Origin of the sequence: Campylobacter showae (genome assembly GCF_900699785.1) — a bacterium.
In the GTDB taxonomy this organism is placed as follows: domain Bacteria; phylum Campylobacterota; class Campylobacteria; order Campylobacterales; family Campylobacteraceae; genus Campylobacter_A; species Campylobacter_A showae_D.
Genome location: NZ_LR535679.1, coordinates 57,672 through 113,828, shown reverse-complemented (window position 1 = coordinate 113,828; position 56,157 = coordinate 57,672). Strand labels below are relative to the sequence as shown.

The 56,157-nt window shown below is 45.5% G+C and carries 62 protein-coding genes and 1 pseudogene (2 of these 63 running past the window's edge); 31 read left to right on the top strand and 32 right to left on the bottom strand.

Going from position 1 to position 56,157, the window contains the following annotated elements; all coding sequences use genetic code 11:
* The 3 genes from E4V70_RS00530 to E4V70_RS00520 form a co-directional block, all read right to left on the bottom strand.
* On the bottom strand, nt 1-960 hold the 5' portion of the coding sequence (locus E4V70_RS00530; RefSeq protein ID WP_122862969.1) for a Mur ligase family protein. It extends 477 nt beyond the left edge of the window; 960 of the gene's 1,437 nt are visible here — the first part of the coding sequence; its start codon is at nt 958-960; its stop codon lies off the left edge, out of view.
* A gap of 289 nt (nt 961-1,249) precedes the next feature.
* Complete coding sequence (locus E4V70_RS00525) at nt 1,250-2,419, bottom strand: alpha/beta fold hydrolase (protein WP_122862968.1); 1,170 nt, start codon at nt 2,417-2,419, stop codon at nt 1,250-1,252.
* Complete coding sequence (locus E4V70_RS00520; protein WP_002947827.1) at nt 2,419-2,649, bottom strand: type II toxin-antitoxin system Phd/YefM family antitoxin; 231 nt, start codon at nt 2,647-2,649, stop codon at nt 2,419-2,421. Before E4V70_RS00520 ends, E4V70_RS00525 begins: the two co-directional genes overlap by 1 nt.
* Before the next feature lie 84 nt (nt 2,650-2,733).
* Here E4V70_RS00520 and E4V70_RS10630 point away from each other — a divergent pair, with 84 nt between their 5' ends.
* Nucleotides 2,734-2,895: a hypothetical protein gene (locus E4V70_RS10630; protein ID WP_172603239.1), complete on the top strand. Its 162-nt coding sequence runs from the start codon at nt 2,734-2,736 to the stop codon at nt 2,893-2,895.
* 344 nt (nt 2,896-3,239) lie between these two features.
* Here E4V70_RS10630 and E4V70_RS00515 read toward each other — a convergent pair whose 3' ends face one another.
* The 7 genes from E4V70_RS00515 to E4V70_RS00485 are packed head-to-tail and all read right to left on the bottom strand — an operon-like array spanning nt 3,240 to nt 10,137.
* Nucleotides 3,240-4,274: a D-alanine--D-alanine ligase gene (locus tag E4V70_RS00515; RefSeq protein WP_122862967.1), complete on the bottom strand. Its 1,035-nt coding sequence runs from the start codon at nt 4,272-4,274 to the stop codon at nt 3,240-3,242.
* Between the two features lie 13 nt (nt 4,275-4,287).
* Nucleotides 4,288-4,842 carry a Holliday junction branch migration protein RuvA gene (gene ruvA / locus E4V70_RS00510; RefSeq protein ID WP_122862966.1) on the bottom strand — a complete coding sequence of 185 codons (555 nt, stop codon included), beginning with the start codon at nt 4,840-4,842 and terminating at the stop codon, nt 4,288-4,290.
* Between the two features lie 28 nt (nt 4,843-4,870).
* The gene (locus E4V70_RS00505) at nt 4,871-5,434 is read right to left on the bottom strand and encodes a hypothetical protein (RefSeq protein WP_122862965.1); all 564 of its coding nucleotides are present in this window, start codon (nt 5,432-5,434) and stop codon (nt 4,871-4,873) included.
* Nucleotides 5,431-6,363 carry an MlaD family protein gene (locus E4V70_RS00500; protein WP_122862964.1) on the bottom strand — a complete coding sequence of 311 codons (933 nt, stop codon included), beginning with the start codon at nt 6,361-6,363 and terminating at the stop codon, nt 5,431-5,433. Before E4V70_RS00500 ends, E4V70_RS00505 begins: the two co-directional genes overlap by 4 nt.
* Nucleotides 6,353-7,096: an ABC transporter ATP-binding protein gene (locus E4V70_RS00495; protein WP_122862963.1), complete on the bottom strand. Its 744-nt coding sequence runs from the start codon at nt 7,094-7,096 to the stop codon at nt 6,353-6,355. Before E4V70_RS00495 ends, E4V70_RS00500 begins: the two co-directional genes overlap by 11 nt.
* Nucleotides 7,097-8,233, bottom strand: a complete 1,137-nt coding sequence (locus tag E4V70_RS00490) for an MlaE family ABC transporter permease (protein ID WP_122862962.1) — start codon at nt 8,231-8,233, stop codon at nt 7,097-7,099. It lies immediately after the preceding gene.
* 2 nt (nt 8,234-8,235) lie between these two features.
* Complete coding sequence (locus E4V70_RS00485) at nt 8,236-10,137, bottom strand: flagellar assembly protein A (protein ID WP_122862961.1); 1,902 nt, start codon at nt 10,135-10,137, stop codon at nt 8,236-8,238.
* A gap of 145 nt (nt 10,138-10,282) precedes the next feature.
* On the opposite strand from E4V70_RS00485, the gene murJ reads away from it, so the two are divergent.
* Genes murJ through E4V70_RS00420 form a run of 13 tightly spaced genes read left to right on the top strand, consistent with a single transcriptional unit; the run spans nt 10,283 to nt 23,351 of the window.
* Nucleotides 10,283-11,683: a murein biosynthesis integral membrane protein MurJ gene (murJ, locus tag E4V70_RS00480; protein WP_122862960.1), complete on the top strand. Its 1,401-nt coding sequence runs from the start codon at nt 10,283-10,285 to the stop codon at nt 11,681-11,683.
* On the top strand, nt 11,670-13,058 hold the full coding sequence (gene cysS / locus E4V70_RS00475; protein ID WP_122862959.1) for a cysteine--tRNA ligase: 1,389 nt from the start codon (nt 11,670-11,672) through the stop codon (nt 13,056-13,058). Before murJ ends, cysS begins: the two co-directional genes overlap by 14 nt.
* Nucleotides 13,055-14,779: an ABC transporter ATP-binding protein gene (locus E4V70_RS00470; protein WP_122862958.1), complete on the top strand. Its 1,725-nt coding sequence runs from the start codon at nt 13,055-13,057 to the stop codon at nt 14,777-14,779. The genes cysS and E4V70_RS00470 overlap by 4 nt, the downstream gene beginning before the upstream one ends.
* Nucleotides 14,780-14,820: 41 nt before the next feature.
* Complete coding sequence (locus E4V70_RS00465) at nt 14,821-15,894, top strand: quinone-dependent dihydroorotate dehydrogenase (RefSeq protein ID WP_122862957.1); 1,074 nt, start codon at nt 14,821-14,823, stop codon at nt 15,892-15,894.
* An 8-nt stretch (nt 15,895-15,902) separates the two neighbouring features.
* On the top strand, nt 15,903-17,156 hold the full coding sequence (locus E4V70_RS00460; RefSeq protein WP_122862956.1) for a M16 family metallopeptidase: 1,254 nt from the start codon (nt 15,903-15,905) through the stop codon (nt 17,154-17,156).
* Between the two features lie 19 nt (nt 17,157-17,175).
* Nucleotides 17,176-18,045, top strand: a complete 870-nt coding sequence (gene dapA / locus E4V70_RS00455; protein ID WP_221892130.1) for a 4-hydroxy-tetrahydrodipicolinate synthase — start codon at nt 17,176-17,178, stop codon at nt 18,043-18,045.
* Entirely contained in the window at nt 18,045-18,830 is a 786-nt protein-coding gene (locus E4V70_RS00450; RefSeq protein ID WP_122862954.1) for an enoyl-ACP reductase, read from the top strand. Before dapA ends, E4V70_RS00450 begins: the two co-directional genes overlap by 1 nt.
* The gene (locus tag E4V70_RS00445) at nt 18,827-19,189 is read left to right on the top strand and encodes a hypothetical protein (protein WP_122862953.1); all 363 of its coding nucleotides are present in this window, start codon (nt 18,827-18,829) and stop codon (nt 19,187-19,189) included. The genes E4V70_RS00450 and E4V70_RS00445 overlap by 4 nt, the downstream gene beginning before the upstream one ends.
* Nucleotides 19,186-19,740, top strand: a complete 555-nt coding sequence (gene pgsA / locus E4V70_RS00440) for a CDP-diacylglycerol--glycerol-3-phosphate 3-phosphatidyltransferase (protein ID WP_122862952.1) — start codon at nt 19,186-19,188, stop codon at nt 19,738-19,740. The genes E4V70_RS00445 and pgsA overlap by 4 nt, the downstream gene beginning before the upstream one ends.
* Nucleotides 19,741-19,760: 20 nt before the next feature.
* Nucleotides 19,761-20,759, top strand: a complete 999-nt coding sequence (locus E4V70_RS00435; RefSeq protein WP_414973865.1) for an AI-2E family transporter — start codon at nt 19,761-19,763, stop codon at nt 20,757-20,759.
* 21 nt (nt 20,760-20,780) lie between these two features.
* On the top strand, nt 20,781-21,893 hold the full coding sequence (gene rseP / locus E4V70_RS00430; protein WP_122862950.1) for an RIP metalloprotease RseP: 1,113 nt from the start codon (nt 20,781-20,783) through the stop codon (nt 21,891-21,893).
* A complete protein-coding gene (locus E4V70_RS00425) occupies nt 21,890-22,525 on the top strand; it encodes a YggS family pyridoxal phosphate-dependent enzyme (RefSeq protein ID WP_122862949.1) in 636 nt (211 codons plus the stop codon). The genes rseP and E4V70_RS00425 overlap by 4 nt, the downstream gene beginning before the upstream one ends.
* Nucleotides 22,526-22,577: 52 nt before the next feature.
* Nucleotides 22,578-23,351, top strand: a complete 774-nt coding sequence (locus E4V70_RS00420) for a hypothetical protein (RefSeq protein ID WP_122862948.1) — start codon at nt 22,578-22,580, stop codon at nt 23,349-23,351.
* A 184-nt stretch (nt 23,352-23,535) separates the two neighbouring features.
* Here E4V70_RS00420 and E4V70_RS00415 read toward each other — a convergent pair whose 3' ends face one another.
* The 9 genes from E4V70_RS00415 to mltG all read right to left on the bottom strand — a co-directional run bounded on the left by E4V70_RS00415 (nt 23,536) and on the right by mltG (nt 32,188).
* Nucleotides 23,536-24,015, bottom strand: a complete 480-nt coding sequence (locus tag E4V70_RS00415; protein ID WP_122862947.1) for an NADPH-dependent FMN reductase family protein — start codon at nt 24,013-24,015, stop codon at nt 23,536-23,538.
* An 82-nt stretch (nt 24,016-24,097) separates the two neighbouring features.
* Nucleotides 24,098-24,658 (bottom strand): 2-oxoacid:acceptor oxidoreductase family protein, encoded by a 561-nt coding sequence (locus E4V70_RS00410; protein WP_122862946.1) that lies wholly within the window; start codon nt 24,656-24,658, stop codon nt 24,098-24,100.
* Nucleotides 24,655-25,500 carry a 2-oxoglutarate ferredoxin oxidoreductase subunit beta gene (locus E4V70_RS00405; protein WP_122862945.1) on the bottom strand — a complete coding sequence of 282 codons (846 nt, stop codon included), beginning with the start codon at nt 25,498-25,500 and terminating at the stop codon, nt 24,655-24,657. The genes E4V70_RS00410 and E4V70_RS00405 overlap by 4 nt, the downstream gene beginning before the upstream one ends.
* Nucleotides 25,490-26,650 carry a 2-oxoglutarate synthase subunit alpha gene (locus tag E4V70_RS00400; protein WP_122862944.1) on the bottom strand — a complete coding sequence of 387 codons (1,161 nt, stop codon included), beginning with the start codon at nt 26,648-26,650 and terminating at the stop codon, nt 25,490-25,492. Before E4V70_RS00400 ends, E4V70_RS00405 begins: the two co-directional genes overlap by 11 nt.
* Nucleotides 26,647-26,958: a 4Fe-4S dicluster domain-containing protein gene (locus tag E4V70_RS00395; RefSeq protein WP_122862943.1), complete on the bottom strand. Its 312-nt coding sequence runs from the start codon at nt 26,956-26,958 to the stop codon at nt 26,647-26,649. Before E4V70_RS00395 ends, E4V70_RS00400 begins: the two co-directional genes overlap by 4 nt.
* Nucleotides 26,959-27,267: 309 nt before the next feature.
* A complete protein-coding gene (locus E4V70_RS00390; protein WP_122862942.1) occupies nt 27,268-28,041 on the bottom strand; it encodes an NlpC/P60 family protein in 774 nt (257 codons plus the stop codon).
* Nucleotides 28,042-28,044: 3 nt separating this feature from the next.
* Nucleotides 28,045-28,932, bottom strand: coding sequence for a lactate/malate family dehydrogenase (locus E4V70_RS00385; RefSeq protein ID WP_122862941.1), 888 nt, complete (start codon nt 28,930-28,932; stop codon nt 28,045-28,047).
* A gap of 12 nt (nt 28,933-28,944) precedes the next feature.
* Nucleotides 28,945-31,161: an NADP-dependent isocitrate dehydrogenase gene (locus E4V70_RS00380; RefSeq protein WP_122862940.1), complete on the bottom strand. Its 2,217-nt coding sequence runs from the start codon at nt 31,159-31,161 to the stop codon at nt 28,945-28,947.
* Between the two features lie 64 nt (nt 31,162-31,225).
* Entirely contained in the window at nt 31,226-32,188 is a 963-nt protein-coding gene (gene mltG / locus E4V70_RS00375) for an endolytic transglycosylase MltG (protein ID WP_277418879.1), read from the bottom strand.
* Here mltG and E4V70_RS00370 point away from each other — a divergent pair.
* Nucleotides 32,118-34,667, top strand: coding sequence for a YhdP family protein (locus tag E4V70_RS00370; protein WP_122862938.1), 2,550 nt, complete (start codon nt 32,118-32,120; stop codon nt 34,665-34,667). The genes mltG and E4V70_RS00370 overlap by 71 nt on opposite strands.
* A 601-nt stretch (nt 34,668-35,268) precedes the next feature.
* Here E4V70_RS00370 and E4V70_RS10850 read toward each other — a convergent pair.
* Nucleotides 35,269-35,454, bottom strand: coding sequence for a hypothetical protein (locus E4V70_RS10850; protein ID WP_232037789.1), 186 nt, complete (start codon nt 35,452-35,454; stop codon nt 35,269-35,271).
* A 350-nt stretch (nt 35,455-35,804) separates the two neighbouring features.
* Between E4V70_RS10850 and E4V70_RS00360 the strand changes: the two genes are divergently transcribed.
* The 16 genes from E4V70_RS00360 to E4V70_RS00290 all read left to right on the top strand — a co-directional run bounded on the left by E4V70_RS00360 (nt 35,805) and on the right by E4V70_RS00290 (nt 45,558).
* On the top strand, nt 35,805-36,785 hold the full coding sequence (locus E4V70_RS00360; protein ID WP_122862936.1) for a transposase: 981 nt from the start codon (nt 35,805-35,807) through the stop codon (nt 36,783-36,785).
* A 391-nt stretch (nt 36,786-37,176) separates the two neighbouring features.
* On the top strand, nt 37,177-37,617 hold the full coding sequence (locus E4V70_RS00355) for a hypothetical protein (protein WP_122862934.1): 441 nt from the start codon (nt 37,177-37,179) through the stop codon (nt 37,615-37,617).
* 107 nt (nt 37,618-37,724) lie between these two features.
* Nucleotides 37,725-39,167, top strand: coding sequence for a hypothetical protein (locus E4V70_RS00350; protein WP_122862933.1), 1,443 nt, complete (start codon nt 37,725-37,727; stop codon nt 39,165-39,167).
* Nucleotides 39,168-39,172: 5 nt separating this feature from the next.
* Nucleotides 39,173-39,415 carry a hypothetical protein gene (locus E4V70_RS00345; RefSeq protein ID WP_122862932.1) on the top strand — a complete coding sequence of 81 codons (243 nt, stop codon included), beginning with the start codon at nt 39,173-39,175 and terminating at the stop codon, nt 39,413-39,415.
* On the top strand, nt 39,416-39,718 hold the full coding sequence (locus E4V70_RS00340) for a hypothetical protein (RefSeq protein WP_122862931.1): 303 nt from the start codon (nt 39,416-39,418) through the stop codon (nt 39,716-39,718).
* Between the two features lie 13 nt (nt 39,719-39,731).
* Complete coding sequence (locus tag E4V70_RS00335) at nt 39,732-40,076, top strand: hypothetical protein (protein ID WP_122862930.1); 345 nt, start codon at nt 39,732-39,734, stop codon at nt 40,074-40,076.
* A 9-nt stretch (nt 40,077-40,085) separates the two neighbouring features.
* A complete protein-coding gene (locus E4V70_RS00330; RefSeq protein WP_122862929.1) occupies nt 40,086-40,649 on the top strand; it encodes a hypothetical protein in 564 nt (187 codons plus the stop codon).
* Between the two features lie 11 nt (nt 40,650-40,660).
* Nucleotides 40,661-41,689, top strand: a complete 1,029-nt coding sequence (locus tag E4V70_RS00325) for a hypothetical protein (RefSeq protein ID WP_122862928.1) — start codon at nt 40,661-40,663, stop codon at nt 41,687-41,689.
* A 4-nt stretch (nt 41,690-41,693) separates the two neighbouring features.
* Entirely contained in the window at nt 41,694-41,855 is a 162-nt protein-coding gene (locus E4V70_RS10625) for a hypothetical protein (RefSeq protein ID WP_163026458.1), read from the top strand.
* Entirely contained in the window at nt 41,842-42,609 is a 768-nt protein-coding gene (locus E4V70_RS00320) for a hypothetical protein (protein ID WP_122862927.1), read from the top strand. Before E4V70_RS10625 ends, E4V70_RS00320 begins: the two co-directional genes overlap by 14 nt.
* The gene (locus E4V70_RS00315) at nt 42,609-42,839 is read left to right on the top strand and encodes a hypothetical protein (protein WP_122862926.1); all 231 of its coding nucleotides are present in this window, start codon (nt 42,609-42,611) and stop codon (nt 42,837-42,839) included. The genes E4V70_RS00320 and E4V70_RS00315 overlap by 1 nt, the downstream gene beginning before the upstream one ends.
* Nucleotides 42,839-43,486 carry a hypothetical protein gene (locus E4V70_RS00310; protein WP_122862925.1) on the top strand — a complete coding sequence of 216 codons (648 nt, stop codon included), beginning with the start codon at nt 42,839-42,841 and terminating at the stop codon, nt 43,484-43,486. The genes E4V70_RS00315 and E4V70_RS00310 overlap by 1 nt, the downstream gene beginning before the upstream one ends.
* Nucleotides 43,486-43,842 (top strand): hypothetical protein, encoded by a 357-nt coding sequence (locus E4V70_RS00305; protein WP_122862924.1) that lies wholly within the window; start codon nt 43,486-43,488, stop codon nt 43,840-43,842. The genes E4V70_RS00310 and E4V70_RS00305 overlap by 1 nt, the downstream gene beginning before the upstream one ends.
* Before the next feature lie 446 nt (nt 43,843-44,288).
* Nucleotides 44,289-44,639, top strand: a complete 351-nt coding sequence (locus E4V70_RS00300) for a hypothetical protein (protein ID WP_122862923.1) — start codon at nt 44,289-44,291, stop codon at nt 44,637-44,639.
* Between the two features lie 14 nt (nt 44,640-44,653).
* Nucleotides 44,654-44,998 (top strand): hypothetical protein, encoded by a 345-nt coding sequence (locus E4V70_RS00295; RefSeq protein WP_122862922.1) that lies wholly within the window; start codon nt 44,654-44,656, stop codon nt 44,996-44,998.
* Between the two features lie 221 nt (nt 44,999-45,219).
* Nucleotides 45,220-45,558, top strand: a complete 339-nt coding sequence (locus E4V70_RS00290; protein ID WP_122862920.1) for a M15 family metallopeptidase — start codon at nt 45,220-45,222, stop codon at nt 45,556-45,558.
* Nucleotides 45,559-45,643: 85 nt separating this feature from the next.
* On the opposite strand, the gene E4V70_RS00285 is transcribed toward E4V70_RS00290, so the two are convergent.
* The 12 genes and pseudogenes from E4V70_RS00285 to hypF all read right to left on the bottom strand — a co-directional run.
* Entirely contained in the window at nt 45,644-45,892 is a 249-nt protein-coding gene (locus E4V70_RS00285) for a hypothetical protein (protein WP_232037788.1), read from the bottom strand.
* Nucleotides 45,893-45,963: 71 nt separating this feature from the next.
* On the bottom strand, nt 45,964-46,254 hold the full coding sequence (locus E4V70_RS00280) for a hypothetical protein (protein ID WP_122862919.1): 291 nt from the start codon (nt 46,252-46,254) through the stop codon (nt 45,964-45,966).
* 144 nt (nt 46,255-46,398) lie between these two features.
* Nucleotides 46,399-46,740, bottom strand: a complete 342-nt coding sequence (hypA, locus tag E4V70_RS00275) for a hydrogenase maturation nickel metallochaperone HypA (protein WP_122862918.1) — start codon at nt 46,738-46,740, stop codon at nt 46,399-46,401.
* Between the two features lie 145 nt (nt 46,741-46,885).
* Nucleotides 46,886-47,935, bottom strand: a complete 1,050-nt coding sequence (hypE, locus tag E4V70_RS00270) for a hydrogenase expression/formation protein HypE (protein ID WP_122862917.1) — start codon at nt 47,933-47,935, stop codon at nt 46,886-46,888.
* 12 nt (nt 47,936-47,947) lie between these two features.
* Complete coding sequence (hypD, locus tag E4V70_RS00265; RefSeq protein WP_122862916.1) at nt 47,948-49,045, bottom strand: hydrogenase formation protein HypD; 1,098 nt, start codon at nt 49,043-49,045, stop codon at nt 47,948-47,950.
* Nucleotides 49,042-49,356, bottom strand: coding sequence for a HypC/HybG/HupF family hydrogenase formation chaperone (locus E4V70_RS00260; RefSeq protein ID WP_122862915.1), 315 nt, complete (start codon nt 49,354-49,356; stop codon nt 49,042-49,044). Before E4V70_RS00260 ends, hypD begins: the two co-directional genes overlap by 4 nt.
* Complete coding sequence (gene hypB, locus E4V70_RS00255) at nt 49,356-50,162, bottom strand: hydrogenase nickel incorporation protein HypB (RefSeq protein WP_122862914.1); 807 nt, start codon at nt 50,160-50,162, stop codon at nt 49,356-49,358. Before hypB ends, E4V70_RS00260 begins: the two co-directional genes overlap by 1 nt.
* A 237-nt stretch (nt 50,163-50,399) precedes the next feature.
* On the bottom strand, nt 50,400-50,927 hold the full coding sequence (locus E4V70_RS00250) for a GDYXXLXY domain-containing protein (RefSeq protein WP_122862913.1): 528 nt from the start codon (nt 50,925-50,927) through the stop codon (nt 50,400-50,402).
* Nucleotides 50,924-52,207 (bottom strand): DUF2157 domain-containing protein, encoded by a 1,284-nt coding sequence (locus E4V70_RS00245; RefSeq protein WP_122862912.1) that lies wholly within the window; start codon nt 52,205-52,207, stop codon nt 50,924-50,926. The genes E4V70_RS00250 and E4V70_RS00245 overlap by 4 nt, the downstream gene beginning before the upstream one ends.
* Nucleotides 52,208-52,220: 13 nt before the next feature.
* Nucleotides 52,221-53,391 (bottom strand): annotated as a pseudogene (gene nhaA, locus E4V70_RS00240) (Na+/H+ antiporter NhaA).
* A 132-nt stretch (nt 53,392-53,523) separates the two neighbouring features.
* Entirely contained in the window at nt 53,524-53,937 is a 414-nt protein-coding gene (gene nikR, locus E4V70_RS00235; RefSeq protein WP_122862911.1) for a nickel-responsive transcriptional regulator NikR, read from the bottom strand.
* A 51-nt stretch (nt 53,938-53,988) separates the two neighbouring features.
* A protein-coding gene (gene hypF / locus E4V70_RS00230) for a carbamoyltransferase HypF (RefSeq protein WP_122862910.1) crosses the window boundary here: on the bottom strand, nt 53,989-56,157 show its 3' portion. 57 nt of this gene lie beyond the right edge of the window; the window shows 2,169 of its 2,226 coding nt (coding positions 58-2,226); the start codon falls outside the window, past its right edge; its stop codon occupies nt 53,989-53,991.

Here is a 56,157-nt window from a genome sequence, read left to right as displayed (position 1 = left end):
CAGCGGCGAGCTAAATTCCCTCTCTCCAAGCTTAAATTTGACCCCATCCAAGCTTGCCTCCACGCCGCTTAGGTTTTTATCGTAAATTTCTATCTTCTCGCCCTCGCTTGCCTGCGTGCTACTGTGCACGAAAGCCTTTTCTAGGCGCTTTGAGTTAAGGGCTTCAAGCTTTGTAGCGCGGATATTTTCAAGCGTCTTAAAGTACTCGATATGCTGCGCGCCGATCTCGCCGACGATCGCGATCTGCGGGTTCAAAAACTCCGTGATCTGCGCGATGTCGCCTTTTAGACGCGCGCCCGCCTCGGCGATATATATCTGCGTACCGGCGGCAAGTTCGTTATTTACGTCTTGGATGAGGCCTGCTAGCGTGTTTACGCTGCGAGGGGTTTTGCGGCAGGCGAAGTCATTTTTAAGTAGCTCAAATAGGAAATTTTTGATGCTGGTTTTGCCAAAACTCGCCGTTATCATGATGATTTTAAGCTCAGGCATCGAGGCTAGCTTTTTGCGCGCGCTGTTTTCGTAGGCCTTAAATTTAGCCTTTTCCAGCAAAAAGCTAAGCGCAAAAGAGAGCACGAGCGGCAGGACGACGCCTAAATTTACGCGGTGCTGCGTCGCGAGATAGACGGCGTAGCTAGCGATAACCGCGAGCGCTAGGATAACAAAAAATCGCTTGACTCGCGGCGTAAAAACCAGCTTTTTATCAAGCTTTTTATGCCAAAGAGTGAGGCTTGGCACCAGCGCAAAGTAAAAATAAATCCAGAAAAATCGCTCCGCCCCGTAAAAAAGCACGATCGGCACGATGAGGAAAAACACGTGCCACAGCGGCCTAGTGAAGTGAAACAGCACGCGCTCAAACTTGTATGAAAACCACTGAAGGCAGGTGATGAGATAAAATCCGAGTGCAAACGTAAATAAAATTTGCGTCGCGGCAAGGCCGATATTTATGAGGGTTTCGTTCATTTTTTCTCCTAGGTTCACTTAAGCGGGCTTTTGTTTGCGCCATTTTTTGCCAAATTTAGCGTTTTGCAGTTTGTTTTTGCGTGCTTGACGTAAATTTGATAGTTTTTCCGTTAAATTTGAGAGCAAATTTATCCGCCTTGTTTTTTACGCCGTAAAACGCAAATTTGTCAGCCTAGATTTTACAGATTTTGGGCTTAAATTTAGCTCGTAAATTTGATGCAGGCCCGCCAAACCCGCATAAATTTAATGCTAATAACTAAGTCAAAAGCGCAAATACAAAATTTGCGCGCTAGTTTAAATCAAACGTTTGTTGCACAGGCTTTTTGGGGCTTTTTTGAGCGTCTTGCTCATCTTTTGGTAAAATTTGATTTTGCTCGTCTCTGCTTAAAACGCCATTTTTGGGTTCCGATTGATTTTGTGCGATTTCTTGCCCGTCAAACAAATTTTCTTTAAAAATTTGACCGTTTTTGGCGCTTACATCGTCAAGCTGCGGGTTTTGACCCGCAAGGTTACCGTTTTGCGACTGCTCGTCAAAAAGGCTGCTTTGCGAGACGGTTTTTGCGCTTATGGCGACCTCTTGTTCCAAAGCCTCTTGGATAGATTCCGTCAAATTTTGCTCGGTAGGGTTTTTAAGATCGCCGTTTTCATCGGCACTCCAGGCTTTTTCGCTTAAATTTTCATGGTTTTTCGGGCTTAAAATTTTCACGCTCTCTATCCCACTTTCATCATCCAAATTCGTCAAATTTAGCCCCGCATTTACGACGCCGTCGATGTAGCGCGCGTGGAGCAAAAAGAAAAAATGATCGCCCTTTAGTGCGTGAAATTCGCTGTTTTTGATGAGACGACTTACGCGTTCGCCGCTTTTTAGAGGCGTGGCTTTGTCCTCCTCGCCCCAAAATATAAACGCCTTGCCGCCAAAGTCCGCAAATTTAGAGCTAAAATCCTCATCGACGACGTTTTTTAGAGTCTCGTACATCGTTTTGCTCATGCCTTTTACGTCTTTCGTGGCGAAAAATTTGTATAAAAACCCAAGACCGAACATCTTTAAAAATTTAAACAAAGCGATCTTAAATCGCACCCAAAGCGGCTTTTTAGCTACGATGCCGGCCGAGCTTAAAAGCGCGAGATATTCGGGATTGAGCAGGGTTGCGACCTTGCCGCCGAAGCTATGTCCAAAGATGATTTTGGGGTTCGCGCCAAGCTCGTCTAAAAAGGATTTCATGATTTTTGCGTAGTCTTTCGTCGCTAGCGCGCCGTGCATACTGCTCGCGCCAAAGCCGGGCATATCGACGTAAACGTGCCGAAAGTCCTTAAAATACGTGCCGAAAGCCTTTTTCATGATCTCTTTGTTTGCGCCCCAGCCGTGCAAAAATAGCGCGACGTCCTTGTGCGCGGGATTTACGGTTTCGTAGCTGATGCGGTAAATTTTGCCGCCGTATTTTACCTCTTTGACCGCCATTATTCGCCGCTTCCGGCTCGTTTTTTAGCCTCATAAATGCTTTGCAGTACCTCCACAGCCTCGCATAGGCGCTCATACTCGCCCATATTTAGCAGCACGGCTTCAAATTTATTATTTTTGACGATCACCGCGCGCTTCATCTGCGCCTTGCCGACTTTACCCAAGACGGCGCTGAAATTTCGCACCACTTCGGTCGCCGTGTAAATTTCATCTTTGCTAAAAGTAGTCATTTGTGTTCTTTGTGTAAAATTTTATGTAAAATATAGCATATTATCTTTAAATTCAAATTAAAATATAATAGCGCATTATGTTCTTTGAAATTTATTTTAGAGTATTTTATATTTTTGGCGCGAAATTTGCAAGCATGTAAAGGGCGGGCGGAATTTGGCTTTAGCATGGAAAATGAGCAAAATTTACCCAAAAAACAGGACTTTAAAATAGAGATTTTAAATTTACAACCGAGCCAAACACAGTAAATTCGAAGAAATATCGGTTTGCCAAATTTCGTAAAAACCAAGCCGATCGGTTTGAAAATTAAGCTAAATTTGGCCCGCAAATCGACATTTTAACACTACAAGCCAAAAACTATATGCCAATAAATACTGCCGATCCTAGAAATGGTATTTGGATAACTAAAAGACCGCAATCAGCTTTCAATCGTCATCTGCCAAGCTTTAAAATTTAAAAACCGGCGACCAAATTTAGTAACGATATCTCAAAGTGCAACAATCGCAACCAAGTTTTTTGAAAAGCCGCCAAAAACAAGCCGTTTAAAGCGGTCAAATTTGCTAAAAAGGCACCGGGAAATGCCGACGTTTCTTTACAGCTTGCCTTTCGCTGACGTTATAGAGTTGATAAATTTGTAGTCGATATTTATCTCGCGCTCTTTGGGTAAGCTTACGGCGAGTCGCTCCAGCGTCCCCTCAAAATCGTCAAATAGATAATTCGCCAAGCTGCCCGGATTTGGATTGATCTCGTTTAGATATACTTCGCCGTTTATCTCGAAAAAGTCGCAGCGTATCAGCGCCCCGTCAAAGCCGCAGTTGTAGATGCGCTCAAAGCTTTGTTTTAGCTTGGCGGCTAACTCTGCGCCGATGTCGGCCTCGCGCACCCTGCTCTCGTTTGAAAAGCTCATATATTTTTGCTCGTAGTCTAGAAATTCCTTCTTTTTAGGCTCTTCGATGATGGAAAATTTGATCTCGCCGCCCGTCTTGCAGCCTGCTAGATTGTACTCCTTCACGCCCTCGATAAAGGGCTCTACCAGGATCTCTTTGTCAAACTCGTATGCCACGTCTAGGCCGTATTCTAGCTCGTTAGCGTCTTTTATCACGCTAACTCCGATCGAGCTTCCTAGGCGAAGAGGCTTTAGGATCACGGGCAGCGGCAGGCTAGGCGCCTTTCCTCTGCTTACAACCTCGTAGTTTAGGGTATTTACGCCCGCTTTTTGCGCGAGCAGCTTGGTTAGCTCCTTGTTGTAGCTTAGCGCGCTAGCCTCCACGCGAGGGCCGATATAGCTAAGGCCGTAAAACTCGAGCAGCGCCGCGATCTTACCGTCCTCGCCGTCCATACCGTGGACTAAATTTATAAATACGTCCGCCTCGATCTTTTTCTCGCCGAGTAACCCGCCAGCGAAAAATCCGCCCTGCTTAAGAGCGAGTTTTTTGTTGTTTTTATACTTGCCAGAGCTAAAGAAATTAGCCTTCATATCGGCGCCGTTTATCAAGTAAAATTCTCTAAATTTATCGCAAAATATAAATAAAGGTTCGTTTTTTAGCACCTTTTTTAGGGCTATTGCGCTCACGATACTGATCTCGTGTTCGTAGCTTTTAGCGCCGAATATCACAGCAAATTTCATATCTTTTCCTTTTTTATGCTAGTTTTTTTAGGGCTTGTTTGACGAGTTCGCCCGTATTTTGAGCGTCGCACTCGCTAAGCGCCTTGGTTATCTTTTCTCTTTTAAAGCCGAGGCTCTCAAGCGCCAAGATCGCTTCGTGCTGATAGCTAGGCAGATTTTCGTCCATCGTCATCTTTGCGTCGCTAAGTTCGGCGATGATGCGTCTAGCCGTCTTTGCGCCGATGCCCGGCACCGTTTGTAGCGCCGCCGCATCTCCGCTTTTAACCGCGTTTAAAAATGCGTTCGGATTTAGGCTCGAGCACACCGCCATCGCCGTCGCCGCGCCGATACCGCTTAGTTTTATCAGCATCTCAAACATCTTTTGCTCGTTGCTATCTAAAAATCCGTAAAGCAAATCCACATCCTCGCGGATGATCTGCGTGATGTTTAGCTCCACGCTCTGGCCTCGCTCGAGCTTTGCCGAGCAAAAAAGCGAGATAGCTACGCCGTAGCTCACGCCGCCGGCTGTTTTTAAGATGAGATTTGCGGGCTCTTTTTTGGTTATGACGCCCTCGATCGCTTTTATCATCGTTTTCCTTTAAAATTTGCGATTATCTCTAAAATTTGATTAATTCTTGCAAAAATTTATCCGTAACCTCGCTAAAGGCGGCGTTTAGAGCCTTCATCGCGATTTCGCCCTCGTCCGCGCCTGCATCTTTTTGCGAGTTTAGCACGACGCTTTTTAGCTCTTTGCCGTCTTTAAAAAAGCTAAACATCATCGAAATTTGCGCTTTTTGATCTTTGATTTGAAGGGTGAGTAAATTTGACTTTACGCTTATGTCCGCGTTTTTAAAAGACGGCTTAAACGCGCATTGATCGCTTGCGGCTATGATCAAATTTCGCCTCGCCATCTCGCTTGGGAGCGCTAAAAATTTGACATTTTTTAGCGGACGGATCTCGCCGTTTGCGTCTATCTTTAGGACTTCTCGGCTCTCGTACGCGCCAAAAACCCGCACCTCCTCGATGAAAACCGTTTTTTCGGGCCTATTTTCGCACTCTTTAAATTTATCCTCCGCGCCGCCTAGCATAAAATAATTCGTCCTAGGCGCAGGCTTTGCCAAAACGCTACAACCGCTAAAAAACAGCGCCACCAGAGCTAAAACCGTGCTTAAAATTTTCATTTTTCGTCCTTTTTCTGCGTATCTTTAAAGAAAAATTCGTACGGGTCGTCCTCGAGTCTAAAAAGGGTATTTCTAAAATCCGAAATGAGCTTTTGGAAGCTAAGCAGCGTCCTCTCCGTCTCGTCGCCAATCGTATTTAGCGCGTCTTTCACGTCGTATTCGCCGCTTTTTATCTTTTCTGCTATCGCAGTTTGTAGATTTTTTAGCGCCTGCGCGGCGTCCGTGGCCTTGGTCGTAAACGAATTTACGAACTCAAGCGTGCCCGAGGCGTTTTTTAGCGCTTTTTTTAGCTCGGTTAGCGTCAAATTTGCATTTGCCAAAACCTCGTTCGCGTTTGCGATAGTCGCGTTTATATCGAGATTTCCGGCGTTTATCTTTTTTGCGGCTTCATCAACTGAAACTAGGATAGACGAAAATTTAGCAGCGTTTTCGTCGCTTAAAAATTTATTGATATTTTTAAAGGTAGACTCTAAATTTTTCGTTAGATACTCGGCTCTGTCGCCGATTTTATCAAAAAAGCTCGCCTCAAGCCCGATGTAGGCTTTTTCGTTTTTATCAAAGAGCGGGCTGTCCATGCTACCGCGCGAGATGTTTAGGTAGCCGATGCCCGTGATGCCCTGTATCTCCGCAGACGCCGTGCTATCGGTTCTTATCGGTATGTCTTTCCTTACGGAGAGTTCAAGCTCGATGAGCGCCTCTTTTTCGTCGGCAAATCGGATATCCTTGACCGTGCCCGCGTCTACGCCGATAAATTTGACCGTGGAGTCCTTTTTGATGCCGCTTGGCAGGCTTGTAGTTTTGATGAAATACGACCTGTAATCATCGGCTTTTTTCCCGTATCCGCCCAGCCACCACGCCGCGATACCTAGCGCGCTCACTACGAGCACGAAAAAGAGGCCTATCAAAGTATAATTTATTTTATTTCCCACCGTTTTTCCTTGTTTTTAAAAGCTCTTCGAGCGGATTTTCTGGCATTTGCATCAGCTGCTCAAAGGTCCCCTCGAAGGCTATCTTTTTATCCTGAAGTATCAAAAATCTATCCAAAATCGTGCAAATACTATCTATATCGTGCGTCACCATCACGACCGTGACGCCAAGCGTATCTCGTAGCTCCACCACTAGCTCGTCAAACGCCCGCGCACTACTTGGGTCAAGGCCGGAGTTTGGCTCGTCTAAAAACAGAATTTTAGGACTTAGCACTAGAGCCCTAGCCATCGCCACGCGCTTTTTCATACCGCCGCTTAGCTCGCTTGGGTATTGCAGCGCGACGTTTTCGTTAAGGCCTACTTTTTGCAGCCAAAACATCGCTATCTCGCGCATCGAGCGCTCGCTCATCCCGCTATACTCTTTTAGCAGGATGTAGATATTTTCCAGTACGTTCATCGAGGTATAAAGCGCGCCAAACTGAAACATCACGCTGCAAGCGAGCTTTATCTCCTGCCTAGCCGCCTCATCTAGCGACCACAGATCGCGCCCTAGCATCTCGACCTTGCCGGCGCTTGGCTCTTTTAGATATATCATCGTTTTCATTAGCGTCGATTTGCCCGTACCGCTACCGCCTAGTAGCCCGTAAATTTCAGCCTCGTTTACGTGGAAATTTAGCCCGTCGTGGATCACTCGGTCGCCGAATTTCGTCGTTAAATCAGTCGCTTTTATTATCATTTATATGCCTAACTGCGTGAAAATAATCGAAAACAGCGCGTCCACCATAATCACGCCAAATATCGCGTTTACCACGCTTACGGTCGTATAAGTGCCCACGCTTTGGGTGTTTCCGCCGATCTGAAAGCCTCTCATGCAGCCGATAAACGCGATCACGACGCCAAAAAACGGTGCCTTAAAAAGCCCGACGTAAAGGTGCTTTATATCTACCTCTTGGCCAAATCTCGCCAGATAGCTATCAAAGCTGATGTTTAAGTAGTTTTCCATCACGATCATCTCGCCGAAAATCCCCGCCACGTCGGCTAAAAATACGATAAGCGGCATGGCGACGATGAGAGCTATCACGCGAGGCAAAACGAGAAATTTAAACGGATCAAATCCCATAGTTTTCATCGCGTCGATCTCTTCGGTGATTTTCATAACGCCGATTTGCGCGGTAAAGCTTGACGCCAGGCGCCCCGCCACGATGATAGCGGCAATGAGTGGAGCTATCTCGCGCAAGGTCAAAAGCCCCATCATCTCGACGATTATTATCGTAGCGCCGAAACTCTCGAGCAAATTTGAGCCCTGATATGCCAGCACGATGCCGATGAGAAAAGAGGTGAGGCACACGATAAAAACCGACTTTATACCCGCATCCTCGAAATAAGCCAAAATTTCCTTTACGCGGATATTTTTTAGCATAAATATCTTACTAAATTTGACCAAAAACTCGCCCATGAAATTTAAAAACGCGCAAAACCCCGCAAAAAACGCGGTCAAATTTTTGCCAATTTGAGAGAACGGATTTTCGTGAGGTTTGGCGTCTATGATCTGCTTTATTTTGGGATTTATTTCGCTATTTATCGAGGCAAAAATCTTTTGAGCGTGCGGATTTAAATTTACGAGCTCGTAGTTTTTGCGAGCATTTAAAAAGGTATTTTTAAAAAACAGCGCCGCTGCGTAATCAAGCTCTTTTACGTCTTTAAAATTTAAAACGATTTTATTAAATTTCTTTGAGCCGATGAGTGCGGCCGTCTGAGTCCAAATTTGAGCCGGCAGCTTGTAGTTCCAGTCGTTTTTTAGATTTATCGTTAGCTTACCGCCGCCTTGCTCGCACTTGTAAAATTCGCTTTCAAATTTTAAAAAAAGAGGCAAATTTAAGCCTTTTTAGCGTTATTTTTTTTCTTTATCACGTAGTCTATGTCGCCGTCCTCGGTCTCGACTTTAGCTATCGTGATTATTCGCGCGATCTCGTTTTCGCGGGTGCTATACGTGATGTCGCGAGCGGGATCGACGAGCCTAAATTTTATCTCGTTAAATTCGCGCCAATTACTGTGATTTATCACTTTTGAGTTAAATATACCCTCTTGGATATTTGTTATCTCGCCTCTTAGTTCGGCGATCGCGGCTTTTTTCTCGCGAAATTCCTTTAAAAGCGCGTTGTACTCGTGTACTAGCTGCTGATACTCTTTTAGCTTTTTCATAAACGTCGCGGGCGGAGTGTTGTTCGTGCTTTTTAGTTCCTCGATTTTAGCCTTGATGACATTTATCGGGCCTCTATTTTCTTCGATGACGCATCTTTTGGACTCTAGCGTGCGCGGCATTTTTACGATCTGCTCTCTGATGGTTTTTATCTTTGCCATGCGCTCGTTAATCTGCTCGCCCGTGTTTTTTATCATGCTAAAATCGACTAAAATTTTATTATTCACGCCTTTTAGTTTTTTTATCTCTAGCGTGTCGGCGATTATGATGTTTGAGTTTGACACTAGCGTGTCGATGACGACGCTTTCGGCAATTATCTCGCCGCCGATGACTGATTTTATCACGGCTTTTTTGGCTTTTACCTTGCCGCCTTCTAACCTATCTATCTCGACGTTTTCTCCTTCGAAGCTACCGATATGTACGGCGATTTTAGCCTGTTTTGCTTCGATGAGGGCTTTGGCATGGGTTTGTCCGCCGATCGTTACTTTATTTGCCTTTACTACGGCGTTTGCGGCGACGTTTCCCTCGACGTTTACTTCGTTTGCCTCGACCGTCATGCCGGTACCTATGGCGTCTTTCGTTAGATCTTTTTCCTTTACGTTTAGCGTTACGTTGGTATCAAGACCCGTATCGACCGAGCCTGTGGTTTTAAACGTGATTTCATTTACGTCAAGCTCGTCTTTGATATCAAAAACGCCTTTTTCCTCTTTGACGTAGCCCGGTTTTTTGGCGAAAAATTTTATCCCCTCGTTATCTTCTTTTGCATAGATATTTTCGGTGTGTTCGGGCATTTTCGTTATCGTGGCTTTGGCTTTTTGTGCAGGTAAGAAATTCCCCCTCACGTCGCGACCGCTTGTGCCGTCTCTTAGTTTTACGTATTCGATTATGAGCTCGTTTTCGACGACTCCGAGCAGATAGCCTCTGTTTGCGTAGTCGATCTTGTCGTTTTCGTCTACGTTTCTTATTTTTGTTTTGTAATGATAGATTAGCGCGTCGTCCGTGGACGGAACTACGTTTACGCCTACAGTCACGGCAAAGGTATAGTCCTTGTCGATAAATTCTTTTACTCTTAAAACCGAAGAAATTTTAGCAACCTCTTCTAGCATCGTTTTGTTCCTGATGCCAACCAGGATGCCGACTTTTATCAGCTTTTTGTAGATGAAATTTATCAGCTTTTTATCAAATTCTTTAAAATAAACCGTGTCGGCGTTTTGCGAAACGGTGGCTAAAATTTTAGTCAAATTTTTATTCGCATTTACTGAAACGTTAGGCAAAGGCGTAGGTTTTGCGCGCCTAACGTCGTAAAATTTAACCAGATAGCTTTGCTTGATACTCTCAACTCTATCTACGTAAAATTTATCGTTATCAAAGACGTTTAGCTTGTCTTCGGCGATTTGTCTAGGTTGGCTCTCGCCTACCACCTTGCATTCGGTTTTGATCTCCATGATATCAAAATCTATAAATTTGCTATCGACGCCGAAGCTTTTTACTAAATTTAATATCTCGCCGTACGGGTTGACGGTCTCGACCTCCATCTCGGCAAGGAAGTTTTGCTGCGCATTTTGGTTTTCTGGCACGTGATACTCTCGCGTTATTTTTATTTTCGCGAGATTATCTCTAAAATTTCATTAAAAAGACGTTATACGAGATTTTCGCGTCCGCTTTTACGTATTTTAAAACAAATTTTGTCTATTATTACGCCAATTTTAACTAGGAAATTTTATGCTTATAAAAGGCTTTTTTTCAAACAGCATCGGTATCATGGTTTCGCGAGTTTTGGGGCTTGTGCGCGACCTGCTCACGGCTTCTACTTTGGGTGCGGGCATTTACAGCGATATATTTTTCATCGCGTTTAAGATACCAAATTTACTGCGCCGCATCTTTGGCGAGGGGGCTTTTGCCAATGCTTTTTTGCCAAATTTTACGAAATCAAACAAAAAATCGCTCTTTAGCGCCGAGATTTTTCTTAAATTTCTAGCCTTTATTGGCGTTCTCACGCTTTTAGTAAATTTATTCGCTCCGTTTTTTACCGCCGTTATCGCCACGGGCCTAGCGCCCGGCGACATAAACGAAGCCGTCCCGCTCGTAAAAATCAACTTCTACTACCTGGCGCTCATCTTTGCCGTTACTTTTTTAGCCTCGCTTTTGCAGTATCGCGGACACTTTGCGACGACGGCGTTTTCGACCGCTTTGCTAAATTTAGCCATGATCGGCTCTTTAGTTTTAGCTCGCGGACAGGAGCCTAAAGTCGTGGCTTATTATCTGAGTTTCGGCGTCGTAGTGGGCGGCATTTTGCAGCTTATCGCGCACCTTATCGCGCTTAAATTTAACGGCATCTCAAAGCTCTTTTTCGGCGGCTTAGTTAAATTTGCTCGTGGCAAAAGAGCCGATACGAAGGGCTTTTTTAGCAACTTTTTTCACGGCCTAGTCGGATCGTCCGCGATGCAGCTAAGCTCGTTTATGGATACGTGGCTGGCGTCGTTTTTGGCGGCTGGATCGATCAGCTATCTTTTCTACGCCAACCGCATTTTTCAGCTGCCTTTAGCGATATTTGCGATCGCGCTTTCGACGGCTCTTTTTCCTAAAATTACGCGTCAGATCAAGGCCAGTAACGAAACCGAAGCTCTAAAATGGATGCGAAAAAGCTTTGAAATTTTATATTTTCTGCTCTTTGCGGCGGCTATCGGCGGCATTATTTTAGCCGAACCTATCATCAAGCTGCTTTTTGAGCGCGGAAGCTTTACGGCGACCGATACGGCGGTGACAGCGAGCGTTTTGAGCGCCTATATGATCGGACTTTTGCCTTTTGGGCTTGCTAAACTTTTTTCGCTTTGGCTTTATGCGCATTTGCAGCAAAAGCTAGCTTCTAAAATCGCCGTTATAACGCTCGTTTTCAACCTCGTTTTAGCAGTCGCGCTGATGCAAATTTACGGCGCGTTCGGACTAGCGCTTGCTAGCTCGCTGGGCGGGTTTTTGACGCTAGCTTTAAACGTCAATTTTTTTGGGATAAGGAAATTTTTAGCTATAATTGAGCCTAAAAAAATAACGCTTTTAAGCGCGGTTTTGGCTTTAGAGGCAGTGATTTTGATATTTTTAAGGAAATTTTTAGATGCAAATTTTTGATAGCGTAAAGAGAAAAAAAGTAGAATTTGAGCCCGTAAAAAGCGACTTTGTACGCATTTACGTCTGCGGGCCGACGGTTTATGACGATGCGCACTTAGGACACGCCAAAAGCGCAATTAGCTTTGATCTGCTTAGACGCACGCTAAGCGAGCTTGGCTACAAGGTCAAATTCGTGCGAAACTACACCGACATCGATGATAAAATTTTAAAAAAGATGGCCGAAAGCGGCGAGAGTCTAAAAGCGATCACGGATAGATACACCGCAAGCTACGAACGCGATATGAGCGCGCTTAACGTGCTTGAGCCAGACGTCAAACCAAAGGCGACGCAGACGCTAAAAGAGATGACAGAGTACATCGAAATTTTGCTAAAAAACGGCTTTGCCTACGAGATAGCGGGCGACGGCATATACTTTGATACCGCAAAAGACGCGGAGTATCTGAGCCTGAGCGGCAAATTTGACACCGAGGCAAACGTCGCTCGCGTGGTTAGTAGCGACGAAAAAAAAGACGAAAAAGACTTCGTGCTGTGGAAATTTGACGAGAAATGGTACGAAAGTCCGTTTGGCCGCGGTCGCCCCGGCTGGCACACCGAGTGCGTCGCAATGATAAAAAAGCACCTATCTAGCGGCGAGAAATTTGAGATCGATATCCACGCGGGCGGGCTTGATCTACTCTTTCCTCATCACGAAAACGAGGCCGCGCAGTGTCGCTGCGCCGAGCGCAAAAGCCTGGCTAAATACTGGCTACACAACGGCTTTATCCAAATAAATAACGAAAAAATGAGCAAGAGCCTCGGAAATAGCTTTTTTGTTAAAGACGCGCTGGAGCTAAATTTGGGCGAGGCGGTGAGATTTTATCTGATTTCTAGCCACTACAGAGCGAATTTTAACTTTAGCGAAGATGATCTAAACGCGGCAAAAAAGCGCTTGGATAAAATTTACCGCCTAAAAAAACGAGTTCTTGGCGCGGCGGCAAATTTGAATGCAAACGATAAATTTAAAAGCGAATTTATGTCCGCGATGGGGGACGATCTAAACACCTCAAAAGCCCTTGCGAGCGTAGATGAGTTTGTCCGCAGCGCAAACGACGAGCTAGACGCAAATCCTAAAGACAAAGCCAAAAAGGGCGAAATCGCGGCAAATTTAGAGCTGATAGCGCGCGTGCTCGGCATCTTGCAAGTAGACGTGTTTGAGTATTTTCAGTTTGGCGTGAGCGACGAAAAGCGAGCCTATATCGAGGATCTGATAAATCAAAGAAACGAAGCCAAAGCGGCCAAAAACTACGAGCTATCGGATAAAATCCGCGATATGCTAGCCGCAAACGGCATCAGCCTCATGGATACGCCAGATGGCTGCATGTGGGAAAAGATATGAAGCAGATGAGCCTAAAAGAGGTTTTGCGGCGATTTGCGCCATATTTTAGGGATTATATTTCGTATTTTATCATCGCGATCGCCGGCATGCTGATGGCTAGCGGCGGTACGGCCGCTTCGGCGTGGGTGATCGAGCCCGTGCTAAATAAAATTTTTATCGAAAAAAACAAAGACCTGCTTTATCTTTTGCCTTACGCCATCATCGCGATTTACTTTTTAAAGGGGCTTGGGACGTTTTTGCAGGCCTATTTTACGGCATATATCGGGCAGGATATCGTGAGGAGATTTCGCGAAAAGCTACTAAAAAACCTACTAAATTTGGATATGAAGTTTTTTAACGACTACCGCACGGGCGAGCTAATCAGCCGAAATATCAACGACATAGACCGCATCAGAAGCATCGTTAGCTCCATGATACCAGAGCTCATCCGCGAGGCTATCACGATCGCGGGACTGCTTTGCGTCGTGCTTTATCAGAGCTTGCAGCTTGCGTTTTTTGCGCTAGTTATCATGCCCGCAGCCGTCTATCCGCTCTCAAGACTCGCAAAAAAGATGAAAAAAATCTCCCGCGCCTCGCAGGAAAAAACCTCCGACATCAGCTCGAAGCTGAGCGAAATTTTTACCAATATCGAGATCATCAAAGCAAACAACGCGCAGGAGTTTGAGCACGCTAAATTTACCGACGAAAACGCTAAATTTTTCAAACTAAATTTAAAAAGCGTAAAAGTAAACGAGATGGTAAGCCCGATGATGGAAATTTTCGGCTCCGTCGGCGTCGCGGCGGTCGTCATCATCGGCGGCAAAGAGGTCATAGACGGAAATTTGACGATGGGAAGCTTCTTTTCTTTCCTAACCGCGCTTTTCATGCTTTATACGCCTATTAAACGTATTTCAGGCCTCTATAACAAGATGCAAGACGCCGTGGTAGCGGCAGAGCGAACCTTTGAGTTACTTGATAAAGAGCCTCAAATTTTAAGCGGCGACAAGCCCGTGCCGTCTGAAATAAATTTGATAAATTTTAAAGACGTCAGGCTAAACTACGACGACAAAGAGGTGCTAAAAGGCGTAAATTTAAGCGCGAGCAAATCGCAAACCGTAGCGCTCGTGGGCAGTAGCGGCGGCGGAAAAAGCTCGATCGTAAATCTACTCATGAGATTTTACGACGCAAACGGCGGAGCGATCGAGATAAACGGCGAAAATATCAAAAATTTTGACCTCGGTTCGCTTAGACAAAATATCGGCCTAGTGACCCAGCGCGTTTATATCTTTAACGACACGGTCGCAAACAACGTAGCCTACGGCCGCGAATACGACGAAGCAAAGGTCGAGCTCGCGTTAAAAACCGCAAATGCGTATGATTTCGTCGCAAATTTACCCCAAGGCGCGCAGACCGTGCTAAATGAATTCGGCACCAATCTCTCGGGCGGCCAACGTCAGCGTATCGCCATCGCCCGCGCTCTCTACGACGACCCGCAAATTTTGATATTTGACGAGGCTACGAGCGCCCTAGATAACGAAAGCGAACAGCAGATAACCAAAGCCATCGCGAATCTACAAAAAGAAAAGATAATATTTATCATCGCGCACCGCCTAAGTACGGTGCAAAACGCCGATAAAATCGCCGTTATCAGCGGCGGAAAAGTGGTCGGTTTCGATACCGACGAGGCGCTTAGCAAGAGCTGCGAAATTTACGCGAAACTAAAAGGCGAAGCCCTTGTTTAAGCCTAAATTTGATAAAATCGCTCAAAATTTAAGGATAAAATTTGAATTACGAAACGCTAAAATCCATATTTTTTAAATTTGACCCCGAAACCGCTCACAAAATCGTCGAAAAAACGCTAAGTATCTCAGACTGCGTATTTCCGGGACTTTATAGCATCGTCGCCAAAAACTGCGTCGTCACGGACGCGGCTCTTTCGCAAAATTTGCTGGGAACTAGCTTTTTAAACCCAGTAGGAATCGCCGGCGGCTTTGACAAAAACGCTACTATGCTACGCCCGCTAGCCGCGCTCGGATTTGGACACGTGGAGTTTGGCACCGTGACGCCAAAAGCGCAAGAGGGTAACGCAAAACCGCGCCTTTTTCGCCTAATCGAAGAAGAGAGTATCCAAAACGCGATGGGCTTTAACAACGAGGGTGCAGACGCACTTGGCGCGCGCGTCGGCAAGCTCTATCCCTTTGCGATACCGCTTTTTGCCAACATCGGTAAAAACAAAATCACTCCTAATGAAGAAGCGATCAAAGACTATGAAATTTTAGTCGCCAAATTTAACGAAATTTGCGACTGCTTCGTCATCAACGTTTCATCGCCAAATACTCCGAATTTACGCGAACTACAAGAAGAAAGCTTTATAAAAGATCTATTTGCGCGCCTATCGCCGATCGCAAAAAAGCCGATAATCTTTAAAATAGCGCCCGATATGGACGACGATAAGGCCGTGCAGATCTGTAAAACGGCCGTAGAAAGCGGCGCCAAAGGCGTCATCGTAAATAATACGAGCATTGATTATTCGCTATCAAAATCTGCGAATTTGCAAAATTTCGGCGGACTAAGCGGCAAGATTATAGCTAGACGCTCGCGCGAGCTTTTTAGCGCGGTGGCTAGCGAGCTTTACGGCAAGACGGTTTTGATCGCAAGCGGCGGCATAGACAGCGCCGAGGAGGCATACGCTCGCATAAAATCGGGCGCAAATTTGGTTCAAATTTACACTTCCTTTATATTTAAAGGCCCAAACATCGCAAAACAGATCAACGAAGGTATTTTAAAGCTTTTAAAAGAGGATAATTTCGCCTCGATTAGCGAAGCGGTGGGCTGCGATATAAAAAACAAAATTTAAGGAAATTTATGCTTATAAAATACTCCAAAACAAAGCTAAAAAACGGCTTTGAGATCTATCACATCCCCGCTAGCAAGGGCTCTAGCGTAATTAGCGTGGACGTGTTTTACCGCGTGGGTTCGCGAAACGAAACCATGGGCAAAAGCGGCATCGCGCACATGCTAGAACATCTAAATTTTAAATCCACGAAAAATATGAAAGCGGGCGAATTTGACGAGATCGTAAAGGGTTTTGGCGGCGTAAATAACGCTAGCACGGGCTTTGATTATACGCATTATTTCGTCAAATGCTCAAAAGGCAACCTAGACGAAGCCCTTAGGCTTTACGCCGATATAATGGAAAATTTGAGCCTAAAAGATAAAGAATTTCAGCCCGAGCGCGACGTCGTGACCGAGGAGCGCAGATGGCGCACGGACAACTCTCCGATCGGCTTTTTGTACTTTACGCTCTTTAACGTCGCTTTTAGTTATCACCCGTACCACTGGACTCCGATCGGCTTTATCGGCGATATCAGAAACTGGAGCATAGAGGATATAAAAGAATTTCACGAGACGTACTATCAGCCACAAAACGCGATCCTGCTAATCAGCGGCGACATCGACAAAAAAAGCGCGTTTGAACTAGGTAAAAAGCACTTTGAAAATATAAAAAACAAAAAACCGCTACCTAAGTTGCACTGTATCGAGCCTGAGCAAAACGGCGCTAAAAGGGCCGAAATTTACAAAGATAGCGAGGTAGAGATGCTAGCGCTTGCCTTTAAGATCCCGCCGTTTAATCACGAAGATCAACCTGCGTTAGGCGCGCTAGCCGAGTATCTAGGCAGCGGACAAAGCTCGGTTTTACAACGCGTTTTGATAGACGAAAAGTGCCTCGTAAACAGCGTAGACGTCTATAATATGAGCAACATCGACGAGAGCCTGCTCATAGTGCTTGCCGTTTGTAATCCCGGCGTCAAAGCAGAGGCCGTAGAGGACGAGATCTGGCGAGTGCTCGAAAACGCAAAAACGCAAAAAATCGACGAAGACGAGATAACTAAGATAAAAAATAGCTTAAAAAGCGATCTCATTTACTCGCTAGATAGCACGTCGAAGGTGGCGAATTTATACGGCGGATATCTCGTTAGAGGCGATATAAAGCCGCTTTTTGAGCTACCTGAAAAAACAGCCGCGCTAAAACCGGCCGATCTAAACGAAATTTGCAAAAAATACGCGAGAAAAGAAAAATCCACGACGATCATCCTAAGAAAGGAAAAAAGTGAATAAAAAAGCAATAACGGGCGCCATGACGGCGCTGATTACGCCTTTTAAAGACGGTAAACTAGACGAAATCGGTTATGAAAAGTTAATCAAAAGACAAATCGCAAACGGCATCGACGCGGTCGTACCCGTAGGTACGACAGGCGAGAGCGCGACGCTAACGCACGACGAGCATAGAATTTGTATAGAAATCGCCGTAAATACCTGCAAAAATACCGGCGTAAAAGTACTCGCAGGCGCTGGCAGCAACGCCACTCACGAGGCGGTAGGCCTTGCAAAATTCGCGCAAGATCACGGCGCAGACGGCATCCTCTCGGTAGCCCCATACTACAACAAACCGACGCAAGAAGGCCTATACCGCCACTACAAAGCGATCGCCTCAAGCGTCGAAATCCCGGTGCTGCTCTATAACGTCCCGGGCCGCGTGGGCGTAGATATCCAGCCGTGCACGGTTTTTAGGTTGTTTAAAGAGTGCGAGAACGTCTACGGCGTAAAAGAAGCCACGGGCAGTATCGAGCGCTGCGTAGATCTGCTCGCGCACGAGCCTACCTTGTCCGTCATCAGCGGCGAGGATGCGATAAACTACCCTATCCTCTCAAACGGCGGCAAGGGCGTGATCTCGGTTACGGCGAATTTACTCCCCGACGAAATCTCAAATTTGACCCACTTTGCGCTAAAAGGCGAGTTTGCGCGCGCAAAAGCCATAAACGACGACCTTTATGCGGTAAATAAAATAATGTTTTGCGAGAGTAACCCGATCCCTGTCAAAGCTGCGATGTATATCGCAGGGCTCATATCAAGCCTCGAGTACCGCCTACCGCTTTGCGAGCCGAGCGCCGAAAATCTCAAAAAAATCGAACAAACCATAAAACAATATAATATAAAAGGATTTTAATGAATTGCGAAAACGAATTTAAAGGCAAAACTCTAGTAATCAGCGGCGGAACGCGCGGTATCGGACGCGCCATCGTGGAGGAGTTCGCCGCAAAGGGCGTAAATATCGCCTTTACATATAACTCAAACGAAGAGCTAGCCAAAACCCAAGCCGTCGAGCTCGAGGCGACGTACCGCATAAAAGCCAGAGCCTACGCGCTAAATATACTAGAACCAGAGACCTACAAAGATCTATTTTCAGAGATCGACGCCGACTTTGACCGCGTGGATTTTTTCGTCTCAAACGCCATCATCTCGGGTCGTCCGGTAGCAGGCGGATATACTAAATTTATGAAACTTCGACCTCGCGGTATCAATAACATTTTCACCGCGACCGTAAATGCATTCGTCGTGGGCGCGCAAGAAGCCGCAAAACGCATGGAAAAAACGGGCGGCGGCAGTATCATCTCGCTATCATCGACGGGCAATCTCGTCTATATCGAAAACTACGCAGGCCACGGCACAGCAAAAGCCGCGGTAGAAGCTATGGCGCGCTATGCGGCCACCGAGCTTGGCGAAAAAAACATCCGCGTAAACGTCGTTAGCGGCGGCCCGATCGAGACGGACGCGCTTAGGGCTTTTACGAACTACGAGGAAGTACGCGACAAAACGGCCGAACTAAGCCCGCTAAACCGCATGGGTCAGCCCGCAGATATCGCCGGCGCATGTTTGTTTCTCTGCAGCTCAAAAGCCAGCTGGGTCACGGGTCACACCTTCATCATCGACGGCGGTACTACGTTTAAATGAAAAAAGCAAATTTAGCCTGCGCTCCTTTGTCGGTTGCTCGCATTTCGGGCAAATTCGGCAGTATAAATTTAACGCGTTTGCAGGCTAAATTTAAAAATTTAAAATTTAAAAGCAAATTTTTCGGTGTGGGCGATTCTTTTAAATTTGATCTAAATTTGAAAGAATCGAAATGTTTTTTGCCGTTAAATTTAAATCCAAAACCGCCCAAATTTGACGAAGCGCCGAGCAAATTTAACCAAAGCGCAAATCCGCAACCGATCAAATCAAGCAAAATGCGGGTCGGCAAATTTTACGCGGGCTTTAGCGCCGAGCCGTCAAATTTTAAACTCCGAAATCAAAAAGAAAGAACAAATAAATGAGCCTAAATTTACCAAACGCCCTAGCCTTCCTGCGCGTATTTCTCGCGCCTCTGATGTTTTGGCTGCTACTTAGCGTAAATTCCTTCTCGGGCGTGCACGTTAGCTGGATGAACTACTTTGCCGCGCTTGTATTCGTGATCGCTAGCGTCACGGACTTTTTCGACGGATTTATCGCGCGCGCGTGGGATCAAAAGACTAAGCTTGGAGCCGTCATCGACCCGCTAGCGGATAAAATGCTAACGCTTGGCGCGTTTTTAGGGCTCATGATGATAGACCGTGCGAGCCCGTGGGCCGTGTATCTCATCCTCGTTCGCGAGTTTTTTATCACAGGATTTCGCGTCGTGATGGCGGGCGAAGGCGTAGAGGTCGCCGCATCGATGGCGGGCAAGGTAAAAACCGTCTGCCAGATGGTCGCGATCGGCTTTTTAACCATGCAGTGGCCTTTTGGCGAGTTTTTGCTCTGGCTTAGCGTCGCGCTGACGCTGTATTCGGGCTTTGAGTACGTAAACGCCTATGTGAGGCACGTTAAAAATCAAGCCAAAAAGGCGTAAATTTGAGAACCGGAAACGCTATAATCTATCTAGCTAGCTTCGTCGTAGTTGCGGCGGGACTAAAGGCCGCTAGCGTCGTCGTGCTACCGTTTTTGATGGCGGTTTTTATCGCTATCGTGGCGACGCCTGCGATAAATGCGCTCGAAAAGCTCAAATTTCCGCGCGTTTTAGCCTTTGCGCTCGTTACGGCGGTCGTGTTTTTGTCGCTGGGATTTATCGCAAACACCGTGATAAAGACGATAAACGGGCTAGTTAGCTACATGCCCGAGCTTCAAAGTAAATTTAAAGCCCTCGCCGATCATTACCACCAGATGTTAGCGAGCCGCGGTCTAATCGATCCCGAGAGCGTCGCCGCGCCCGCAGACTTTGATATAAATAAAATTTTTGCCGTGCTAGGCGGATTTTTAAGGAGCGGCACCGAGCTCGTTTCAAAGAGCTTTTTTGTGTTTTTGCTCGTTACTTTTATGCTTTTTGAGGTGCAGGTATTTTCTCAAAAAGTCGAGTATTTTGCGAGTAAAAATCCGCAAACGAACCAGATCGTAGATACGTTTATATCAAATCTCAAGCGCTATCTCGCGATCAAGTCCGCAGCATCGTTTGCGACGGGCGTTTTTATATTTATCGGGTTAAATTTCATCGGCGTGCCTTACGCGCCGCTTTGGGGGATTTTAGCTTTCGTGCTAAATTTTATCCCGACGATCGGCTCTATTATCGCGGCCGTCCCGGCGCTTTTGGTGGCGCTTTTGCTAAACGACGCAGCCTCTTGCGCTTGGACTGCGGCTCTATATTTAGCCATAAATATCATTATCGGCAACTTTATCGAGCCTAAATTTCTAGGCAAAGGCCTTGGTATCAGCACGCTTGTGGTGCTTTTGAGCCTACTTTTTTGGGGATTTTTGTTCGGCATCGGCGGTATGTTTTTAGCCGTACCGCTTACCATGAGCCTAAAGATCGCGCTTGACGCAAACCCGAGCACGAAATTTATCGCCGTTTTGCTCAGCGATAAACTCGAGCGGTAAAATCAAATTTAAAGGTAAATTTTGAAAAGCATTATCTTTGTAGCGGCGATGCTAGCCGTCGGCATTTATGCGTACTCTTGGCACTTTTTGATCACGGTTTTGGTGATTAGCTTTCTCATATTTTTCCACGAGCTTGGCCACTTTCTCGCCGCTCGCGCGCTAAAAGTAGGCGTTCTAAAATTTAGCGTGGGCTTTGGGCAAAGCATCTACTCAAAAACCATCGGCGCCACCGAGTACGCCATCGGCGCGATACCGCTTGGCGGCTACGTGAGCCTAAAAGGGCAAGAGGACGCCAAGCCTGGGCTAAAAAACGAGGATGCCGACAGCTACACGAGACTCAGCCCTCTTGGACGCATTTTCATCCTTTTTGCCGGGCCGTTTTTTAACTTCGCTTTGGCGTTTTTTATATTTATCGCGCTTGGACATATCGGCGTAGAAAGGCTTGCTCCGACCGTGGGCAAAGTGCTGGAAAACTCCGCCGCGGCAAGCGCCGGACTGCAAAAAGGCGATAAAATTTTAAACATAAACGGCATCAAAATCAGCGAATGGGACGAGATAAGCAAAAACGTAAATTTAACCTCCACTGCAATCATGCTCGAGCGCGCGGGCGAAATAAAAACGATAAATTTGACGCCTAAAATCGGGCAGAGCGTAACGATATTTGGCGAAAAGATAGAAAAACCGCTCATCGGCATTTCGCCTTCAGGCGAGGCAGTCACGATACGAAATACAGGCTTTAGCTCACTCAAATTTGCGCTCGTTGAGACCGTAAACGCCTCAAAGCTCATATTTACGGGGCTTGAAAAGCTCATCGCGGGCGTCGTGCCGCTAAAAGAGATGGGCGGCATCATCCAGATCACCGACATCACCTCAAAGGCCGCAGGCATCGGCGTCTCGACCCTACTCATCATTGCCGCGCTCATCTCCGTAAATTTAGGCGTGCTAAACCTGCTGCCTATCCCGGCGCTTGACGGAGGACATATATTTTTCAACCTTTACGAGCTCATTTTCCGCCGCGAGATGAACGAAAAAGTCTATATCGGCCTCACCTACTGCGGCTGGGCGTTTTTGCTCTGCCTGATGGCGTTTGCGACCTTTAACGACGTGATGCGCCTAAGCGGAGCGGGACAATGAAACTAGCGCAAATTTTAGAACGCATCGAAAACGCGCGCACGGGCGAGGCCGTGAAGCTAATCGCCGTGAGTAAAAACGTAACAACCAAAGAGGTTTTGGAGCTTTTTAGGCAAGGACAAACAAGCTTTGGCGAAAACCGCGTGCAAGAGCTCAAAAATAAGAGCGAAATTTTATCAAATTTGCCGATCGAGTGGCACTTTATCGGGCGACTTCAAAGCAACAAAATCAACCACCTACTAGCGCTCAAACCCGCTCTTTGGCAAAGCTGCGAGAGCGTAGAGGCCGCGCTTGCGGTGGATAAGAGGCTTGATTGCGAGCTGCCTTGCCTGCTGCAAATAAACTCCGCGCGCGAAGACACGAAACAAGGCATCTTGCCAGAAGCCGCGCAGGATGCGTTTTTACAAATCGCGCAGGAGTGCAAATTTCTAAAACCCATCGGCGTGATGAGTATCGGTGCGCACGTAGATGACGAAAGGGTCGTACAAAAAAGCTTTGAGACTACGCGTAAAATTTACGAAAATCTGCAACCTCGCGGCGCAGAGATTTGCTCGATGGGTATGAGCGGCGACTTTGAACTAGCGATAAAATGCGGCTCAAATATGATTCGTTTGGGATCGATTTTATACGCGTAGATCAGTCGCGATCAGTATAAATTTAGAAAAATCTACCTAAAAAGGAGCCAAAATGGGCTACGACGTGAGTTATCATCCGATCAACGAAAACGAGATCAAGCAGTGGTATTTTGACGCGTTAAAAAGCGCGCGAGAGGGCGACTGGTCGGTCGCGCAAAGGCTTGCAAAAGAGTACGGCATGGAGGATTTTTACGCGCAAAAATACATCGATACTCTTAAAATCGCGCTTGAAAACAAAGATGACGAGAGCTTTTCGACGGGTCATGGCTACATACTCGCCGCCGTGCAGGGATTTTTTAGAAAATACTTCTACACGCGCGGCACGGCGTTTAGCTTTTTGGCGGACGAACACGGCGAATTTAAGCGGTATCTAAGCGACATAAGCGACGTTATACCGCCTGAAATAAAAGCTAAATTTACCGGCGAATTTGACGGAAACTACTCATCGGGCGCATTTATAAGCGCGGCAAATTTGGCTAAATTTTGGCAGGACTACAACACAGGCGGCGATATCAAGCAAAAAACGGATAATTTTTACGCGCAAAATCTGCCTGCATTTTTGAGCGCGGTTAAATTTGGCGTTGAGGGCGGCTACGGACTGCTTGAGGCTACCGACGTCATCGTGCCAAACCCGCTTGATCTAAACAGCTCCGAGTGCTACTCAAACCTTTTTAACTGCGATCCAGAAGGCGCGTTTATCTACGCCGATACGGCGGCGCAGCAGCTAAGCGAAGCGATGAAGCTGGATAAAAAGAAAAACGAAAGCGATAAAAACGAAGGCTCAGGCGGCTTTTTCGGCGCTATAAAGAAACTTTTCGGGAAATAAAATTTTGTATTTTAAGCTCAGAAATTTGGACAAAAATTCTGATTTTCTGAGTTTTTAAATTTAGAGATATCGTAAGTAAGTTTTACTTAAAAAATGGCTATCTAAATTTGACGCAAACTTGTTAATTTAACAACCAAAAAACCGCTCCGCAAATTTAACCAGCGAAGCGGCGGAAAGTAGAAAATTAAAAATTAGACTTATTTTCTTCGACCCATTTGTCGATGCGTTTTGCGTAGTTTTCATCGCCCTTAACGTCAAGCGCGAGACCGATAAATTTGCCGTTTACTAAAAACGCGGAGTGGTTAAATTTATATCCGTCCACGTCGCTAGCGCCGAAAATTTGCGCATCTTTTAGATACGGCAGAAAATCCACCGCGCCGCTAAAAAGCGTTTGCGGGTGGTTAGCTTGATTGCCGATGGCTACGATGGCGGCTTTTTTGCCTTTACTGCCGGCTTTTAAAAGCGGCAGCTTCTCCGCCCAATCAGACTGCAACTCGCCGTCGCCGTAGCTAGGCGCCGCTGCGATGATAACGTCAAATTTAGCAAAATCCTCTGCCCCAGCGCCCTTTACGTCTATTAGCTGAGCTCCTATTTTGCCGGCTAGATACTCGCACGCGCTCTTTGTGTGCCCCTTTGTCGTCGTGTAAAAAATACCAACGCTCATTTCGTTCTCCTTAAAATCAAATAAATTAATACCTGAATTATAACGAAATGATACTTAATTTATCTTATTTCAAATCACGCTTTTATTTGCCGTTTTTTATGCAAATTTCGGCGTATTTAAGCCCCAGCTCGTAGGCTTTTTCGTTCTCGGCGTAGACTTTTTTAGGCACTTTTGAGAGCATTACGCGTTTAACTAGCTCGGCACCCAGGCAGCAGCTCATCTGCACGGCGACTGCGAGCGCTACGACGCTTTGGGTTATGACGTTGCCCACTTCGTCTTTAGCGATGGAGATGATCGGTATTTCGTAGATTTTCCACCGTTTTTTATCCTCGTCGCTAGCGCGTACTAAATTTGGCTCCACAACGATGATGCCGCCCTCTTTTACGCCCTCTTTAAACTGCTCGAAGCTAACCTGCGCGGTAGCGAGCATAAACTCGATCTCGCCCTCGTTTGCGTACGGGTAAAATATCTCGCGCTCGCTCAAAATGATATCGACCTTCGTCGGTCCTCCGCGTACCTGCGAGGTGTAGGTCGAGGCCTTGACGCCGTATCCGCCCTCCTCGATCTTGGCCGCGGCTAAAATTTCGCCCGCTAATATCACGCCCTGGCCGCCCACTCCAACGAATCTTAACTGCCTTTTCATTTTAGCGCTCCAAAGTCGATTTTCTCGCCGTCTCTAGCGGCTTTTATCACCATGTCGTAGGCCTTGGTGTACTCCATGCGCGACTCGTCTTTATGCAGCACTCCTAGCGGAAATTTACCGTCTCGCTCATCCTCACTCATCGCGTCAAATTTAGCCTTACTTACCGTGCGACCGTCTATCCACTCCAGCATCTGCGTGGCCTGCCCCATTTTGTTTTTGCGGCCCAGATTTATGTGGCAGTTTGAAAATACGTCAAAAAAGCTGTATCCGTCGTGCTCGAAGCCCTCGGCAAATATCTTTTCCAGTTTTGCAGGCTCTATCACGCTGCTACGCGCTACAAATGTCGCTCCTGCGGCGGTTGCGAGTTTGCACGCGTCAAAATTTGGATCTACGTTACCATACTGCGCCGTCACCGTCCAAAACCCGGTCGGCGTGGTCGGGCTTGTTTGGGAGTTCGTTAGCCCGTAGATGAAATTATTTATCAAAACGTGCTTTAAATTTATATTTCTGCGGCATCCGTGGATCGTGTGATTGCCACCTATGGCTAGCCCGTCGCCGTCGCCGGTTACTACGATGACGTGTTTATCGGGGTTTGCTAGCTTAATACCCGTAGCATAGGCTATCGCGCGACCGTGCGTCGTGTGGACGGTGTTGCAGTTGATATAGGAGCTAAAGCGCCCGGAACAGCCGATGCCTGAGACCACGCACACGTCGTTCATATCCCAGCCTAGCTTATGTATTGCGCGGATTAGCGCCTTTAATATCACGCCGTCGCCGCATCCCCAGCACCACAGAGTCGGCGTTTTGTCCGTGCGTAGGTAGTCGTCGTAGTTAAATGCCATCAAATTCTCCTATTTTTTGCGCGATTTCTTGCGGGCTGATCGGGCGGCCGTTGGCTTTTAGCAGCGTCTTAAAGTCCTCTCTTAGCGTGGCTTTGATTATCTCGCCCGTATACTGGCCCAAATTTAACTCGCAGATCAAAATTTTGCTAAATTTAGCCGAGATTTCGCGTAGTTTTTCGCTTGGCGTCGGAAAGAGCGTGATAGGCTTAAAAAGTCCTACTTTCACGCCTTTTTCGCGTAAATTTAGCACCGCCTCCTTTGCCGCGCGAGCCACGGAGCCAAACGCGATAATGCAAATCTCCGCGTCATCTAGCATAAACTCCTCGCAAAGCTCAAACTCGTGCGCGTGCGCGTTTATTTTGTTAAAAAGGCGCTTAATGTTGTAGTCCACGACCGCGCCGTCCTCGGTCGGAAAGCCCGTCTCGCCGTGATGCAGGCCAGTGACGTGATAGCGGTAACCGCCGAAAAATTTATTTAGCACGGCAGGCTCGTCCGCCGCGGCCCTGTACGGGCGGTAGTCCGCGGGATCGCCGCTAAACTGCTTACGCAAGTAGATCTCTAGCTCGCTAATCTGCGGCAGCACGGCCTTTGCGTGCATATGCCCGATCGTTTCGTCTAGTAGCAAAAACACGGGCGTCATGAATCTCTCGGCGAGATTAAACGCGCGAACGGTCTGCGTATAGCACTCCTCTAGGCTTGAAGGCGCGATAACGATGCTGTTTACGTCGCCGTGAGTCGGGTTTTTCGCCTGCAGTAAATCGCCCTGCGCCACGCGAGTAGGCAGCCCCGTGCTAGGGCCGCCGCGCATGACGTTTACGATCACTAGCGGCACCTCCGCGATAAAGCCAAGCCCGATCTGCTCGGCCTTTAGCGAGATACCGGGACCCGAGCTTGCAGTCATCGCCTTTGCCCCGCTCATCGAGGCTCCAAGCGCCACCGAGATGCCCGCGATCTCGTCCTCCATCTGGATAAATTTGCCGCCGTGCTTTGGCAGCAGTACGCTTAGTTCGTGCGCGATCTCGCTGCTTGGCGTGATCGGATAACCGCCGAAAAAGTTACACCCGCACTCAACCGCCGCAAGCGCGACCAGCTCGTTGCCGCTAGCGATGACCTCTCTTTTGCCGCCGTTATTATTTAAAAATTCGCTCATATCTCCGCCTCTAATTTTTCAAATTTATTCTCTTTTACGGCGGTCGCGCGCTCTTTACTTTCGGCGGTTAGTTTGGCGAATTTAAATCCCTTTTCCGCTACGTAAATCGCAAAATCGGGGCAGTGTAGCTCGCACTCTCTGCACCCGATACAGGACTCCGGATGCACGACTTCGATCGTTTTACCTAGCACGGCGCGCGGCTCTACGGCCATCGCCAACACGCCCGCAGGACAGCAGCTCACGCAGATATCGCATGCCTTACAGCGCGAGATATCGACCCAGACGGGGGCGTCAGTTTTTATCAGCATATTTTTCCTTATCAAATTTAACTCGTAACGATAATTTTATAGCATTTAAGTTAAATTTGGTATTTAAATCGGATAGTAAAATAAAATTTGGAGATTTTTTGTATGAAAACGAGCAAATTTGAAACGCCCTAGCGAATATGCCGTTCTTGATATTTAGGATTTTTGGTTCAAATTTAACGGCTATTACGCAATTTGGCGTAGAGTAAATTTAGAAGTTAAATTTACCGCCGCCGATCCGTAAATTTAAAGATGATTTAACGGATACGGCGGTAAATTTTAAGACTCAAAACAGCCGAATTTATTGCTATTTTAGTCCCTCACGCCCACTTTGCCAAATCCCGAAAATCTATTTGACGCGAGGCACGACGTGCTTTTGTTTTTGCATGATACGACGTAGGAATTTAGCTCTTTTTTGCCTTTTTTGCGGGTATTTTTATCGTTTAAATTCATAAAATCCACCATATTTTTACCCTTGGTATGATGCGTAAAGGCTACGGTACCGTCTTTTTCGACGCTACTTACGATGCCTACGTGAGTGACGATTTTAGCCTTTTTGTTATTTTTCGTGCTTCTAGTCGTGTTGTTGAAAAATATCAAATCCCCGACCTGCGGATCGTCAAATGCAATCAGATTTTTACTCTCGTAGAGCTTAAACATCGCTTCGCTTTTTAGGCCGCGCTTGGTGTAAAATTTATCGAGTTCCTTTTCGTCGAAAAAGTCTCGATTAAATTTTTTATTTATAAGCGTCACAAAGCCTGAGCAGTCGCCGCCGTCTCTTTTGCCCACATATTTTTGCATAAGGTCAAGCAGGGCTTTTTCTTTCACGTTAAATCGGTCGCCGACTTTGCTTTGCGTCGTGTCACTTGACAAGTTTTGGGTTTTGCTCTTTTCTAGCGAAGGCGCAACTTGAATTTGACTTTTCTCCGCCGCCATCGCAGCCTGAGTTTGGCCTTGTCTTGTCTGCGTCGCGACCGAGGCTTCATTTTTCGGAGCGCTCGGAGAAACGTTAGCGCAGCCCGAAATAAAAGCCGCTAAAAATAGCGCATGGATTTGTTTTGTTTTGATCTTAGATTTTATAAACATCAGCTACGCGATTACCCCGCTTTCTTTTAAAAATTTGATATTTACGGCCGTTTGAGATTCGCCTTTTTCAAGCGCCGCTTTTTCATCCGCGCTTGGTTGCTTGATCTCGCGTACTCCGCCCTTGCCTAGCTTCACGAGCCTACCGCCCGCGCGCTCGCCATCTATCACGCAGCAGCTTAGCCACTGATCGCTACCGGTTTTTATCGCCTCGCACATCTTGGCCGCAGCCGCGCCCGGAGCGTAATACGCCGACGTGCCGAGCAGCTTAACGATCTTTGCGCCGCCCGTTTTAGCCTCCTGCGCTACCGCGTCAAATTCGCCGCCCAGATCCACGCTCACGTTGCTTTGCAGCGCCACCATATCGTCGTTGTGAGAGCCTATGATGTGCGCGCTAAATGCGCTGTTTTTTAGCCCTGTTTTTTGAGAGATCTCGTATTTTAGGCGCGCAGAGTCTAGTTCGCCAGCCATGCCTAGCACCCTGCTTTTATCAAAACCGCTAGTTTTATAGACTAGATACGTTAGCGCGTCAAGCGGGTTGGTTACGTTTATGATGACGCAGTTTGGGGCAAATTTGGCGATTTTTTCCACCGTGCCTTTTACGATACCGGCGTTTTTTAGTAGCAAATCCTCTCTGGTTTGCCCCTCTTTTCTAGGGCTTCCAGCCGTTACGACCACGATGTCGCTATCTTTAACTAGCTCAAAATCATCCCCGCCGGCAACGCTAACATCCAGACCGAAAACCGCCGCGCTCTGAGATAGATCGATCGCCTTTGCGCGTGCCACGTCGCCGAATATATCAACTAGCGCGATCTCGTCTGCGATGCCTCTTAGCAAAATAGCGCTAGCCGCGCTTGCGCCTACGTTTCCGGCTCCGATAACTGAAATTTTCATTTTTTTCCTTTTTTATAAAATTTGATTTTGTAAAATTTGATTAAACGTAGCGCTCGGCCTCATCGCCGCGCTCGCCTTTTTATCGTCAGGCTTATAGTATCCGCCAACATCGATCTTTCGTCCTTGCGCCGCGTTTATTTCATCCGCGATTACGCTCTCGTTTTTCGCGAAATTTTGAGCGATGAGTTTAAATTTATCGCCCAGCTGCGTGCCGCTAGCGGCAAGCTCGCTCGCCCAGTAAAGCGCGATATAAAAATGGCTCGCGCGCGTATCTAGCTGCCCCACTTCAAAGCGCGGGACCTTGTTTTCTTTTAGATAGCGCTCTACGGCCGTATTTAGCGTATCGGCTAAAATTTGCGCCTCGGGACTTTGCTTAAATCCCGCTAACTGCTCGAGACTAGCGCCCAGAGCCAAAAATTCTCCCAGGCTATCCCAGCTTAGGTGATTTTGCTCCAGCAGCTGTTCGGCGAGCCTGGGTGCGCTACCTCCCGCTCCCGTCTCAAAGATACTTCCGCCCTCCAGTAGCGGCACGACAGAGAGCATCTTAGCGCTGGTTTCAAGCTCCAAGATCGGAAAAAGATCGGTCAGATAGTCGCGCAGGACGTTGCCCGTGACACTGATACAGTCCTCGCCGCGCCTCATGATCTCAAGCGACTTTTTGCAAGCGGCCGCGGGAGACATGATCTCTATATCAAGCCCGCTAGTATCGGCGCTTGCTAGCTGCGCTCTTACTTTTTTTAGGATTTCTCGGTCGTGAGCTCTGTTTTCGTCCAGCCAAAATATCGCCTTTTGTCCGGTTATTTTTGCACGTTTTAGCGCCAGCTCGACCCAGTTTCGCACGGCGACGTCTTTAGCCTGCGTCATCCTAAATATATCGCCTTTTTCTAGCTCAAATTTAAATAAAATTTCGCCTTTTTCATTTAGTACGCGCGCCTCGCCCGCTTCGCTTATCACAAAGGTCTTATCGTGGCTGCCGTACTCCTCGGCCTTTTTAGCCATCAGTCCGACGTTTGAGACGCTGCCGATTTTAGCGGGATCTAGCGCGCCGTTTGCCTTGATATCCGCGATCGCTGCTTCATAAACCACGGCATAGGTTTTATCGGGTATCACGGCTTTGGTTTGCCTGGCAATTCCCTCTTTGTCCCACATTTTGCCGCCGTTTTTTATCATAGCAGGCATCGAAGCGTCGATGATAACGTCGCTAGGTACGTGTAAATTTGTAACGCCTGTAGCCGAATTTACCATCGCTAAATTTGGCCTTGCGGCGTAAATTTCATCAAATTTGGCTTTTATTTTTTCCTGCGTTGCTTGCGGTAAATTTAAAATCCGCGCAAAAAGGTCTTTTAGTCCGTTGTTTTCGCTGACGTTTACGCTTTTTAGCTCGCCTGCGAACTCATCAAAAACCTCCGCGAAAAAAATCTTTACGAAATGCCCGAAAATCACGGGATCGCTCACCTTCATCATCGAGGCTTTTAGATGCACGCTAAAGAGCAAATTTTTTGCTTTCGCGTCCGCGATTTGCTCCTTTATAAAGACGTCCAGCTCCCGCGCGCTCATAAAGCTAGCGTCGATTACGTCGCCTTTTTCTACCGCTAAATTTTCTTTTAGCACGCGTTTTTCACCGCTTTTTGAGATAAACTCGACGCGTAAATTTTCATCTGCTTCAAAGCTGATCGAGCGCTCGGAGGAGTAAAAATCGCCGCCCTTCATATAGGCGACTTCGGTTTTGCTATCTTTTTCAAAAGGGGTGATTTTATATGGATTTTCGCGGGCGTAGCGTTTTACCGCACCGACACATCTGCGGTCTGAGTTGCCTTCTCGCAGCACCGGATTTACCGCGCTTCCTAGCACTTTGGCGTACCTAGCGGCAGCGTCTTTTTCCTCCGGCGTTTTTGGATTTGAGGGGTACGGCGGTAGATCGTAGCCCTTAGCGCGAAGCTCGGTGATAGAGGCGTTTAGCTGAGGCAAGCTTGCAGAGATATTTGGTAGTTTGATTATATTCGCGCGCTTTTCTTGCGTCAAATTTCGCAGCATTTCAAGGTCGTCGCTCACTCGCAGATCGGGCGGTAGCTTGTCGTTAAAAGCGGCGATGATCCGCGCGGCTAGCCCTATGTCGGCCTGGGCTATCTCTATACCGCCTGCGCGCAAAAACGCCTGCAGGATCGGAAACAACGAGTAGCTAGCAAACAGCGGGGATTCGTCGGTTCTAGTATAGACGATGTCGCTCATCTTTCCTCCTAGTTAAATTTCGCAAAATCTTATCCAAATTTATATTAAAACGCCTTTTGGCGGGCTATTTTTGGGAATTTATCGCGCCTACGTGCTCCTCGTACGTCGCGCTAAATTTATGCTTGCCCGTCTTTTTATCGCGAACGAAGTACAAAAACTCGCTCTGTGCGGGCCTTATCGCCGCCCTTATCGCCGCTAGACCCACGGTGCAAACGGGGCTTGGCGGTAGACCTTCGTTTAGATAGGTGTTAAATTTGCTCTTATCGCTTCGTATGCGCTCGGCCGTGACCGTCTCGTGCGAGTAGAGTCCGTAGTTTAGCGTGCCGTCCATCTGTAGCTTCATGCCCTTTTTTAGGCGGTTTTGGATGACGGAGGCCACAAGAGGCATCTCATCCTCGTTTGCAGCCTCTTTTTGCACGACCGAGGCCGTCACGAGATACTCGCTCCAGCGCTTTTCGTCGTAGTTACCGAGCAGTTCGGTCGCCGTTTTTTCGTGGGATTTTTTAGATAAATTTACTAGATGCGCCGCTAGCTGTTCTTCGTTTACGCCAAGCGGTACTTTGTAGGTTTCGGGTACCAAAAAGCCGTCCTCTAGCGGAGCAAATTTAAAGTAAAATTCATTTAGCTTGGCCTCGCTTAAATTTAGCTTTTTTGCAACCTCTTGCAAAAATACGGCCGTCGTTTCGCCGGGAATCAGCGTTATTTGCGTTAGGGCCGCCTTTGCGGTCGTGAGTTTATATAAAAAATCAAGCTTGCTAAGCTTTGCCGCGCCCAGGTCTATCCAGCCTGCTTGCACATGCCCCATAGCGCGCAAGATCACGGCGTCTATTTTATTTGCGTCCATATTTTTTTCGCTTAGATATGATATAATCCCAAGCGTACTGCCCTGAGGCACGAAAATGACCTCACTCACGCTCACCGGGCGGCTAAGATAAACAAGAAAGCTCAGAAAAAATATGAAAATCATCTCGCTGATAATGAAGAAAATTTGGCGCATTTTGATCCCTGCGGTTTTGATATTCGTCATTTTTATAGCCGTCCTAAAACACGGCGTCGAGATAGAAAATATCGACGCGGGCGACTTTAAAATAGAGCAATTATATATAAAACTCGATAAAAAAATAATTTTACGCGCGCAAAATATAGAAATACCTAAACAAAGCGCCAAGGATAGCTCCGAGGACGCGCTGCTAGATCTATCCAAAAACATCGTCTGGATCGACAGGCTGTTTGAGGAAATCTTACTCGAGCGCGTTAAGTTTTTAAACAGCGAGTCCACGCTATTTTATAGAGACGACGTTTTTTATCTAGATAGCCCGTTTTTGGCGGTTAGTTCAAATTTTAAAGATACCGAGGACGGCATAACCGCAAACATCTATCTACTCGAGTTTAAGGATTTTAACATCACCTTAAGCGGCATTAGCAATGCCGATTTGAGGCGCCAAATTTACGATTTTAACGGCACGTTTTCTAGCCACGAGCTAAACGGAAACGCCGCTATAAAACTCAAAAAAGCCGAGCTAAAATACGAGCTAAGCGACATAAACGCGACTAGCCTAAGGGGCTTTATGGACGAGCTGGGCGCAAAAACAGGACTAGATAAAGAGATAAAAAACTGGATCTACGGCTATATCACGGCGGATAACTACTTCGTAAAATCGCTTCGGGGTAGATTTGACCTAAACAGCCAAGAGCCCTATCTAAACGAGCTTAGCGCGCAGGGTTTTTCAAAAAACGTAAAGGTTAAATTTCACGAAAAACTACCCGCCGCCACAGCCGAAGGAGTCGACGTCGAGCTAAAAAAAGGCTCGCTATTTTTCACGCTAAAAAACCCGAAATGGCAAGGCAAAAATCTAAACGGAAGCACTCTTGAAATCTATAAAATTTTCGAGGAAAAAGGCGCGGGACTCACGCTAAATTTGCAAACCTCGGCCCTCTACGACAAAAGCGTAAACTCCATACTAAAAGCCTACGACATCGAGGTTCCCGTTGAACAGCTAAGCGGCAAAACTGACGGCAAACTCGCGCTTGATATCAAATTTGACCCGCTAGAGGTGACGCCTAAGGGTAAATTTAAGGTCGCGGGCGGACAGACCCTGATCGCGGGAGCTAAATTTAACGTAGATACCGCAGACGTCGAGCTTTTAAACGACAAGCTAAAGGTAAACGCGAAAAATACGGGGATGGACTTTTTTAGCGCGGACGCGGCGGTAAACCTTGATCTAGGCAAGCTCGCAGGCGACATAAACGGCACGCTAAAGGGGCTAAATTTAGCCTTCGGCAAGAGCGAAATTTTAAAACTAGGCGCGGTGCCGTTTGCGGCCAGGCTTGATTTTAGCGGCAAGGATACAAAGCTAGATATCGCGTCTCCGGCCGCCGTAGGTTTAAGATTCGGCGCGCAAAATGAGATAAATTTACCCGATGCAAAGAGCCTACTGCCCTACTCGCCGCTGCTAAAAAGCCTGAAAATCTCAGAAGGCGGCGTAAATATAAAAACCAAAGATTTTGAAAATCTTAGCATAGAGGCTAACGGCGTTAAATTTGAAACACCGCTGTTTAAAAAAGACGGCTCGCCCTACGACGCCGATAGCTTTGCGATCGACGTAAACGCCAAGGGCGCAACGGGCAAGAGCAAAAGCGGCGGGCTAAATTTCAAAATCGCTGGCAGCAAGACGGAGCTTTTTATAAAGGAGCTCGATCTTGTGCTTAGCGGCGATGAAAATTTGACCGATAAGGAAGGCGACATCGAGTTTGAAGCCAAGGGCTCGAAGCTTGTTTTAAATGATTTTAACGCGACTCTAGATCTGATAGCATATAGCGGTCAAAGTGCGGGTGGGACGGTGAGATTTGACGCTAAGCCCGCTCGCGGCAACTTTTCGCTTATAAAATCGGACAAAAAATTTGAAATGTCGGCAAACGACATCAGAGGCGAGTTTATCAACTCGATCTTTAACATTAAGAGCTTTGAGGGCGGCAGCTTTAAAATGCGCGTTTTGGGTGCTAGCACAGATGATTTTAAGGGTGAAGTAAGGCTAATCGGCGCCACGCTAAAAGACTACACGTTTTACAATCAGCTTCTCACGTTTTTAAACTCCGTGCCGTCCTTGCTCGTGTTTAAGACGCCGGACTTCGGCGCCGACGGCTATCCGGTAAAATTCGGCAAAATTTTATTTGAGAAAAAGGCAGACGTGCTAAAGTTTCTAGCCATCGAGTTAGAGAGCTCGAGCGCGGATATCGGCGGTCACGGCACGATAAATCTCGCAACCAAAGAGATCGACGTGGATCTGGAGCTAAAGCTGCTAAAGGACGCCAGCTCCATCATCGACAAAATCCCGCTCATAAATCAGATCGTGCTGGGTAAAGACCGCACTCTCTCGACCGTCATCAAGGTGCGCGGAACGTTGCAAAAGCCGCAGTACTCGACGCAAATCCTGCAAGATGCGCTTCTCTCGCCGTTTAAGATAATCAGAAACGTACTTGAAGCGCCGTTTTTGATATTTGAGTAAATTTGACGAGTGCAAGCGTCTGCGCCGCTAGTTTGCGGGTTAAATTTAAGCCAAATTTGATACTCTGTGCCGCTTGGTTGCGCAAGGCGCTCGCAAATTTAATCAAATTTGCGGTCTTTGCTATTTTTAAACGGCAAGCATGAGCGCCATACTTAAAAACCGAGTCGAAAACAAAATCCAAAATCGCAGCGTCAATGTCCGCGTAGCAAAAATTTCGCCCTTAAAATAGACTAGAGTCGCCGCGGATTTTCATAAATTTGTAATCTTTATAGGCCGTGAAAACCGCGAGCAAAACGCCAAACGTCGCTGCGATACTTCTCGCCGTAAAGTCAAAATCGCGTCCGCGCCAAATTTGATAAAAACGGCGCCAAAGCTAGCAAGATAACCAGAGACAGATACAGTACGCAGATGCGCCAAACGCACTCAGGGCAAAAAACGACCTCATAAAATTAGCGCGGCGGCCGTAGACTTTTGTCTATTTCCTATAAATTCACGGCGGGTTTTGGCGTTTGGCGCCGTCTTGCTGGGACTATGATTTTTATTAAATTTGCTTGCGTTTTAAATTTTATCGCTAGCGGCTCGGGCGTTTTGTAGCGTCAATTTAGCTTTTGATCTCATCGTCAAAAAGCTCGCAAACGTCGACACAAAAGCTTTCGGGCATAAAAATCGGCGAGTCCAAAATCTCCAGCAAACCGTCCCTAAAAGACAAAAACTCCGCGACTCTTTGGAGTCCGTCAGCGGTTTTTAGTCTCATGTCCGCTAGCCGCAGCGCCTTTACAAGCTGCATTTTATCGGCAGACTACTTGGCAAACGCTAAAAACCGCGAATCGTCCGAAAACATAAAGCACGCCGTAGCCTGCTCGCTAAGTAAAATTTGTATGATACCACTTTAGAAACCTGAAATATTTTTTTCGAGCCGACTTCTCGAGCATAAGTCATTATTTCTTAGGTTTCGTTAAAATGTTTCCGTGAAGTTCCTTGTAAGTAAAATACGGGTTTAATCCCCGAGAGCAAGATTTAAGGGCTTCACGGGCTTAATAAAATTCGATTAAAAATCTTAGTTGGCGCTTATGCGTTCACTGAATACAAGAGAGAATTAAAAGCCAAAAAAACATTTTAAATCTTAAGGGGTATCAGATGAAAAAAGGTTATTTTGTCGGTGCTGACGTAAGCAAGGAAAAGATAGATTTTTGTTTTTTAACTTCAAACGAGGATACAAAGCCTAAATTTGTATCTTTACCTAACGAAATAAACACAATCAAGGCCTATTTTCAATCATTTGTCAAAGATGATATATACGTCGTTTTTGAGCACACGAATAACTATCACTTGCCGCTACAATCTGCTTTAAGCGGTTTAGCGGTAAGGTATTCGGCTTTAAGCCCTTCTAAAACTTCATATTTTTTAAAACATCTAACGCTACAAAAAAGCGATATAACAGACGCTTACGGCTTGGCTCTATATTGTCGTATATTCAAATCCGATTTAAACCCTAGCGTTTATAACCGTGAATATAGTTTAATCAAAAGCTATAATTCTACGATATTGCTTCTGTCCAAAATCCAAACTCAATTAAAGAATTTTAAAAAATCTCAAGACTTCGTAACCGATACGGAATTATCGGAAATAATCAAAGCTTTGACGCTTCAAGTCAAAAAGACGCAAGAAAAATTGAAACTTATCGCATTTGAAATTTTAAAAAGTTTTGTTCCAAATTGCGAGGAAATCATAAGAAATAATAAAGGCTTCGGTATTGATCTAGCCTTAAATTTATTCCCTCAATTACATTTTAATAGGGCTAAATCCGAAAAACAATTTATTTCATTTTTAGGGCTATCGCCTCGTATATACGAGAGCGGGTCAAGCGTTCATAAAACAAAGAGAATAAATAAGCGCGGTAGTTCTGCGATAAGACGCGTCCTTTACCTTAGCGCGCTCGTAAGTTCGCGTTTTAACGCTAAATTTAAGGAGCGTTACGAAAACTTAATAAGTAAAGGCAAAAAGAAAAAAGTTGCTATTGTTGCCGTAATGTGCGCTATCGTGCGGTATTTAAAATCTTTATTCCCTTTAAACGAGAGTTACCTAAATGAAAATTTATATAACGCTCACACAAGCTAAATTTTTATTAAGTGCTTATAACTTGCTAGCTAGCAAGTATAAAAAAATATCCCGTAAGGATATTATAAAAGATAGCGGCATAGATGAAAGCAGGGTTTCTAGGATAATACAAGACCGCTATTTATTGGAAAATCAAATAAATGAAGTAAATCAAATTTCACAGAAAGGATCAAATTAAAATGTTACGGCTTGAAGTAAGGTCGCCGCACTCTAAACCGTTTCACGGCGATAAGTTCGCGGAAGTAATGTCAATCGACTACGACAAACGCGAATTAACCTTTGTTTGCGGGTATAATAAAAATACCCCTATTCTTTATATTCAGCAAAGTTTTAACGATACTGAATTCAGACTACACGAAACTAAATCACTAATTGAAAGGAATTAAACACAATGGCAAAGATTACAGCACCACTATACACACCCGAGCAAGAGCAACACGCTAAAGAAATTTACCGCGCGCTCAATCAATCAAAGGATATCTTTGAGCAGAAGATAAGGGTCAAAAAACTTAAGCAAATCGAGGGCAAGGTTAAAAAAGATAAAGACGGCAATGACGTCCTTGACAAATTCGGCGAGCCCGAGCGATGGGACGATACTTATATGCTTACTTATGTTGCTATGAATAGCGGCGGCGAGCATACAACGCGCATAACTCAATCACAGTTTCACGATCTAGAGGAAGACGAGGTCTATATCGCTAACGGTAAGATCGAGTTCAGGTTATATGCTGACGCGTATAACACTACACCTGTTATCGTATTTGATAAATTTACCCCTGCCGTTGATCTCTTTGTCACGGCAATGCTAAAACTAGAGGGCGCGAAAGCTTGAATTTTAGGGCGTTTGGCTTAGCCTGCGCCCCGTCTATCAGGTGGTAAGGTCGGGACAAAGTGCCCTTACCTAAAAAAATCTAAAAATCTACAAAGGGATTTAAAAAAATGCAAATAATTTCATCGCCTAAAATCGTTCATCAAGGTATCGATACGCTAGTTATCGGTGTTAATTGTTTAGATGAAATAGTATTCAATACTAAATTTAAGCCTTTTGTCGCTCAAATAAGGCGCGCTAAAGAGGCGGCGCAAATGGTTAAGACTTTTGGCGAAAAGGTCGAAAAAACAAATCTAGGGCTAAATTACGGTGATTTTCTCGTAAGTAGTAAAAGCACGGGCGCATATATCGGTTACGTTAGAAACGATGACGTATTTTTTAACGTTTCGGACGCCGATTTTAAAGCTACGAGTATATACCACGTAAAATTACAGTTTAGGTCAATATATTTATTAAAATACGGTCACGAATATTGTATGACGCAAGTTAAGAAATTTTTATTTGAGATTTTGGGGGCAAATTTTCAAATAAAGGTTTTACGCCTAGATTTGTGCACGGATGTCGCAGGGATAAAATATACCCCCGTTGATTTTTTTAATTTTCGTTCTCTTAAAAAAATAAGTAATTTTGGCGAGAGTATCGGCAAAAATGACGATGATGACCTAATAAGCAGTGATGACGCGGTAAAAACATTTACGGATATAAATACTATCACAGTTAATAATTTTATGCGTTTTAACCGTTTTGAGGGGGCTAGTTTCGGTAAAAATCCCGATATGTTTCGCGTATATGACAAAGTAAAGCAGGTAAAAAATCAAAATATTTCCGAATTGATTTTTACTAAGTGGGAATTAAACGGTTTTATTTTTGATAAAGATTTATGTGTATTCCGTCACGAAGTAGAATTTGGGCGTGCAAGGATACAAAGATTAATCCCGTTTAATACCGTTGATGAAGTGGCTTATTTATTCTCAAATTTGGGTAAATTTTGGGCTACTGGGCTAAATATTTGCAAGTGGTATGATTTAACTGTTAAAGAGCGTGAAAGAATATCAAATAATAGTGTTCAAGCCGATAGTGTCCGTAAAATTTACCAACGTTGTGATCAAGACGAAACCCGTTTAAAATTTTGGGATTTTCTTGCCGATTGGGATGAAAATCGCTTCACTAAGCTATCTAAGCACGATTTCATAAAATCAAAGGACTTAAAGCAAGCTAAAAAAGCTTTAAAGGCTTTCGTATCTGCCGTTTATACAAATTTAGGTTACGATTTTAATAACTTTCTCGTCGTGCTTGATGAAGTTAAAAAGGATTTAGATAAGCAGGGGCTAAATTTACACGAATACGGCTTATCTAAGTTAGCGGGCAATTTTAACAAAAATGAAAAGGTTATAAGTGATTGTGGGCTTTGTATCGATAATCCGCTTACTAGCTCAATGTATTACGGCTTAGATGAATTTATCATCGCTTTAAAAGAGATACGTAGCGAGGAGTATAAAAAGCCTATTAAAGACGCTTTGAAAATACTTCAGGCACAAAGATTTGAGGATTAAAAATTATGAGTGTTTTATTAGTTGATGTAAGCCATTATCCTTGCTTGGAGTTTCCTCAACTTGATATTGGTCTTACAGTTGATGAAACTAGGGTTGCTATTGAAGATGGTGATAATGTTTATTCTGACCCTTTTTTTAATACTTTCTATTCATTTCCTAGTGAAAAGTTATATGGTTATGATGATGATGGTGATTTATTGGACGCTTTTGCTAAAAAGTATTGTTATTCGGGTTTTAGGTATTTATAGATGACTATTTTAGAGCAAATTTTAGATAAATATTTACAGCATAATAATAAATTTTGTATTGATCTAGCGCATTATCAAATCAAGCGTGAATATTTTGAGCAAAAGGCAAAAATCATTTATCAAACGCAAAATTTAAGAGCTACGCCTAAAAATTGGCTTGGCTCGCAGATATTCAAGGAGTATAAAGAGGATTGTAAAAATTTAGATTTAAAAGCTTTTTGTAAAGCTCGGGATTTTGAATTAAGGCGCGGCAGGGTTTATCTTTTTGCCGTAAAACAACAGAGTTTAAATTTATTTGACTAAAGGAGATTAAAAGATGTCAAACAGTGTTAAAGAAGTGATCGCTAAGACTAGCGAGGCGGCTAATAATATACTTGGGGCTTTATCGCCCGTTTTAAGCGTATTTTTTCCCAAAGCCAAAGCAGGTGCAGTTCTTGCAGGATCAGTTCTTGAAAAATTATCCGAAATCGACGATAACAAGGCGCAAAGCGAGGTTTTGGGTCTTACGGCTACGGCTGAAGCTTTAGATAATTATCTTATTCAGCTTGAGCAAGGTAAGACACCAAATAAAGACGAAGTGATTAAGCTGTTAGAGCAGGCGTCGGCAAATATTCGCGCTATTGATGTCGCGTGGGATAAAGTTTATAAGTTAATTTCATAAGGGGTTAAAATGCTAAATTTTGGTTTAGGCTTGCAAGGGTTTTTCGGTTCTCTTGAAAATGACGTTCAGGTTAAAGTTGCGGGGTTTTCTGATAATTATCTTGTAAAAAAGAGCTTCCCGCTCTTAGTCGGTGATAATTCTTTTTCAATGGTTTATCTCTTGCAAAACGTTTCTAAGGTTCATTTAGGGCTTTATGCTCCCGAAGCTTTTTTAACGATTGCCGATAAAAAGGTGGAGCTTGGTACGGGCGCGCCGTTTGATGAGTTATATTTACAATTAAACGGGGCTTTTGGTTCTTTTATTGACGGTTCGTTCGTTAAGTTAAAAGACGGCGATAAAATTTATAAAGTCGCTAAGTCTTTTTTAATGCTAAATTCAGCGTCAAATTCTATAATTTGTTATGAGCTAACGGACGTAAATGACAAGCTCGTTTTTTATTGTCCTCACTCGTTTTTAGTGCGTTCTTTCGCGCCTGATGTCGTTCAAAATAGCGGACCGGGCGGCGGTCCTGGTGGCGGTGGTGTTCCGGGTGGTAGTCCGGGTCACGGTGACGGCTCGGGCTTTTATGGTTAAGGGGGTGTAATATGGCTTTACCTGTTTTAGCTCCTATTGTCGGCGGTGCTGTTCGCGAGGGTGTAAAGCGCTATATCGCTCCCGCCGTCGTTAATGGCGTTGGCTATGTCGTTAGGCGTGCTTTTTCGGGCGAGAGTAGAAATATTATCGCTCCGCCTAAGATTGAAATGCCCGCCCCTATTAATAACGCCGCTTATATGGGCGGCGGTTTGCTTTCTCGCCTTGATAAACAAAACGAGCTTTTAGACCAACTTATAAGAAATTATCAGCTTTCAAATTTGCTTAGGATTGCTTCTGATGAGCAATTAGGCGAGATTGCGGCTCAAGCTGTCGGTGAGGGCGTCGTTGATCCTACTAAAAAAGACGCTCCTGCTCCTGCCGCAAAAGATAAATTTGAGCAGTTGCTTGAAGCTCTTAACGAAAATCTTAAAAAATCTAATGAGATAATCGAGGAGCAGTCAAAGACGATTAAAGAGATTAAAGAAAGCAAGCTTAAAGAGATCGAGCAGTTAAAGAATATCGGTCAAAAAGAGATAAAATTTGATCCGATAACTAAGTCTATAAACGAGCTTAAAAATATTGGTTTGACGGCTAAGGTCGAAAATAATCTTAAAGTATCTAACGAGGTTAAGATTAAGGATTTAAACATTGCTCAGCAACTTAATATTCCTGAATTAAAGGCTAAGTTAAATATAACTGATCCCGTTGCGATTGAGCTTCCGCAAAGCGTTACCGATTATCAAAACAAGATAATCGAGCAAAAGACTAAAGAGGTTGAAATTTTAGATGAGCAAGCTAAGTTTGCTAAGACGCCTTTGACGATTAAAGACCTTGACGGTCAAGCGGTCGTAAGCGCTTCGCCTCGCGAAATGCAGGCGCAATATCACGCGATAAAAGCTAAAAATGCGACAGATGAAAAGAATTTTGAGTTAAGCGACGGCGATATAGATGATTTATTCGGCGGATTTCCTGATATAACTGAAATTTTTAAATTTAAGTTGCCTGGTGAGGTAGCTTCTGATTTTATGAAAGGAAAATAAAAAAATGTCTAATCGTAATTCTGATTATCAAGGTTGGGGTGTAGCTATTCTTGTGTTTTTGGGCTTGGTTTATATGTTTCTTACTTTTAAAACTCCTGGTGAGGTTACTCGTGAGTTTATTCAAGAGCAAGAGCAGTTAAAGGCGGTTGATAATGCCCGAAAATAAAAATCAAGCTTTAAGAATTTTAAATCTCGGCGTTGATGAGATGTTCGAGGACTTAACTTATAACGTAGCTTATGACGTTATCCTTAAAAAGCTTAAAGATAACGGTATGGATGACGGTATTTTAAAGCAGGCTATTGATAGCGGTATTACGATAATGTTTAGTTCTGCTTTAATGATTTATATTCAAAAACAAGAGGATATTATTCGTAAAATTTTAGATATTGTTATCGGTTTTTTGGGTTTAATTCTTACTCCTTTACTTGTTAAAGGTACAAATTTGTTTAAAAAATTTGCTAAGGGTGTTAAGCTTGGAATATTTAGTAAAATTTTTGGTATATCGGCACAAGAGCGCATACAGTATGCGCATTTAGCTGTTAATATGTCTAATTCTGCGTTTAATTCTCAGCAGTCTTCAAATCAATATTATGCTAGTGCTAATACATCTTTAAAACAACGTGATCTTATAATGCACTCTAAAGATCAACAGCTAAATTACGCTAAAGCCAAAGCCGAGACATTTAATCAAACGCTTATGTTCAAACTTTTAACGTCTAAATTTACTGCTACCGATAAAGAAATTTTGCGCAAAATTACGGGCGCGGAGAGTATAGACATCGAGCAAATAAATAAAGTCGCTGATTTTATGTGGGTTAAAGATGATAAAGGCGATATTGTCGGACTTAGTGAAGCTTTTATGCAGATGCTTAACGGTCTTGGTTATTTTCACAATAAGGTTAAGGGGGTTAATCCGTAATGGCTAATATAGATTGCGAGCAAGCATTTAGGCAGGAAATGGACGTTTTAAACGCTATTAGCTTAAATGTTAAAACTATCGGCGATAAGGTTTCGGAAAATAACCCCGTAGATACTAAAACGACTTTAGACGCTATATCTCTTAAACTCTCTGAAAATCAAACAGAGTTAAAAGAAACTAATCGCCTTTTAAAATTTCTTTGTGAAAATTTGCTTGGGAAGTCTGAATAATGGTTGCTTTGATGTGTCAATGCTGTCAAGAAAAATATTTCCCAGATTTTACTTTTGTTCGATCGGAAATTAGCGAGGGTAGCGCAACGTTTAGCGGTATTCCTTTTTATTCTTATTTTTCTAAATTTCATATAGGATCAGAAAAATTAAGCCCTCGTTTTGGTCTTTGTCCTTTTGTTTTGGTTGATACTATTTTTCATTTGGAAAAATCAAAATTTACAAGCGATTATGTTATTCGTCGTTTCCCTTTATCGGTTCACGATTATATCGAAATATCTATTTTAAAGCCTGATTATTTCGGCGTTGATTGGCGAGAGTTTGCGGGCGGTGCAGGTTTTGAAAAATCATTTGACGTTATAAAAATTTTGTATTCTGATTTTAACGATTTGGATTTTTACTTGAATTTGATAATGGAGCGTTTTAATCCGTTTTTCTCTACTCTTTATTTTTATTATAGTTCTACTCGCGAGCAATATACTAATAATTATGCTAAATTATATACTTATGATGAATTTGTTTCTGCCGTTCGAGCTAAATTTAATGAGATTTTTACGTATTTTAAAAATGGTTGTTTATCTGATTATAATGGTTCTTTTTTCTCTTATGGTAGTTCTTTCCGTTATATGATCGAAAAGGAGTTAAAATAATGCCTATATATAAAGTAACCCAACAGCAAGGAAATCGCGTAATAACTTCAACGCTTGAGGCTAAAAGCTTATCGAGTTTGCAAGCGTTTTTAACTGCGGCTTCTACTGCAAAAATTAAATATATCTATGAAGTTCATTATGAGGATGACACGACAACGCCGCCGATTGACGATTTTAACTATTTTAAGCAATATAAGGCTTTTTGCGCAAATTCTAACCGTCGTAAAAAGCAGGTATTGGTTCATAACGTAAAAAAGACAATGGATGAGGACAAGCTCGCGCGCTTATGTAAAATGCACTTAGAGGTCGGTGGGCTTAAGGTTGATAGCGTTGCGTGTGCGTTGTTTATGCTTTGATCTTTCAAATTTAGCCGTATTTGTCTTTTTCCCCGCTTTTTGTCTTTTTCCGCCAAGCTTCAGGCGCTCTGCGCCGTCGGAGCTTGGCGTTCCCTCTCCCCTTGCTTGCTAGCTTCCCCCCTTTTTCCTCTCTTAACCCAAAACCAAACCCATACTTTCCGCATAGATGCCGCTTGCACGAGCTCCCCCGCAAAGCGACTTTAGTTTTTTCGTTCGTGGCTTGTATTTCGTCAAATTTAGTTTATCGCGGATTAAACTGCTGAGCGGCGTCGCTTTGGCTCGTGCTAGCGTAAATCTTGGATTTTTTATACTTGCTTACTGTTTGGGTTAAATCCCGTATTTTTGGATATTCGTTTAATCAATAAAGCAATTATTAAAAGTGTTCGTTAATATTTCGTCGTTTATGCAGCATAACGCAAAAATAAAACTCAAAGGAGTAAAGAAAAATGCTAAAGCAAACTATTAAGGGCTTACGCTCTTTGACTGTTACGGCTATCGGCGCGACTGACGGCGACACTACGGCGTTAATCGGTCTTATGGCTGGAAAAGTAGAAAAATTTAAAAACGTTGGTGAGGGTGGCGTCGCTATTGCCGCAATTCCTAGCCCTTTAAACAAAAAAAGCATAGTTGTAGGTAAAAAAGACGCTATCGGTAGGCTGTCAACTATTTTTAGCGTTCCGCACGTTAAAGCCGCTAAGACTTTTAAAGATTTGAGCGCGGACGTCGTCGGCAAGTTTGATTGTGATTACGTTCTAACTGCAAAATGCGAATACGCAAAACTAAAATTTGACGCGTAAGAAAGGGGTAAAAAATGGCTAAATCATTAATTAGGAATACTTTAGGAAATCGCACGTTTGGCTTTGCTGTTCCTGCGGATGGCGCAACGGCTAAAACATTTGCAGAAAACAACCTTGACGGTAAATTTGTCGTTTATGAGGTTGAAAGCGTGTCGGGAAATGAGGTCGTAGCTGATCTTTGGGATGTGACCGTAACGGGTAAATCTGCCGCTTCAAAAGCAAAGACTACATTTCAATTTTACGCAGATTATAGCAAAGATGAGGACGAGATCCGCACTGCGCTTCTAAACAAAACCTTTAACGGGGTTAAGTTTGAGGAAGTTTTTGTTATAAATATGCAACACGTAACTATCGCGTAAGAAATGCAAGCAAGTTTCATAGTGGATTACATCGAGCCGTTAATAACCTTAACGGCTCTATTCTTTACTATCATAAATTGGATAATATCGCAAAGGCTAAACGCCTTTAATCAAAAACTATCCACGATAGAAAAATCTTTTACAGCTGATATCTCAAATTTACAAAAGAAAATTGACAAAATTTACGATTTATTTCTACACCAAAACATAAGGCTACATAAATGACGCTAGGGCAAAATCAAGAGAAATTTACTCAAGACCTCGCAAAGCTTCTAAATTATTTAATCGGCAATGGCTATACAATCAGATTGGGCGAAGTCGAGCGCACGCAAGCACAGCAAGAAATCTATATCAAAGAGGGAAAATCGAAAACTTCTAATTCAATGCACTTAAAAAGATGTGCTGCCGATCTACACATATTTAAAAACGGTGAGTGGCTACAATCAAAATCACAGCTTCAAAGCATTGGCGACTATTGGGAAAGCTTAGATCAAAGTAACAAATGGGGCGGAAACTTCAAAAACTTTATAGACACACCGCATTTTGAAAGACAATGCTAACCCAAAAACACTAAAATTTAAAAATATTTTTCATTGACAAAACCTCGATATAATCGAGCTTTTATAACCTCACAAAATCCTATTATCAAAATGAGGTATTGACAAAGGTCTTAAAATCTTGCTCAATCTCGCCGCTTTGGCTAAATTTTACGTTTTCGTTCTCGCTATCGCTTTCTTTACGCTTCAAATTTAAACCTAGTGCCTCCGCGCTCGCGTAAAGCCGCAGCTCGCCCAAACTCGGTGCGCCCACGGCTAGGTCGAGACCATCAAATTCCGCGCTAAATTTACCGTCCGCGCTACGCTCTTTCGCGCTGTAACTCCAAGCAGAACCCATTTATTTCCTTTCAAATTTATTTAGTTCAAATTTATCCGCGCATTTGCCTGCGCCGCACAAGTCTCGCGGTCTCACGGCTCAAAATTAGGACAGTAAAATTCATCCGCCTCGCCCCAAATCTCTTCTAGCAAACGTCCGTCTATCTGCGGCGCGGCGTAGAGTTCTCGCAGCGTAGCGAAATACCGTTCGCCGCTCGCGTTTGCGCCGGATTCGTCCGCGCATCTTTGAAATGAGCAGCGATCCGCATAGGCGACGATAATGCACTCTGCGCCGCACAGGCGAAAGCCAAGTTCGGGTTCGCCGCCCTGGGCTACGCATTTTAGCAGCATTTGCTCTATGATTTCAAACGAATATCTAGGCATCTAGCTTCCTTTAAAATTTATCTAGGCGCGTTTTAGAGGAGGCAAACAAATAGGTTTTCGTCAAATTTGCCGCGTTTTTGGAAGTAAATTTTAAAAATCGGCTCAAATTTAAACACCGAATTTGAGCTAAAATTTGCGGCAAAATCACCGCATCTCAAGGCGCATGAGGTGCATATCCTCGCCGCCCATGACATCAAGCTCCTGCGAGCCGCAGGTCGGGCAGGTGAAGTCGTTTTCGCTAAGCTCACCGCTAAAACCGCAGCTTTTGCACTCCACGGCGACGTTTTGCAAGGCGATCAAAAGCTCGGCGTTTTCGCAGATCGTGCCGGTTTTATAAACTTCAAACACGCTTTCTAGATAGTGAGGTTCGACGCCGCTTAGCCGTCCGATACGCACTTCAAGGCGCACGACCTCTTTCGCGCCGTTTGCGGCGACGTTTTTCTCGCAAAGCGCGACTAGGCTTTGCACTATACTTAGTTCATGCATCAGATTTCCTTGCTTGTGGACGGAGCTGATTTTATTTGTGCGGACGCGTCCATGGCATAAATTTGATAAATTTTGCGAGCCGATTCTAGGGTCGCGCAAACCCCAAAAGCTAATGCGCTTAAATTTGACCTATTCATCGCCGCACCTAGCATATTCTAGGCAAAAGCTCGCCCTTTGGCGCTTCTAAAAAGCGCTTCGAGCCGTATGCATTCTGCAGGATGACGCGGCCGTTTGCAGCGCCTAAAATCTCGCCGATCGAGGCTGCGTTAGCGTCAAATTTGCGCAAAATCTCAAGCGCGCGCGCCTCGTCTTTTTCATCAACGGCTAGCACGAAGGTACCCTCGTTTGCCAGCTCGTACGGCTCAAAACCAAACAGCTCGCAAACGCCCGTCACTTCGTCGCTAACCTTGATATCCTCCTCGCGAACGAGGATGTCTAGGCCACTAAATTTTGCCCATTCGTTTAGCACCGCCGAGAGTCCGCCGCGCGTCGCGTCGCGCATACACAGAGGCTTTACGCCGCCTTCTATTAGTGCCTTTACCGCGCCTACTAGCGCCTTGCAGTCGCTTTTTAGCTCACTTTGCAAATCAAGCTCCTCGCGGCTAGCTAGCACCACCGCGCCGTGCCTACCCACGTCGCCAGAGATCAGGATCTTTGCGCCCGCGCGCAGGCTTTTTAGCTCCACGCCCTCGCAGAGGATCTCGCCGATGCCGCTCGTGTTGATAAAAATTTTATCGCATTTGCCGCGCGGTACGACCTTGGTATCGCCGCATACGATCCGCACGCCGTTTTCACGAGCGACGGCGGCTAGTGAACCCAGCACGCGCTCTAGCTCGTCTATCTCCAGCCCCTCCTCAATTATTAGCGCGCAGCTTAGGTACTTTGCTTCGGCGCCGACCATAGCTAGGTCGTTTATCGTGCCGCAAGCTGCGATCTTGCCGATGTCGCCGCCGTTAAAAAATATCGGCGTAACAACGAAGCTATCGGTGCTAAAGGCTAGTTTGCCTTTAAAATTAGGCTTCAAATTTGCCGAGCATTTATCGCTCTCGTCAGCGCAAAGATCGCTAAAATTTAGTATCGCGCTATCGTTGCTCTCGCGCAAAATTTCGTTGTCAAATATCCTAAAAATCGTCTCGTTTATGAGCGAGTTCATCTCCTCGCCGCCGCCGCCGTGGCTTAGCATTATCTTGCTCAAATTTGCCTCCTCTTAGCCCGCGCTTTTGACGTCGCCGTATTTGTAGTATGCCGCACATGCGCCCTCGCTAGAGACCATGCACGAGCCAACGGGGGTTTTTGGTGTGCAGGCTTTAGCGAAAATTTTACAGTCGAAAGGCTTTGCTCGCCCGCGTAAAATTTCAGGACAGATACAGGCTTTGCTCTCGCCTTTGCTTTGCACGCTACAGTCAAATTTAACCCTCGCGTCAAGCTTCGCGTACTCGGGGCGCAACTTCATACCGCTTTGCGCGATCGCGCCAAGACCGCGCCACGAGAAGTCGCACGGCTCGAAAAACTCGTCTATGAGCGCCTTTGCTTTTTGATTGCCCTCGCGCGTGACGACTCTTGCGTATTCGTTATAGACCTCGTGCGTGCCCGCGTTTTGCTGGCGGACGAGGTTTAGGATGCCGTCCATCAGATCAAGCGGCTCAAATCCGCTAACCGCGATAGGTTTTTTATACTCCGCCGCGATACTCTCGTAGATGCCGTAGCCCGTGATCACGCTCACATGACTAGGTCCCAAAAACGCGTCGATCTTGACGTCTTTATCATTTAGGATCGCTCGCACGGGTGCGGGGACCGTAACGTGATTTATGTGGAAAAATAGATTTTTTAGCTCGAGCTCTAGCGTCTTTTGCACCAAATTTGCGCTCATAGGCGTCGTCGTCTCAAACCCGATCGCGAAACATATCACGCTCTTTTCGGGATTTTCCCGCGCGATTTTTATACAGTCTAGCGGGCTATATAGCGCTCTGATGTCGCAACCCTCGCCGCGCAGCTTTTGCAGACTGGTGCTTGAGCCCGGGACTCTCATCATATCGGCTAGAGTGCACAGGATGGTGTCTGGCATCTGGGCTAGCTTGATAGCCTCGTCTATGCGGCTCCTTGGCATCACGCAGACGGGGCAGCCGGGACCGTGGACGAAATTTATATGCTCGCCCACTAGCTGAGGCAGGCCGAATTTCATGATCGAGTGCGTGTGTCCGCCGCAAATTTCCATGATATTTAGCGGTTTTACGCTCTCTTTTTTGATGAGTTTTGAAAGCGCTAAAATAAGCTCTTTATCGCGAAAATCATTGATTAGATTCACGCTTTTTCCTTTGCGTCCGGCTTGTTTGCCTCCGCTTGCATAGCGCTTAGTCCCGCGTCGCCCTCGTCTGCGCCGATCCGGCCGTTTTGCATATCTTTGGCGATTTGGCGGTAGATTTCGATGCTTTCTAGCGCAAATTTCGTATCGATTTTCTCCATCGCGTAGCCGACGTGGATGAGCACGTATTCGCCGACGGCCACGGGCTCGGCGATGAGATCGAGGCTCACGCGGCGACTAACGCCTAGCGTCTCTACGGTAGCGACGTTATCTTCGTCGATCGCGACCACTTTTGACGGGATTGAGAGGCACATTATCTAAGCTCTTTTTTAAATTTTAAAAAACCCAGCCACTTCTCCATGCCCTCGCCCGTTTTTGCGTCAAGCTCGACGACGTCAACTTTTGGATTTAGTTTGCGAGCCTCTTTGACGACTTTTTTAACGTCAAATTCAAAATGCGGCAACAGCGAAGTTTTGGTTATCACGATAAGATCGGCGGCGCGAAACATCACGGGGTATTTAGCTACCTTGTCGTCGCCTTCGGGCACCGATAGCAGAACGACGTTAAAGTGCGAGCCGACGTCGTAGCTAGCCGGACAAACGAGGTTGCCGACGTTTTCTACGAAAACTATATCAAGGCCCTCTAGCGGCAGATGATGGAGCCCCTCGTGCACCATAAACGCATCGAGGTGACATGCTTGTCCGGTCGTGATTTGGTGGGCTTTGCCGCCTGCTTTTATTATGCGGTCGGCGTCTTGGTTGGTTTCTAGATCGCCCTCGACGACGCCGATTTTAAATTTACCGCTTTTTATCGTAGCTTCTAGTAGAGTAGTTTTGCCGCTGCCGGGGCTGCTCATGAGATTTACGCATAAAATCCCGTGCTCGTCCAAGTGAGCGCGGTTGTGCGCGGCCTCTTCGTCGTTTTGGGATAAAATTTTCGTTATAACTTCAACGGTTTTGCTGTCGTTTAGCGCCGGGTGTGCGTGGCCGTGACTATGCTCGTGAGCCGCGCCGTGTCCGTGCTCGGCGCCGTGATCGTGAGCGTGCGAGTGTGTCGTGCCGTCGGCGTGAGTATGAGCGTGGTCGTGCCCGCCCAGCGAGCATCCGCAATCTTTACACATTTTGTTTCTCCTTAGCGATTTTTTGGGGTTATTATACTCTTAGATGTTAAAATCTCGCTTTAGTTTCATACCTTGCGGATATTATTTCGTTGCGTTATGTTTATACTTTGAGATTTTTACGGTAGCGGCGAGGGGTTAAATTTGACTTAAATTTGAGCCGCGTTAAATTTGAAGGCTAGGGCTAAATTTGAGTTCGGGTAAGTCTAGTCAAATTTAGCCCTCTAGCCGCCCGCAAATTTAACGCTTGTTGGATTCTCCGACTTTTGGTTTTTCTATTACGATATCCTTGATGCGAGCTTTGCCGTTATCCATCACGCTGATGACGGCGGTGGCGTTAAACTCCATCATATCTCGCTCCATCTGCTGCGCCTTTTTTGGCGGCATAAAAAAGGCTTCGATGCCGAAATTTGCGGTATTATAATCAACCCTGCCCGCTAAAAACGTCCCGCCGTTAGGTTGCTTAAAGCTATATCCGTCAAATTTATACCTACCGTCTTTATCTTGCTTTAAGATAGCGTAAATTTTAGCACCGTGCAGCTGCTGCCTTTTGCTTAAATTCGAGTCTCTTTTGTCCGGTTCGTAAACGCTCGCAAAGCCGTAGCTAAGGCGCACGTAATCGCCGCGAAACATATCGCGCGGATCGTAAACCGTAGTTCGTATCAATATCTCTTTACCAAAATATATCGGCGCGTACGCATACGCAAGCATCGCGATCACGGCTAAAATTTGAAACACCGCGGCGGCAAAAATCAGCTTTAGTTTCATTTCGCGCTCCTTTTTTTAGATATCCTAGAGACCCCGAGCACCACGAGCGCAAATACCAAAAATAGCGCGCTGGCGCTGACGTAATCACCGACTAGATCGACGTAGCGCACGAACGCCACCCAAAAGATGAGCGCTATGCCGAATTTCATGTTATTTTGCTTGATAAGAGCGACCGCGACGCAAACGCCGATGAGCGAAAACACCCCCTCCTCGTAGCCCGCAAACGCGTCTAAGATAAAAGGCAGAGCCACTAAAAGCGCTCCGACGATAGCGGCGGCGTATTTTTTAAAGTAAAATGCAAACCCCAAAGATACCGCGCAAAATGCGGCAAATAGCGCCCCAAACACGCTTTTTAAAAACGTAACGCCGTTCAAAACATTCTCGTAGTTCTGCGCGCCGTAAGACCACGGACGCGCAAAATGCAAATCCTCGTAAAGCGACATATCAAAGCACAAGATGCCCACGCCGCAGACGATGCCGATGTTTTTAAGGTAAAACGCGAGTTCAAATTTACCCGCCCTCTCAAGTAAAAACGAAGCGCAAACGGCGAGCAAGCAGTAGCTAAGCGCAAAAAAATGAACGCCGTAAAACGCATCGTCCACGCGCAAATCAGTTAGGAAATATCGCTCGTAAAGCACGAAAGAAACGATATAAACAAACACGCTCGCAAAAAGCGCAGCGGTCAGCAACCTTGAGTCGTCGCGCCAAAGCACGGCCGCGCAAGTTACTATAAATAACAAAAATCCGTGCGAAACGCCGCTAAACTCAAACTCCATCAAAAACCAAATAAGCCCCAAAACAAGAGCTTGCAATGCGATGATGGACTTACGCGTCGCAAGCGCTAGCGCCAAAGCTCCGACCGCCCACAGCAGCACGCCGTCAGGCATATGCTCGCCTAGATGGTAAATTTGCGCGACTAAAACGATCGCCGCGCCGTAGCAAAAGTTACCCAGAAAAAACAGCGTCGTAGCCTGCGTCTCTTTGCCGTTTTTTTGCGCCCAAACTCCGCTAAAATTTACCGCCGCAAGTATGCCAAGCACAATGATTAGCCTTAGAGCGCGCGGTAGCTCCTCCCAGTTTGCGCCCACCAAAGTAAATAGCGAAAGCGCCAAAAACAGATACGCGACGAGTTTTAATATAAAGCTTCGCCGCTCGTTTGCGCCCGATAAATCTATATCGTATCTAGCCGCTATCTTGCGCGCCGCCTCGTCGCTTACTAGCCCTTCTTCTCGCCACTTCGCAAGCTCGTCTGCGAGAAAATTTTTATGAAATATCACCATTTTTCTACTCCGTTTATTTTATCTTCCTGTGTCGCCCCGCCCGGTAAAGCATCGCATAGCCCGCCCTGCCCGAGATCAGCGATGCGATAAGTACCGCGGGCTTATCGGCGTACGCGAACTCGTGCGTGTCGTGATAGGAGAGCAAATTTATAAAAAACTCATCGTAAAGATGGTACCAGTAAGCAAGCAAAGACCGTAAAACTGAGCCGGGTTGCAGTATTTGGGTAGCTTTGCAAGCTTAAATTTAACTCGCAAAAAGCAAAATCCAAACACTCCTAGCCGCTTACCCGCAAACAGCCCCGGTATGACGCCTAGAGACACGGGGTGGAAATTTGCTATAGCCAGGCGCCTTTTAGCCGAATATCGGCACTCACGAGGGCGTATGCCGACAAAACGAAAAAGGCGATGCAGACGTGCGAGTCGTACTTAATCTAATTAGCATCGAACCCTCGTCCTCTTTGCCTTAAGCGGCATAAAAATACCGCCACGATACCCGCTGGCGTCGCATGGGCGTCCAATTTTAGCACGCTCATCCGAAGTATTATACCCAAAAAATCACGTAGCAAGCTTTTATATTATGCCGGCTAAATTTGAAGCTAAAAGTCCCAAGAGCAGCTGGTCTAACAACCATAAACGACATTGCCGAGAGATATCCGACGTAAAATATCGCCGTTATCAAAATCGCGCAAACGTCGTCGATGTATAATAGCGTCACGAAAAAAATTTTAAACTCGCCGGCACTATTTTACCTAAAATCATTATGATACCTAGAGTAAATGCTACATCCGTCACGGCCGGGACTACCCAGCCTTTTATCGCAGAAGCAGCAGCGTGGTTAAATGCGTAAAAACGAGCGCGGGCATGACGATACCGCCGACTGCGCCCACGATAGGTAGCACTATCTGAGCGGGATTTCGCATCTCGCCCTCGACTATCTCGCGCTTTAGCTCAAGCCCTAAAAGAAAGAAAAAAACCGCCATGAGCCCGTCGTTTACCCACAAAATAAGCGGCTTTTGCAAGCTAAATTCGCCGAAAACCACGCCCATATTTATGCGTAAAAAGGAGTTGTAAAAGCCGCTCAAAAAACCGTTTTGAAATATCATCGCAAAAATTGCGGCAAGTATGAGCAAGATACCCGAACTCGCCTCGTTTTGGACGAAATTTTTAAAAGAAATATGTTTCAAATTTTAGCCTTAGGATAAAAATAGCGATAAATTCCGGCGATTTTAACATCAAAGGGCTAAATGCGCGATAAAAAAGAGATTTTTTGCGGGCAAATTTGATAGAGCTTATCAGACCCGCCCGCATTTTAAGCGCTATGAGCGCGGGATGGCAGCCTTGGTGAGTTTTGCAAATTTAACCCCTTTTAGTCCGCCCATTTTTTCTGAAAATTTCTCGATAGTCCCTGCTTTGCCGCGCAGTATCAGAGTCTCTAGGCAGTTATCGTGATCCACGTGGACGTGAGTCGTGCAGGCGATGTGCAGGTTCGCCTTGTGCTCGATGTCCATCATTTTCACGACGAGGTCGTTTTGGTGATGTAGATAAATGAGCGTCAAAACGCCGATAAGATCCTCATCTGCGTCCTTCCAGCTGTCATTTACTATTTTTTCCCTAATCAGATCGCGAGTGAACTCACTTCTCGAAGCATAGCCCTGAGCGCTTATTTTGTTGTCAAGTTCGTCTAATAACTGCTTTGGCAACGAGACGCTGAATCTTATGATATTTTCCACTATCGCCTCCTTAAAGAAATTATTAGATATTATACATCAGAAAACTTTAATTTAAATTAATGTAAGCGCGATTTGACCGATAGCTACCGAAGAGTCGTTTGACGAAAAGTTTTTATTTATGTAATACTTCTTACCTTTTTGCTTAAGAATTAAAATTACATTTTCAAGCAGGGCTTTATTTTGAAAAACGCCACCCGCTAGCAAGACGTCGTTAGGCTGCGCGCAAGCCACGTCTGCTACGAGCTTTGCAAGCCCCTTTATAAAGCCCGTCGCAGCCGTTTTAGCATCGTCATTTAGAGCTCTTTTAAAGGCCTCTTTAAAGCAAATTTTATCACTCCTGATTTCAAACTCGTAGCAGACGTCCAAATTTGCGTCAAAAAGCGCCTCCAGGCTCATCCCCGCCTCCCCCTCGTAGCTAATGCTATCAAGCCCCAAGATCACCGCCGCAAACGCGTCGAATATACGTCCAAGCGAGCTAGTTTTTACGCAGTTTATTTGCTTTTCGTGCAAGATTTTTATATTTTTTAGCTTAGCGGGCTCAAATTTGGCTAAAAACGCCTCCGCCTCGCACTCTAAATCATATTTTAATATCGCGGCATAAGCGATCTGCCAGATATTTTTCACGCTAGCTTCGCCGCCGATTAGCAAAATTTCGTCAAATTTGCAAACTCGCTCGTACTCCTTGCCGCGCACTTTTAGTATCTCTCCGCCCCAAACGCTCCCGTCCGCGCCGTATCCCGTACCGTCAAAGCAAAAGCCCAGATACTCGCGCTTTGCGTCCAAATCGTTTTCTAAAATCACCGATAGCAAATGCGCGTGATGGTGCTGGATTTGCGTGATATTTGGGCCCAAATTCGCGGCGTATTCGCGCGCCCATTTTAGGTTTAAAAAGTGCGGGTGCAAATCCGCTACGATCTCGTCAAATTTTAGCTCGTAAATCTCGCTAAAAAGATTGATTAGCGCGCAAAAACGCTCATAGGTCGCGACGTTTTTTAGATCGCCGATATACGGGCTTATCATCAGCTCGCCGTCCTTAAAGATCGCAAACTGATTTTTTAGCTCCGCTCCGACGGCCAAAACGGTCTTTTCGCTCTTAAATTTCGTGCGGATAAACTTAGGATGCACGCCGCGGCTGGTACGGATAAAGATAGGCTCGCCGCCAGCTACGAATGCGATACTATCGTCGCTTGGCGAGTGTATCTCGCGGTCGTTATCTAGGTAAAAATCTATCACGCTGCCCAGCTTTTCTCGCAGGTCCTTTTCGTCGTAGATTATCGGCTCGCCCGAGACGTTGGCCGAGGTAGCGATGACGTCGCCATCTAGGTACTCAAAAAGCAAAAGATGAATGCCCGTGTAGGGCAAAAATATGCCGATTTTATTAAGCCCCGGCGCCAAATTTGACGGAATCGGCGCGCCAGGCAAGCTTTGCAAAACGACGATCGGTTTTAAATTTGAGCTTAAAAGCCGCTCTTCTTCGGGCGAAATTCGTGCGTATTTTTTAGCGCGCGAAACGTCCTTGCACATCACGGCAAATGGCTTTCTAGGGCGCTTTTTTCGCTCTCTTAAAAGCCTCACCGTATCATCCTTTAAACGGCACATCAGATGAAATCCGCCAAGCCCTTTTACGGCTAAAATTTTACCCTCGTTTATGAGACGCGCGGCCTGCTTTGCGCTATCGTTATCCAGCGCCAAAACACGTCCGAATTTATCTTTTAGAGCAAGCCTAGGCCCGCAGTTTGGGCAGGAGACGGGCTGGGCATGATAGCGGCGATTTAGCGGATTTTTGTATTCGCCGCCGCAAAATTCGCACATCTTAAACGAGTTCATCGTCGTGTTTGCGCGGTCGTAAGGCAGCGACTTGATAATCGAAAACCTCGGGCCGCAGTTGGTGCAGTTGATAAAAGGATAATGATACCTCGGGTCTGCGGGATCGTAAAACTCGCGCTCGCAGTCTGTGCAGAGGGCAAAATCGGGCAAGATGGGCGCGTGTTTTTTGGCTGATTTTGAGGCGACTATCTTAAACTCGTCAAATTTCGCGTCCTCTAGCTCGGTTTTTCTCATCTCGTCGATGCGAGCGAGGCTGGGTAGCTCCTCATGCAGCGCTTTTTCAAATTTTTCTATCTGCTCGTCTGGGCCGCAAAGCGTTAGCTTCACGCCCTCGTCGTCGTTGTAAATTTCGCCCGCAAGGCTGAATTTAAGGGCTAGATTATAAACAAAAGG

Excerpts from the sequence above, each read along its gene's own strand:
- E4V70_RS00260 (WP_122862915.1), bottom strand. The coding sequence starts at position 49,356 with ATGTGCCTCTCAATCCCGTCAAAAGTGGTCGCGATCGACGAAGATAAC.
- E4V70_RS00370 (WP_122862938.1), top strand. The coding sequence starts at position 32,118 with ATGAAAATCATCTCGCTGATAATGAAGAAAATTTGGCGCATTTTGATC.
- E4V70_RS00295 (WP_122862922.1), top strand. The coding sequence starts at position 44,654 with ATGGCTAAATCATTAATTAGGAATACTTTAGGAAATCGCACGTTTGGC.
- E4V70_RS00290 (WP_122862920.1), top strand. The coding sequence starts at position 45,220 with ATGACGCTAGGGCAAAATCAAGAGAAATTTACTCAAGACCTCGCAAAG.
- dapA (WP_221892130.1), top strand. The coding sequence starts at position 17,176 with ATGACGGCGCTGATTACGCCTTTTAAAGACGGTAAACTAGACGAAATC.
- E4V70_RS00320 (WP_122862927.1), top strand. The coding sequence starts at position 41,842 with ATGCCCGAAAATAAAAATCAAGCTTTAAGAATTTTAAATCTCGGCGTT.
- E4V70_RS00355 (WP_122862934.1), top strand. The coding sequence starts at position 37,177 with ATGGCAAAGATTACAGCACCACTATACACACCCGAGCAAGAGCAACAC.
- E4V70_RS00305 (WP_122862924.1), top strand. The coding sequence starts at position 43,486 with ATGCCTATATATAAAGTAACCCAACAGCAAGGAAATCGCGTAATAACT.
- E4V70_RS00445 (WP_122862953.1), top strand. The coding sequence starts at position 18,827 with ATGAAAAAAGCAAATTTAGCCTGCGCTCCTTTGTCGGTTGCTCGCATT.
- E4V70_RS00425 (WP_122862949.1), top strand. The coding sequence starts at position 21,890 with ATGAAACTAGCGCAAATTTTAGAACGCATCGAAAACGCGCGCACGGGC.
- E4V70_RS00380 (WP_122862940.1), bottom strand. The coding sequence starts at position 31,161 with ATGAGCGACATCGTCTATACTAGAACCGACGAATCCCCGCTGTTTGCT.
- murJ (WP_122862960.1), top strand. The coding sequence starts at position 10,283 with ATGCTTATAAAAGGCTTTTTTTCAAACAGCATCGGTATCATGGTTTCG.
- pgsA (WP_122862952.1), top strand. The coding sequence starts at position 19,186 with ATGAGCCTAAATTTACCAAACGCCCTAGCCTTCCTGCGCGTATTTCTC.
- hypB (WP_122862914.1), bottom strand. The coding sequence starts at position 50,162 with ATGTGTAAAGATTGCGGATGCTCGCTGGGCGGGCACGACCACGCTCAT.
- E4V70_RS00470 (WP_122862958.1), top strand. The coding sequence starts at position 13,055 with ATGAAGCAGATGAGCCTAAAAGAGGTTTTGCGGCGATTTGCGCCATAT.
- E4V70_RS00250 (WP_122862913.1), bottom strand. The coding sequence starts at position 50,927 with ATGAAACTAAAGCTGATTTTTGCCGCCGCGGTGTTTCAAATTTTAGCC.
- E4V70_RS10625 (WP_163026458.1), top strand. The coding sequence starts at position 41,694 with ATGTCTAATCGTAATTCTGATTATCAAGGTTGGGGTGTAGCTATTCTT.
- cysS (WP_122862959.1), top strand. The coding sequence starts at position 11,670 with ATGCAAATTTTTGATAGCGTAAAGAGAAAAAAAGTAGAATTTGAGCCC.
- E4V70_RS00405 (WP_122862945.1), bottom strand. The coding sequence starts at position 25,500 with ATGGCATTTAACTACGACGACTACCTACGCACGGACAAAACGCCGACT.
- E4V70_RS00280 (WP_122862919.1), bottom strand. The coding sequence starts at position 46,254 with ATGCCTAGATATTCGTTTGAAATCATAGAGCAAATGCTGCTAAAATGC.
- E4V70_RS00410 (WP_122862946.1), bottom strand. The coding sequence starts at position 24,658 with ATGAAAAGGCAGTTAAGATTCGTTGGAGTGGGCGGCCAGGGCGTGATA.
- E4V70_RS00285 (WP_232037788.1), bottom strand. The coding sequence starts at position 45,892 with ATGGGTTCTGCTTGGAGTTACAGCGCGAAAGAGCGTAGCGCGGACGGT.
- E4V70_RS00505 (WP_122862965.1), bottom strand. The coding sequence starts at position 5,434 with ATGAAAATTTTAAGCACGGTTTTAGCTCTGGTGGCGCTGTTTTTTAGC.
- E4V70_RS00245 (WP_122862912.1), bottom strand. The coding sequence starts at position 52,207 with ATGGTGATATTTCATAAAAATTTTCTCGCAGACGAGCTTGCGAAGTGG.
- E4V70_RS00525 (WP_122862968.1), bottom strand. The coding sequence starts at position 2,419 with ATGGCGGTCAAAGAGGTAAAATACGGCGGCAAAATTTACCGCATCAGC.
- E4V70_RS00310 (WP_122862925.1), top strand. The coding sequence starts at position 42,839 with ATGGTTGCTTTGATGTGTCAATGCTGTCAAGAAAAATATTTCCCAGAT.
- E4V70_RS00340 (WP_122862931.1), top strand. The coding sequence starts at position 39,416 with ATGACTATTTTAGAGCAAATTTTAGATAAATATTTACAGCATAATAAT.
- E4V70_RS00300 (WP_122862923.1), top strand. The coding sequence starts at position 44,289 with ATGCTAAAGCAAACTATTAAGGGCTTACGCTCTTTGACTGTTACGGCT.
- E4V70_RS00415 (WP_122862947.1), bottom strand. The coding sequence starts at position 24,015 with ATGAGCGTTGGTATTTTTTACACGACGACAAAGGGGCACACAAAGAGC.
- E4V70_RS00390 (WP_122862942.1), bottom strand. The coding sequence starts at position 28,041 with ATGTTTATAAAATCTAAGATCAAAACAAAACAAATCCATGCGCTATTT.
- E4V70_RS00495 (WP_122862963.1), bottom strand. The coding sequence starts at position 7,096 with ATGATAATAAAAGCGACTGATTTAACGACGAAATTCGGCGACCGAGTG.
- E4V70_RS00360 (WP_122862936.1), top strand. The coding sequence starts at position 35,805 with ATGAAAAAAGGTTATTTTGTCGGTGCTGACGTAAGCAAGGAAAAGATA.
- E4V70_RS00345 (WP_122862932.1), top strand. The coding sequence starts at position 39,173 with ATGAGTGTTTTATTAGTTGATGTAAGCCATTATCCTTGCTTGGAGTTT.
- E4V70_RS00385 (WP_122862941.1), bottom strand. The coding sequence starts at position 28,932 with ATGAAAATTTCAGTTATCGGAGCCGGAAACGTAGGCGCAAGCGCGGCT.
- E4V70_RS00315 (WP_122862926.1), top strand. The coding sequence starts at position 42,609 with ATGGCTAATATAGATTGCGAGCAAGCATTTAGGCAGGAAATGGACGTT.
- E4V70_RS00395 (WP_122862943.1), bottom strand. The coding sequence starts at position 26,958 with ATGCTGATAAAAACTGACGCCCCCGTCTGGGTCGATATCTCGCGCTGT.
- E4V70_RS00515 (WP_122862967.1), bottom strand. The coding sequence starts at position 4,274 with ATGAAATTTGCTGTGATATTCGGCGCTAAAAGCTACGAACACGAGATC.
- E4V70_RS00460 (WP_122862956.1), top strand. The coding sequence starts at position 15,903 with ATGCTTATAAAATACTCCAAAACAAAGCTAAAAAACGGCTTTGAGATC.
- ruvA (WP_122862966.1), bottom strand. The coding sequence starts at position 4,842 with ATGATAAAAGCGATCGAGGGCGTCATAACCAAAAAAGAGCCCGCAAAT.
- E4V70_RS00400 (WP_122862944.1), bottom strand. The coding sequence starts at position 26,650 with ATGAGCGAATTTTTAAATAATAACGGCGGCAAAAGAGAGGTCATCGCT.
- E4V70_RS00450 (WP_122862954.1), top strand. The coding sequence starts at position 18,045 with ATGAATTGCGAAAACGAATTTAAAGGCAAAACTCTAGTAATCAGCGGC.
- E4V70_RS00325 (WP_122862928.1), top strand. The coding sequence starts at position 40,661 with ATGGCTTTACCTGTTTTAGCTCCTATTGTCGGCGGTGCTGTTCGCGAG.
- E4V70_RS00350 (WP_122862933.1), top strand. The coding sequence starts at position 37,725 with ATGCAAATAATTTCATCGCCTAAAATCGTTCATCAAGGTATCGATACG.
- E4V70_RS00330 (WP_122862929.1), top strand. The coding sequence starts at position 40,086 with ATGCTAAATTTTGGTTTAGGCTTGCAAGGGTTTTTCGGTTCTCTTGAA.
- E4V70_RS00420 (WP_122862948.1), top strand. The coding sequence starts at position 22,578 with ATGGGCTACGACGTGAGTTATCATCCGATCAACGAAAACGAGATCAAG.
- E4V70_RS00520 (WP_002947827.1), bottom strand. The coding sequence starts at position 2,649 with ATGACTACTTTTAGCAAAGATGAAATTTACACGGCGACCGAAGTGGTG.
- mltG (WP_277418879.1), bottom strand. The coding sequence starts at position 32,188 with ATGACGAATATCAAAACCGCAGGGATCAAAATGCGCCAAATTTTCTTC.
- hypA (WP_122862918.1), bottom strand. The coding sequence starts at position 46,740 with ATGCATGAACTAAGTATAGTGCAAAGCCTAGTCGCGCTTTGCGAGAAA.
- E4V70_RS00335 (WP_122862930.1), top strand. The coding sequence starts at position 39,732 with ATGTCAAACAGTGTTAAAGAAGTGATCGCTAAGACTAGCGAGGCGGCT.
- E4V70_RS10850 (WP_232037789.1), bottom strand. The coding sequence starts at position 35,454 with ATGCAGCTTGTAAAGGCGCTGCGGCTAGCGGACATGAGACTAAAAACC.